This window comes from Halomonas sp. KHS3, assembly GCF_000830495.1.
Lineage (GTDB): Bacteria > Pseudomonadota > Gammaproteobacteria > Pseudomonadales > Halomonadaceae > Vreelandella > Vreelandella titanicae.
Genome location: NZ_JWHY01000005.1, coordinates 1,416 through 58,535, shown reverse-complemented (window position 1 = coordinate 58,535; position 57,120 = coordinate 1,416). Strand labels below are relative to the sequence as shown.

Here is a 57,120-nt window from a genome sequence, read left to right as displayed (position 1 = left end):
TTTTTCACTCTCACTGGGGGCCGGTGGACGGGGATGTAACGCGTAAAAGCGAATGCTATCGCCGTTAGCAAGCGTCACTCGGGTGTGAATAGACGGGATGTCGTCCTGAATTAGCCACTCCACCGAGGTGTTAGAGAGCTCCAGGTGCGAGTAAAGGTGCATGCCGTAAAGGTTGTCGAGCGGGATTTTAACGCTGTGCGGCCACTGCTCTGCGAGAGCCGGATCTAACTGATCTTGCCACCACTGGTCTGACTCCAGGGTCAGTACTATGTCGGGCTGATGCTGTTTAATCATATCGATCAGCGCTTGGGCCTGCCGGTTAGGGGTCAGTACGTTAGCGATCAGCAGCGTGATCGTTTTATCTGAATCGTTACTCTTCGCCGCCTTGACCTGCACCGGCCACAGCGGTGTCCAGGGCAGAATATAGTAGACTTGAAACAGTAAAGTGATGCCTGAGGCGAGCAGGGCTACCCATAGCCAAGGGCCAGGCTCAACGAAGATAGCGGCTAATAGCCAAGTGATTAAAGCTAGGCAAGCGATCTGCAGGCGTGGAAATTCAAAACTGCGGATCCACCACCAGTGTAAATGTATTCTTGCAATCAGCGTCGCCAATAACAGTACGATCGCTATGCTTCCTAGCAAAATACCCAGCATGGTTTATCTCCCTATAGAACACCCAGCACCTTGAAGCGCTAAGCCTAGCGCTAGAAGGTCACAGGTGTCGAATTGAGCCTCTATTCGTAATGGGTTTAAGGCTGGCGGGAGAGGGCGCGCAATGGAAAAGAACTTGCAATTCAGTGATAAGAGCGTAAGATATGCATCCGTTGCAAGGCGCGCGGCTATCCAATAGCCCATCTCAGAAAGTGCAATAGAACAGATAGCGCAATAGAACCATAGCTCAGTTGGTTAGAGCGCCACGTTGACATCGTGGAGGTCGGCGGTTCAAATCCGCCTGGTTCTACCAGCCTTATGCCACACCCCTTTTCAGGACCATAGCTCAGTTGGTTAGAGCGCCACGTTGACATCGTGGAGGTCGGCGGTTCAAATCCGCCTGGTCCTACCAGCTTTTATCAGAAACGCCCCAGGCAGTGATGCTTGGGGCGTTTTTGTGTGGGTGTTATATGGCGTTTTTTATTTTGTAGACTATAGCTTTTAACTAGCTCTTTTGAATTAGGTCGGGTAGGTCAGTTTGGCGCATAAACGTTGCTACCAGGGCCTCAATGCCTGCTTGGTCTTGTTGTGTGAAGCGCGCCTCCAGCGGGCTATCCAAATCCAGTACGCCCCATAGGTTGTCATCGACTACGATGGGAATCACCAGTTCAGAGCGAGAGTTGGCGTCGCAGGCAATATGGTCGGCAACCGCGTGTACGTCGTCCACTCGCTGGGTAGTTTGTTGGCGAGCAGCCGCGCCGCATACGCCTTTGCTAAAGGGAATCGGGTGGCAGGCGGGCTGCCCCTGAAAAGGGCCTAGACCTAACACATCAGGCTGGCGTTGAAGGTAAAAGCCTACCCAGTTTAAGTCGCTAAGCTGTTGGTGAATAAACGCACAGGTTTGCGCGCTGTTGGTGAGCCAATCACGTGTATCGAGCAGCGCTTCAAGCTGTCGATTGAGAAGAGGGTAGTCAACACTGTTTTGCATGAGGGATCCTTTGCTACAAACGCAACAGGCCGACACGTTTGCATTTGGGGTTACCTATGCGTGTCGGCCTGACGTCATCTATTGATGGCTTGCGGTATTACTCGATCCAGCCAGGAACTGCTGCGCCTTTGAATAGTTCTTCGGCTTTCTCGATCACTTCATCACGCTGATAGGCGTCGACCAGTTGACGAATCTCTTCACGCTCTTCGTCACCGCCGCGAACCGCGATCAGGTTGACGTAAGGAGACTCGGGGCCCTCTTTGATCAAGGCGTCATCCAGGCTTAGGCCAGCAGGCTGAGCGAAGGTGTTGTTGATGAACGCCATGTCGACATCGGGCAGCACGCGGGGGAGCTGGGCGGCTTCAATTTCGCGGAAACGGAAGTCGCGGGGGTTTTCAGCGATATCGATCGGTGTTGATTCGAGAAATTCTGGATCGTTAAGGGTGATCAGGCCTTCGTTGTGCATCAGGATCAGCGCGCGACCTTCATTTGAAGGGTCATTGGGCAGTGCGATTTGTGCGCCGTCAGGCAGGTCGTCGATACTGTCGTATTTTTCTGAGTAAGCACCAATCGGGTACACGAAGGTGTAACCAGCGATTGCCAGGTCATAGCCACGATCGTCGACCATCGACTGCAAATAGGGCTCATGCTGGTAGGCATTGGCATCTAGGCTGCCGTCTGCAAGGGCTGCGTTCGGGGTAACGTAGTCAGTGAACTCGATGATTTCTACATCAAGGTCGTACTCTTCTTTGGCAATGCGCGCTGCAACTTCCATCACTTCTGTTTCAGGGCCCGCAACGGTGCCCATTTTGATGCTGCGCGTTTCAGCATTGGCGACGTTAACGGCAAGCGCCAGGGCGGTAAGGCTGCCAATAATCAGTTTTTGCATGAATCTCTCCAGTGGCATTTTGATAGATGGTGCAATGATGCGGCAATAAAAAACTGTTGTCTAATGCATTTTAGTTATAATGGATGACAAATAAACGAGTGGCTACTTGCGATCGCTTTTGCGTACCAAGTAGTCGCCCAAGCTCTGAAAACCCTGCACCATGACGACCAAAATCACCACGGTAATCAACATGATGGTTGGGTTGAAGCGGTTATAGCCGTAGCGGATACCTAAGTCGCCGAGACCGCCACCGCCCACTGCGCCGGCCATGGCGGAGTAACTTACCAGTGTGACAACGGTAATGGTTAAGCCCGTCATGATCCCGCCGCGAGCTTCCGGAATCAGTACCTTGCGAATAATTTGCCAAGGCGTTGCGCCCATGGCTTGGGCGGCTTCAATTAATCCTGGCGAGATTTCATTAAGTGCAGCCTCGATAAGCCGAGCGACAAACGGAATAGCGGCAATCGTGAGCGGTACCGACGCGGCATTAATGCCAATCGAGGTGCCCACCAACATGCGCGTAAAAGGAATGATCGCTACCATCAAAATAATAAACGGGATGGAGCGACCAACGTTGGTAATAATGCTCAGTACTTGATTAAGTACGGGCTTCGCCAATATTTGCCGTGGGCGTGTAACGTACAGCATTACCCCAAGGGGCAAGCCGACGAGGGTAGAAATAAGTCCTGAAACGGCCACCATATAAAGGGTATCCAGCGTGGCCTGTAAAATGAGATCAATCATTGCGCTGGACATGGCCGAGTACCTCCACTTGCAGTTGATGAGATTCGAGATAGTGCATGGCTTGCTGGGTTTGCGTCGGAGAGCCGAGTAGTTCCGCAATCATCAGGCCCAGGGTGCGCTCCTGAATCGACTCTACTTTTGCTTGTAAAATGCTGACATCGACCCCGCACTCTCGAGCAAGGCGGGAAATCAGCGGCGTCGAGACTGCATCGCCAGAGAAGGTTAGGCGTACCACAGGGTGGGTGTTTTCGCCTGGGGCATCAAGGAGTCTCTCAATCAGCTCTTTGGGCGGTGTTAGCTGGAGGAAGTCGTTAAGAAACTCACGACCAAGCTGGGTACGCGGAGCGGTAAAGAAGTCGCCGACTTCAGCGTCTTCCACCAGTTCGCCGTCCGAGATCAAACTCACCCGGTGGCAAATCGATTTGACCACTTCCATCTCGTGGGTGATCAGCAGGATGGTAATGCCCAGTTGGTGGTTAATATCGCGCAGCAGTTCCAGTATTGAACTGGTGGTTTGTGGGTCTAGCGCAGAGGTTGCCTCATCACAGAGCAACACCTGCGGCTTGCTGGCTAGCGCCCGGGCGATCGCCACACGCTGTTTTTGACCGCCGGAAAGCTGAGCAGGGTACTGGTTGGCCTTATCTGCCAGGCCTACCATCTCCAGGAGCGGAATAACGCGATCGCGGACGGTGTGGCGTTTTTGCCCCATTAGTTCTAGAGGCAGGGCAACGTTGTCGAACACCGTGCGTGTGGTCAATAGATTAAAGTGTTGAAAAATCATGCCAATACGGTGACGCGCACGATTAAGCGCGGCGTTACTCAGCTGGGTCATTTCCTGACCATCGACCGTGACGCTGCCGCTCGTGGGGCGCTCTAAGAGATTAACGCAGCGAATTAGCGTTGATTTACCTGCGCCGGAGAGGCCGATGACGCCGTGAATAGTGCCTTTGGGCACACTGAGAGTGGCATTTTTGAGTGCATGGACGGCATTTGCGCCGCTGCCCTTGTTGTTACTGAAATAGGTTTTACTGACGTTGCTAAGTTCAATCATAGCGTCTGCCTTAACGGTAGGCCGAAGACGGAGTGCGGGATGCGAGCTGGGGGAGGGCCAGTATCGAATAGAAAATAAAAAAGGCCACCCCAATGGGTGGCCATCAACGCTGGACACACCCGTTTAGCTGCACTTCACTCAATCAGTAGGCTAAATACTAAGCCATAGACTAGGTGGACGCCCGCAATCTGGGTACAAATCGGCGTCATTACATTTGCGGCAAAATTTTAGAGATAGGTCGCTGCCTTGTCAATTTTATCCATCTGATTTTATGTTGTAAGTCGCCGAGTCAGCATTATTTTCTGATTTTTATAAATATTTAAGTTTTTAGTTCTGTGCGTGCGTTTTTAAAGATGTGCAGCTGGATGAAGTTACCTTGAGTTGAAAGCAGCCATAGAAAAGTCAATGGCGTAGAATGGCGGGATCAAGAAACCCTCAAGGCAGAATGCACGGCGGTGAGGGAGCAGTAGGAAGCTTGCGCCATTCATTGAGCGCTTTTGCTACTTGCTCTTTACGACTTATTTGAATTACACGGCTTTTTTATTAGATGAGGAGAAAGCGCCTTATGTTTACTGGCATTGTGCAAGGGGTAGCCAGGGTTGTGGCGGTACGCGAGCTGGATGATTTTCGCGTGCATGTGTTGGAAATGCCCCCCGCGATGCGCGAAGGGCTTGAGGTCGGAGCGTCTGTTGCTCATAACGGCGTTTGCTTGACGGTAACGGCCATAGAGGGGGATAGCGTTAGTTTTGATTTGATGCGTGAAACGCTGCGATTGACTAATCTTGGTGCAATCACCCCTGGGCAATGCGTCAATATAGAGCGCGCGGCGCGCTTTGGTGATGAGATAGGCGGACACTCCATGTCAGGCCACATCATTTCCATGGCAGAAGTGGTGGCCATCGAAGAGGCCCCCAACAACCGTCGGCTATGGTTTTCGCTGCCGGAACGACTGGGCCGATTCGTGTTTGAAAAGGGCTATATCGGGGTGGACGGTATTAGTTTGACCATTGGGGATGTACGCCCCACTGAAAGTGGGGATGTGGAGTTCAGCGTCAATTTAATTCCTGAGACACTTTCGCGTACCACGCTTCAGGATCGAGCCCCCGGGGATCAGGTCAATATTGAAATTGACCCGCAAACCCAGGTGATCGTTGAAACCGTTGAGCGAGTGCTTTCTCAAAAAAGCGGCGTTTAGTAAGTGACGCGGCAATGGCAATAATCAGCTTTTTTGGTTAATGGGTTGACCGATCGGTTAGTTCATGGCCTAAAGATTGCTAGACATTAGGCGGCGGGCGATTTCCGCCAACATTGGTCGCTACGCTGAGGCGCTCGCATCACAGCGAGCGTTTCGGTAGTATGTGCGGCTTTTCTCAGCACCAGAACGCATACTCATGCGGCGTTAGCGCTAAGGATAAAAAGATTCATGAAACTTCTGGATAACTATTTCAAGCTCTCCGAGCACAAAACCAACGTGAAGACAGAAGTTATCGCCGGGATCACCACCTTCCTGACGATGGCCTATATCATCTTTGTCAACCCGAGCATTTTGTCTGAAGCGGGGATGGACTACGGCGCAGTGTTCGTCGCCACTTGCCTAGCGGCAGCGATTGGCTGTTTCGTCATGGGGATGTGGGCTAACTACCCGATAGCTCAGGCGCCAGGCATGGGTTTGAATGCCTTTTTCACCTACGGCGTGGTGCTGGGGATGGGCTATACCTGGGAAGCTGCGCTGGGGGCGGTGTTCTTCTCAGGTCTAACGTTCTTCTTGTTGAGTATTTTTAAAATTCGCGAGTGGATCATTAACTCCATTCCTATGACGTTACGGTTGGGGATCGCCGCTGGTATTGGCCTTTTCCTGGCAATGATAGCGCTTAAGAACGCCGGTATCGTGGTTGCCAACCCCGCGACCTTTGTTTCCTTAGGTGATCTTTCCCAACCCGCGGCTATTTATGCGCTGCTGGGCTTCTTTGTGATTACCGCGCTCTCTTACTTGCGAGTGACTGGTGCCGTCATGATCGGGATTTTGGGGATTACTATTGTTGCAATGGTGCTCGGCCATAATGAGTATGGGGGCCTGATGTCGATGCCACCCTCTATTGCACCTACCTTTATGGCGATGGATTTGATGGGCGCGCTGGATGTGGCGATGCTTAGCGTGATCTTTGCCTTCCTGTTTGTGGATCTATTTGATACCTCCGGCACCCTGGTAGGCGTTGCTCACCGCGGCAAGCTGTTGGACAAGGATGGCAAGTTACCGCGCATTGGTCGCGCCATGATGGCCGACAGCACCGCGTCAATGGCGGGTGCCGCCTTGGGTACTTCCACCACCACAAGCTACATTGAATCGACGGCGGGTATCGCTTCGGGTGGCCGTACTGGGTTAACGGCGGTAGTGGTTGGTGTTCTGTTCCTGATCAGCCTGTTCTTCGCTCCGCTGGCGGGTTCTATTCCGGCCTACGCTACCGCAGGTGCGCTGCTGTATGTGGCGGTATTGATGGCAGGAAGTTTGGCTCACGCGAACTGGGAAGACCCCACCGACGCCGCGCCGGTACTGATTGCCGCCCTGGCGATGCCGCTGACGTTCTCGATTGCCGAAGGTATTGCGCTTGGCTTTATTAGCTATGTAGCGATCAAGGCGTTGTCGGGCCGTTTTGCCGACCTGAATCCGGCGGTGATTATTTTGGCGTTGCTGTTTGCGACAAGATACCTTTTCTTGGTTTGATTGATCATTACCACTTTTTATTACTCAATGAGAGACGCGATGAGCATCTACGGCGACTACATTAAGTCCGTCATTCGCACGGTTCCCGATTGGCCTGAACAGGGCGTGAACTTTCGCGACATCACCCCGTTGCTGCAAAATAGCGCGGCCTTTCGCAAGCTGATCGATAGCTTCGTTCACCGCTATCAGGAAATGAACCTGGATGCCATCGCGGCCATTGATGCGCGTGGCTTTATTATTGGTGCGCCGCTCGCTTATGAGTTGGGTTGCAGCTTTGTACCGGTGCGTAAGAAGGGCAAGCTGCCTTTCAAGACCATCAGCGAGACTTATAAGCTGGAGTACGGACATTCAGAAGTGGAGCTGCACTCCGATGCGTTCCAGAAAGATGACCGTATCCTGCTGATGGATGACCTCATCGCCACCGGCGGCACCATGCTGGCCGCGGCCAACCTCATTCAGCGCAGCGGTGGTCAGGTGGTTGAGACCGCCACCATTATTGATCTGCCTGAGCTGGGCGGATCGCAGAAAATTCGCGATGCTGGTTTCAGTGTATTCGCAGTTTGTTCTTTCAACGAAGACGAGTAATGCCCCATGAGCAGCGATCGCTACCACCAACACTTCACTGTCTCCTGGGATCAGTTGCACCGTGATGTGCGCACCCTATGCCATCAAATGATCGAGCGTGATTTTAAAGGCATCGTAGCGATTACCCGCGGCGGTTTAATTCCCGCCGCGCTGATTGCTCGGGAGCTTAATATCCGGCTGATCGATACCGTGTGTATTAAAAGCTACGACCATATGGATCAGGGCGGTCTGGATATCATGAAGGGCGTCGATCATGACGGTGAAGGTTGGTTGCTGGTCGATGACTTGGTGGATACTGGCAAAACAGCGCGGGCAGTACGTAAAATGCTGCCTAAAGCTCACTTTGTGACTATCTATGCCAAGCCGGATGGTCGTCCCTTGGTGGATCAATACCTGACCGAAGTTGCCCAGCAGTGCTGGATTCAGTTCCCCTGGGATATGGGTGTTGCATACGTTGAGCCGCTTGTTGATCAAATGAAGAGGTAATAATGGCCAATCCACTTCCCGACGATTGGAGTCAGTGGCTGGGTAATGAGTTTCAGGCTGACTATATGCTGGCGCTAAAAGATTTTTTGGCGCAGCAAAAAGCTGCGAAGAAGATCATATATCCCCACTCAACGCAGTGGTTTCGTGCCTTTGAACTGACCCCATTGAACGAAGTGAAGGTGGTTATTTTAGGCCAGGATCCCTATCACGGGCCCAATCAGGCTCACGGTTTATGCTTTTCCGTGCAGCCCGGCGTACCCGTGCCACCGTCGCTGGTCAATATCTACAAGGAGTTGGCCACTGATGTTGGTTTTACCCCCGTGCGCCACGGCCATCTGGAAGCATGGGCCAAGCAGGGCGTGTTGTTGTTAAACACTTCGCTGACTGTGGAGCAGGGCAATGCGGCATCTCATCGCGGTAAGGGATGGGAGCCCTTCACTGACCGCGCGATTGAAACCGTCAGCCAGCACGCGCCGCCGTGTGTGTTTCTGCTGTGGGGCAGTCATGCGCGCCAGAAGAAGGCGTTAATCGACCAAAGGCGCCATTTAATACTGGAAGCCCCGCACCCATCACCGCTCTCTGCGCATCGGGGCTTTTTTGGTACCCGGCATTTTTCCCAAGCCAATCAATTTCTTCAGGCGCAAGGGCGAGCACCTATCGAATGGCAATTGCCTGAAACCCCTTAACCTCGTAAGTGGTTGCGGGTAGAATACGCGCAATTTTGTGCCTAGCTGATGCAACCTTGGTTGCCATTCTGAATCCCCTGCAGTGAGGAAGTCCCATGAGTGTTTACGCCATTAACCATCCGCTTGTACAACATAAGCTGGGTCTGATGCGCGAAGTTGACCTGAGCACTAAGAGCTTTCGTGAACTGGCAGGTGAAGTCGCCAAGCTGCTGACCTATGAAGCAACCAAAGGTCTTGAACTGGAAGATCATGAAATCCAGGGATGGAACGGTGAGCCAATTGCAACGCGCCGATTAAAAGGTAAAAAAGTCACCGTCGTACCGATTCTGCGTGCCGGGCTCGGCATGCTGGAAGGCGTAACGGATCTAATCCCGAGTGCACGGGTGAGCGTCGTAGGTCTGTATCGTGATGAAGAGACGCTGCAACCGGTGCCTTACTTTGCCAAGTTTGCCAACGATATCGAAGAGCGCATGGCGATCGTGATAGATCCCATGCTGGCCACCGGTGGTTCGATGGTCGCAACACTGGATATGCTCCGTGAGCGTGGCTGTGAGCATATGAAGGTGATCGTTCTCGTCGCCGCCCCTGAGGGTATCAAACGGGTGCAGGACGCTTACCCCGATATCGAAATTTACACCGCCTCGATCGATGACCGCCTCGACGAAAATGGCTACATCGTCCCCGGACTAGGTGACGCTGGCGATAAGATTTTCGGAACGCGCTAAGCATCGTTATTGACATTGCCCCTTACGCCCAGCGTCAGGGGCATTTTTTTGTATACCTGCTATCAAATCAATAATCACTAGGAATTCACTTATGCGTGAAGCTGCCAGTCAGGCTGAGTCGTGGCCAAAAGTCATTTTAACCGGCGCACAAATGCTATTTGTGGCGTTTGGCGCCTTGGTGTTAGTGCCGCTTTTGACAGGACTCGACCCAAGCGTTGCGCTGTTCACGGCTGGGGTGGGAACCTTGGTATTTCATGGGGTCACCAAGCAGAGCGTGCCGGTGTTTTTAGCCTCATCGTTTGCCTTTATAGCGCCTATTCAAGGCTCTGTGGCGAGCTTTGGCGTTTCGGCAACCATGGGCGGGCTAATGGCAGCGGGGCTGGTCTATGTGGCGATCTCTCAGGTTGTGCGCTTAAAAGGCACCGCTTGGCTGCATCGCTTGCTGCCCGCTGTGGTGGTGGGGCCGGTGATTATGGTGATTGGCCTGGCGCTGGCGCCGGTGGCCGTAAGTATGGCGACCGGTGAAACCAGCGACAATATCGGCTATGGCGCGGCGATTTTCTTATCAATGACCAGCTTGCTAGTCACGCTTGTGCTGGCCGTTTTTGGTCGCGGGCTACTTCGCCTAGTGCCGATTATGGGGGGCATTATCACCGGCTATTTTTTAGCGTTGCTGATGGGGGTAGTCGACTTTACGCCAGTGCATGAGGCGGCGTGGTTATCGATACCCAGCTTTACCGCACCCAGTTTTCACTGGGCTGCCATTCTGTTTATGATTCCGGTCGCGATTGCCCCAGCGGTAGAACACATTGGTGATATGGTGGCCATTGGTTCGGTGACCCGCAAAAACTACCTGGAAAAGCCTGGCCTGCATCGAACTCTGTTAGGCGATGGGCTGGCGACCAGCGTAGCAGCGCTGGTCGGCGGGCCGCCGAATACTACTTACTCGGAAGTCACCGGGGCGGTAACGCTTACTCGGGCATTTAATCCCAAGTACATGATTGTTGCCGCGATTATTGCCATTGTGCTGGCGTTTGTGTCCAAGCTTGGCGCGTTGCTGCAGACCATTCCTGGCCCGGTAATGGGCGGTATAATGACGCTGTTGTTTGGCTCCATTGCGGTGGTCGGTATGAACACACTGGTACGTGCAGGACAGTCGCTGACGGCGCCGCGCAACTTGGTCGTGGTTTCGCTGATACTGGTGTTCGGGATTGGCGGCATGCAGTTTGGTGGAGGCCAGTTTACGCTGCAGGGCGTTAGCCTGGCCGCTTTGGTGGGTATTGCGTTGAACTGGCTATTACCCCGTGAGCAAGAGGGCGAGTAGAGTCATCCTCTATAACGCTGTGTGAATCGTTAGAATGGTAGCGTGAGTGATCATCAGGAGTTTCGGCAGCATGGAAAACGAACTAACCGCACCTTTTCCCATACTGGGGATTGCTGCCTGGAGCGGTACCGGAAAAACGACGCTGCTAGAGAAGCTGTTGCCACGATTAGGGGAGTATGGCTTGAGCGTCGCTGTCATCAAGCATGCGCACCACTCGTTTGATGTCGACCAGCCCGGCAAGGATAGCTATAAGCTGCGTAGCGCAGGTGCCGCACCGATACTGGTGGCTTCCCGTCAGCGCTTTGCGCTGATGCAGGAAACCCCTGACCAGGAAGAGCCTGATTTAGCCCAGCTAATTGCCATGATGGCGCCGCACGATCCCGATTTGGTGATTGTCGAAGGCTTCAAGGCTTGGCCGATTCCCAAGCTGGTGCTATACCGCGATGGGATTGGCGATGCGGCTATTTTAACCGGCCGATGGGTTGAGGCAGTCGCGCTCAGTGCGCCACCGCCTATCGACCTGGCGGCTTCGGTGGCTCAGTTAGATCTAGACGATAGCGAAGCGGTTGCACAATGGGTAGTGACCTGGTTAAGCGCTAAAAACGATACGATGTCTTCAAAAAATATGTCTTCAAAACAGCAATGGTGACAACATGCATCTGACCCACCTTAACACCCGTGGCGAAGCCAATATGGTGGACGTCGGCGATAAGCTGGAAACCCGCCGCGAAGCAGTCGCCTCCGGGCGCATTATAATGCAGCCTGAAACGCTGAAATTGCTTAGCGATGGTGAACTGCCCAAGGGTGATGTGCTGGCCACCGCGCGTATCGCTGGTATTCAGGCGGCCAAACGTACTCATGAGCTGATTCCTCTCTGTCACTCACTGGCGCTCTCCAAGGTTTCTGTTGAGTTCGATATTGATGTGGCCGAATCCTGCGTTCATGTGACCTCGCTGTGTCGCTTGAATGGACGCACTGGGGTCGAAATGGAAGCTCTTACCGCTGTTTCGGTAGCCTGTTTGACGCTTTACGATATGTGCAAAGCGGTCGATAAAGGTATGCGTATCGAGGCTATACAACTCGACAGCAAGCAAGGTGGTCAGCGTGGCGACTACCAGCGTATGAGCACCCAGGCGCCGATTGTTACCGGTGACGGCGTAGCCGGAGAAGTCAGCTTGGGCGAGCGCTGCCCTTCACCCTGCGTGCGGGTTAAGTTTTTAGCCGAACTGCGCGAGCGGGTAGGCGAAAGTGAGACCGTCGTGAGTCTCGATCAACTGGCTAGCCGCGACATTAGTGGATTAAAAGCCGCGCTGGCCGAGCAGGATAGTCGCTTTAAACAACTCACCGACCAGCGTACGCTGTGTGCGATTAATCAGGTCATGGCCAATGACGAGGCGTTAGTGACCGATGATGACGAAGTGGCGTTTTTCCCGCCAGTAACAGGGGGGTGAGGGTGGATAATAAGCTGGATATTAAAGTAACGATTCAAGCAGCCCCGTTTCCAATGGACTACGGCTATGACGATGCCTTGGCGGGGCGTAGTGATATTGGCGCGGTGGTGTGTTTTACCGGCTTAGTGCGTGATTTTAATGAAACGCCGGACGTCACAGGGTTAACGCTGGAACACTATCCGGGAATGACCGAGCGTACGCTGACGGAGATTGGTGAACAGGCTTGGCAGCGCTGGTCGCTCCAAGCGGTGCGGATTATTCATCGTGTCGGTTACCTGGGGCCAGGCGATCCGATTGTGCGCGTACTCGTGGCCAGCGCACACCGGCGTGAGGCGTTCGAAGCCTGCGATTTTATTATGGATTATCTGAAAACCCAGGCGCCTTTCTGGAAGAAAGAGCACTCTGCCCAGGGCGAGTATTGGGTCAAAGAGCGTCACTCTGATCAACAAGATGCAGCGCGCTGGGAGTGAGACGGCCGCGTTGCTGCGCTTTTTTTCACAATAATGCGCAGCTCTAACGATTGGCGGCGTTGTCCAGGGGGATAGTCTCTGGCATTTCGGCGGCCATAATCTGTAGATGTACATCGGGCAGGTGCTGCATATGCTCCGCCAGCCACTGCACCATGCGAGGCTGTAATGCTTGGCGCAAGTCGGCAAGCGTCTCTGCTGCAATCTCCTCAAGCTGATCATCCAGCCAATCATTAAAGCTATCTTCATCCAGCGGGCTGGCCCCCGAGGCATCCAGCATCAAACGGCCAATACGCGCCCATCCAGTGTCAGTAGCCGTCACCGGCAGCGCTAAGTATAAGCTGCCGCGACGGGCCTTGTTGGCGTCGTGCACCTCAAGGCCAGGGTGGGGCACCACGCTGTTTTGACTGACTATGCAGGGCGGCTGCGGATAGCGCGACTCACAGCGCAGCCCGTGACTGTCAAAGCAAATTAGATCGCCGTTCACCGGCGTCAATGGAGCGCTAATGCCTAGCTGTTTGGCAATAGTCTGATGAGCCTGTTGGTGGCGGGCTTCGCCATGCACCGGTATGAGATGTTTTGGCCTGACCCACTGATACAGCTTGATCAGTTCATCCTGAGCGGGGTGCCCGGTAGCGTGCAGTTCAGGGTGGTTGAACTCGTCGTAGAGGTTGACACCTAAGTGCGCCAAACGCTTTTTAAGCTGTTCAATGGGGCGTTCATTGCCAGGAATGGCTTTAGCCGAAAAAATAACGTTATCGCCCGGCTGAAGATCCACAAAAGGGTGGCGACCCTGGGCGAGGCGCTGTAGCGCAGCTCGGGGCTCACCCTGGCTACCGGTGGCGATAATCACCACTTCATCCGGGGGAAGATAGCCTAAGTCATGATTGGGCACCAAAGGCGGTAAATCATCCATATAGCCGAGCCCCCGGGCAACGCTGACCATGCGCTCCATTGAACGGCCCATCAAGCTAATGCGTCGGCCACACTTCTGAGCGGCGCGCCCTATCGCTAACACCCGGGCAAGGTTACTGGCAAAGCAGGAGACCACCACCCGGCCCTGGCAGTTGCTGAGGGTTTTTGTCAGGGCGCGGGCGACGTCCCCCTCGCTGCCGGAGTGCCCGGGCATGGGGGCGTTAGTGGAATCGCCCACTACCAAGTCAACCGGGGCAAGCGCCTTGAAGAGGGCTGCACTGATCGGCGTGCCGATAATCGGTTCAGGGTCGAGTTTCCAGTCGCCGGTATGTAAAACGCGATAGCCACCGGCCATCATTATTAGCGCACAGCTTTCGGGAATGGAGTGGGTTAAAAGTAAATAGCGCAGCGTGAATGGCCCGCTCTCTAGGGCCTCGCCAGGTTCAATGACATGGATAGCCGCACCGCTAAGCTGATGCTCGGCAAATTTTAGCCGCAACAGGCCTGCCGCCAGCGGGGTGGCGTAAATGGGGCAGTTCCACATCGGCCATAGCCAGGCTGCGGCACCAATGTGGTCTTCGTGACCATGGGTGATAAATAGCGCTTTGGGCACGATCCCTAGTGCTTTCGGCGTATCAAGATTGGGTACCTGCAGCGGCGAGTTGGGAAGATCCTGGCGGATCATCATGCCGCAGTCCACGGCTATCCAGTGATCGTCATAGCCGTATAGCGTTAGATTCATTCCAATCTCACCGCATCCCCCCAGCGGCAAAATGCGCAGCGGTGGACGACGACGGGGACGAATTTGAACGCGTGGTGAATGCATCTGTTATGAAAAACCTAAAAAGTAGTGTCTTAACTATACGGGAAGGCAGGGGCAGCTAACAATCATCCACGGCCTTCCGATACACTATGCGACCTAAGCCGCTGGTTTGTCATAATTAACTTAGCAATAGGTCAAGAGTAGCTCACATGTCTCATTATTATCGTTTAGTAGTTTCCTGTCCTGACCGGGTGGGTATTGTTGCACGGGTATCGAGCTTTATTGCCCAGCAGGGCGGCTCCATTACCGAAGCTAGCCAGCACTCCGATTTAGAAACCGGCTGCTTTTTTATGCGCTACGAAATTCTGGCGGATTCGGTAGGTATGTCGGCGGAAGCGCTGAGCGCGGCATTTGAACCGATAGCCAGCGAATTCAATATGCAGTGGTCGCTGGTGGATACCCAGCAGCGTAGGCGCGTCGTGCTGATGGTGTCGCGGGAGTCACATTGCTTGGTAGATCTACTTTACCGCTGGCAGGCGGGGGAACTGGATTGCGACATTGTCGGGGTTATCTCCAACCATGATGATATGCGTTCGCTGACGGAGTGGTACGGTATTCCTTATCACCATGTACCGGTCGACCCCGACGATAAGCAAGCATCGTTTGCCAAGGTTCAGGCCGAAATCGACAGTGCCCGCGCCGACTGCGTGGTGCTGGCGCGCTATATGCAAATACTGCCCCCTGAGCTGTGCGCGCGCTATGCGGGGCGAGTGATCAATATTCACCACAGCTTTTTGCCCTCTTTTGCCGGGGCTAAGCCCTACCACCAGGCCTACCAGCGGGGGGTTAAGCTGATTGGCGCTACCTGCCACTATGTGACCGAGGAACTCGACGCAGGCCCCATCATCGAACAGGATATCCATCGCGTTAGCCACTGTCATACGCCTACTGATCTAGTCCGCTTTGGTCGTGATGTGGAGAAAGCCGTGCTCGCTCGCGGTTTGCGTTGGCACTTAGAGGATCGTGTGTTGGTGCATGGCAACAAGACAGTGGTATTTAGCTAAGTACTCTATAATGCCCGCCCATCAACCTGAGAGGCCGCCATGTCATTTGCGCAAAGTGTATTAGCGCCCTGGGCGCTGCTGCTCACCTGGCTACTCTCGTTAGCAGTGATCGCATGGGCGCTTTGGGGGCGGCCCTGGCAGGTGTTGATAGCGGATTCAGCGCTTCAGCACCGCTGGCTGGGTGCTACGCTGGCGGTGATGCTGATGTGGCAGCTTCGTGCCCAGGCTGTTGATTGGCTAACGCTACACCTTGTTTTTACAGTATTGATGACACTCGTTTTTAAAGCGCCATTAGCGCTGATTAGCAACGTGCTGATCAACATTGCCATGGTGGTGATTGGCCGCAATGAGTGGATGTTGCTGGGGGCAAATGTGCTGGTTACCGGGATCGTCCCGGCGGCCGTTATTGGCACGGTATGGCGGCTGGTAGATCGCCGCCTGCCGGATAACTTGATGGTATTTCTGTTTGCCTGCGGCTTTTTTGGCGCGGCGCTGGCAACGCTGGGAGGAGGCTTGGCGGCGGTAGTGCTGATTATCGTCGCGGGTACAGACCCTGAGGCGATCTATCTCGCCCAGGAGTATGCGCGTTTTTTACCACTGCTAATGCCTTCAGAGGCATTTATTACTGGCATGCTGCTGAGCATCCTGCTGGTCTATCACCCAAACTGGGTGGCCACCTTCAATGACCACCGCTATATCGACCTGCAGTAGCGGATTTATTAGCCGAGTGCCTGGCCGTTGCCACCACGAATTACGCCGACTCCAACGCCTTCAATATCGAGCGCTTGAGAGCGCAGGTCGATTTCAATGGGCGCAAAATCAGGGTTCTCTGCAAACAGCGTCACTTGATGCCCCTGGCGTTTGAAGCGTTTAACCGTTACTTCATCGTCCAGGCGGGCAACCACGATCTGGCCATCGCGAACCCGGTCAGTGCGATGAACCGCCAGTAAATCACCTTCCAAAATGCCAATATCCTTCATGGAAAGGCCGCGTACGCGCAGCAGATAGTCAGCTTTGGGAGTGAAGTACTCGGCCGGTAGCGGGCAGTAGCGATCAATATGTTCGGCGGCCAAAATGGGGCTGCCGGCAGCTACTTCCCCGATCACAGGCAGGCCAGTGGGTGGGGCTTCCACGTTGGTTGTGGGTAAGGCGGGGACTGCGCTATCCAGGACTTCTTGAGGTTCCTGGTTGGGCAGGCGGATGCCGCGAGAGGTGTTGCGGATAATGCGAATAACGCCTTTGCGTTCCAGCGCGCGCAGGTGCTCTTCAGCCGCATTGGGTGAGCGGAAGCCAAGTGCTTTGGCAATCTCGGCGCGGGTAGGAGGGTAGCCAAATTCGCCCATGGTCTTAACGATAAAATCAAACACGTGCTGTTGGCGAGCGGTTAGCGGACGCGACATACCAGACTCCATAAATAGTGAATAGACAGTAACAAGTTAAATGTCGACTTAATCAATAAGTGTTTAAGTATACAGTATGTTCCTCTGTCCAGTATATGGCTTGTCAGTGCCTATTGCCGATGTCTATGCAATTTTTCTAATCGTTTGAAACTAAGTTTCTGCTTATTTAATACGTCACATTTTGTCAATAAATCAAGCGTTGAGCCCGCCTACGTTATGGCATAGTATTTTGCTATGTTTTAAACACCTGTTTCCCTGGAGAGCGACATGGCTCAATCTGATACGGTGACCCGTATACTCGACACCGCCGAGGTGCTGTTTGCAGAGCGGGGTTTTGCTGAAACTTCGCTGCGCAACATCACTAGCAAAGCGCGGGTTAACTTAGCCGCTGTTAATTACCATTTTGGTTCCAAAAAAGCCTTGATTCAGGCCGTTTTTGCCCGCTACCTGGATCCGTTTAGTCAGCGCTTTCATACTGCGCTAGATGAGCTCGAGGGCCAACACGCCGGGCGCGTTATCCCGCTGGAAACACTGCTCGAGACCATGGCAACTACCGTTCTCGCGGTGCCCGCCGAGCGCAATAGTTTGAAAGTGTTTATGCGCCTGCTGGGTCTTGCCTACAGTCAAGCACAGGGACATCTAAGACGTTATATCCAGGAAGAGTATGGCGATGTGTTTACACGCTTCACCGAGCTTGTGCGCAAAGCAACGCCGGATCTGCCTGACGCCGAGCGTTTTTGGCGGCTACACTTTGTGCTCGGCACGGTAATCTTTACCCTGTCTGGCCTTGATGCGCTACGCGATATCGCGGAGAAGGATTACCACGAGCAGGTCTCTGTGCGTGATTTGGTCAGGCGATTGCTCCCGGTAGTGGTGGCTGCTATGAATGCGCCGTTACCCATAGCCCTTGACGGTGCCAAGCCAGAAGAAGGAAAACATGCGAACTCCTACGCTAGCTGAGCTACCTCCAACGGAACATATCTGGCTGGAGATTGATACTACCGAACAGTTGCTGCGCTGTTGGCGAGGGCCAAAAGTGCTCCATGAGTGTTCTATTTCATCCGGTGCTGCCGGAAGCGGGGAGCGCAATGGCAGTGGTAAAACCCCCCGCGGGTGGCACTATGTGCGCGCGGCCATTGGCGGAGATATGCCCGAAAATGCGGTGTTTCGAGGTCGCCGCTGGACGGGCGAGACATTTTCGCCCGAACTCGCCGAAGAGCATCCAGAGCGTGACTGGATTCTGACCCGCATACTGTGGCTGTGTGGCTTGGAAAAGGGCGTGAACCGCGGTGGTCAGGTGGACTCGCAACGGCGCTATATTTACCTGCACGGGACGCCGCCTGACGAGCCCATGGGCGTTGCTGCGTCCCACGGCTGTATTCGTTTACGCAATCCTGATCTGCTCTATATCTTTTCGTTAGCGTTGCCGGGTACCCCTGTTTGGTTGCACGGTGGCCGCCAGTCCTTTGATTGATCAGATTTTGACACCGCTAGACGATCGTCTAGAATCATCGCCCCTTTTCATGGACCTATCACGATGACTCAACCGTTAGGCCCGGTCATGCTTGACCTTGAAGGCCCAAAATTGACGGCTGCAGAAAAACGCTTGCTTCTAGAACCGACGGTAGGGGGCGTAATTTTGTTTGCCCGCAACGTTGAAAATGGCTATCAGGTTCGCAAGCTCTGCAGCGATATTCGCCGTGTGCGTGCTGATTTACTGCTTGCCGTGGATCAAGAAGGCGGTCGCGTTCAGCGCATAAAAGAGGGGTTAACACGCCTGCCTGCCATGGCGCGTATCGGCGAGTGTTACCGCGCTGCCCAGGGAGAGGGGCTGGCGTTAGCTAAAGATGCCGGCTGGTTGTTAGGGATGGAGATGGCTGCCTGCGGTCTGGATCTGAGCTTCGCCCCGGTACTTGATGTGGAGAGCGGTCTATCCAGCGTTATTGGTGATCGTAGTTTCAGCAGTGACCCACAGCACGTAGCCCAGCTGGGCAATGCATTTATTCAGGGGCTTCACGATGCCGGTATGGCCGCTGTGGGTAAGCACTTTCCCGGCCACGGTGGTGTCGCGGCGGACTCACACGTTGCATTGCCGATAGACGATCGCCCGCTAGAAGTGATGAAACAGCACGATCTTGTGCCCTTTACCCAGTTAGCTTCACAGTTAGATGGGATTATGCCTGCACACGTTATTTATAGTGCTTTTGATACGCGCCCAGCAGGCTTTTCACCCAACTGGTTGGGCATGCTGCGGGAATCGCTAGGCTTCAAAGGCTGCATTTTTTCAGATGACCTGAGTATGGCCGGCGCCCACGAGGCGGGAGACCCCAAAGCGCGTGCCCAGGCAGCGCTGGCAGCAGGCTGCGATATGCTGTTGGTATGTAATGACCGAGCCTCCGCGCTTGAAGTGATGGAGGCATGCCACGGAATCAATTCTAAGCGCCCCGCTAAGTTGCGCTATAGCCGTGCGCGCCCAGACCTAGATGCGCTGAGTGCATTGGGCCGTTGGCGTCGTACCCACGCTAAGCTGGAAGCGCTAGCGGATAAGCCCCAGTCCAGCGCGGAAGCCGAGTAAGCCCAGTGCTGAATAAATCTCTTACTTAAATAAATGAAGTTTTAACCCGCCGTGGAGTTGGTAGATGTCAAAGTTGGATAAAGAAGCATTAGAGTCGCTGGACTCGATGCGTGAGCTGATGGATAACGCCGACTGCCTAATTTCTCAGCAAGAGGTAGAGCGGGCGCTGGATCGTATGGCGGAAGAGATTACTCGGGATTTAGGCGATAAACTGCCGGTTTTTTACTGCGTAATGAATGGTGGCTTGATTACCACCGGTCATCTGCTTACCCGCTTGGGCTTTCCGTTGGAAGTAGATTATTTGCATGCCACTCGCTACCGCAACGAGCTGCGCGGCGGCGAGCTTTTTTGGCGCGTTTCCCCTGAAGTGCCCATGGCGGGCCGTCACGTAGTGATTGTTGACGATATCCTGGATGAGGGGGCGACCCTGGCGGCCATTTTGGCTTACTGCGAAGAGGCCCAGGCCGCCAGCGTTACCACAGCGGTGTTGGTCGATAAACAGCACAACCGCAAAGCAGTGCCTGGGTTGAAAGCCGACTACTGCAGCCTGGAAGTTGCCGACCGTTATGTGTTTGGCTTTGGTATGGATTACAAAGGCTACTGGCGCAACGCGCCGGGAATTTTTGCCCCCAAAGGCATGTAATCCACTGAGGGCTTGCGTAGTTTTTACATTAGCGGGGCGAGAAACGCCTCGCTAAGCCGGTTTCAGCAATCATCCGCGTTGAAATCTCCTCCACCGAGAAGCGTGTCGCATCGATGAAGGGAATGTGCATGGTGCGGTAGAGCGACTCGGCCTGTTCCACTTCTTGTAGGCACTGATCCATCGAGCTATAGCGGCTATTGGGGCGTCTCTCGTTGCGAATTGCCGACAAGCGTCGCGCATCGATGGTTAACCCAAACAGCTTTTGCCGATGGGGCACGAGCGCCTTGGGTAGCTTCAGCATGCCATCTTCGTCTAAATCGTCTTCCGTCAGCGGGTAGTTAGCCGCCCGAATGCCAAACTGCAGCGCCAGATAAAGCGAGGTAGGTGTTTTGCCGCAGCGCGAGACGCCAACCAGGATGATATCCGCTTTATCGTATTGGTGGGTGCGTGCACCGTCATCATTATCCAGCGCGAAGTGGACGGAGTGGATACGATCCATGTAGACATCATCGCTGCCTATCGAGTGAGTGCGCCCAACGCTGTAGGAGGAGTGGGTCTCTAGTTCTTGCTCTAAGGGCTCCAGAAAGGTGGAAAAAATATCGACCTTAAAGCCGGACGCCTTACGAATAACGTCGCGTATTTGTTGATCCACAATGGTGTCAATGATAATGGGGCGATGACCATCCCGGTTGGCTGTCGACTCAATAATCGCTGCTAACGCGTGCGCTTTTTCCAACGTATCGATATAGGGCTTGGTCTGCATATCGATCTCAACATCGCTGAACTGGGCCAGCAAGCTACGTCCTAAACTTTCCGCCGTGATGCCGGTACCATCTGAAATAAAAAAAGCCGTACGTTTCATAACTAAGTCCACGGGTGAGTGATACGGCTATTGTGAGCCGAGCTGTTTGTCAGCACAACGTGTCATCATTGGGCGTTTTGGCGGGCTCAAATGTATCTGACTACATAAATAGCCCAAAAAGCCCTGCTGTTGTAAAAATCCTCCACTCTCTTCGCTATTAGACCAATGGCGAATATATTGGCGTGGTGCTAGGGTGTCTCAATCAATTATCCATGATCGTCAAGGTCATGCAGATATCTATGAGCGAGGGGGTTACGTGGAAGAGTACATTCTGTGGTTCGATCAGCTGGGCATGGCGGACGTCGAACGCGTAGGTGGTAAAAACGCCTCGCTGGGTGAAATGATTTCTAACCTGTCCGGTGCTGGCGTGACGGTTCCTGGCGGTTTTGCCACCACCGCCCACGCTTATCGTGAATTTCTCTCCCACGAAGGATTAAACGAGCGCATTAATGCCACCCTGGCCCGTCTGGACGTCGATGACGTTAAAGCGCTGGCTGAGGCGGGCCGCAATATACGCCAATGGATCATCGATACGCCGCTACCTCCTACCTTTGAATCGGCCCTGCGCGATGCCTACGGCCAGCTGCAGCAACAGCACCCGCAACTGAAAGTAGCCGTGCGCAGCTCAGCCACCGCGGAAGATCTACCCGACGCTTCCTTTGCAGGCCAACAGGAAACCTTCCTGAATATCGAAGGCTTCGACAATATCAAGCGTGCAGTGCACGAGGTTTTTGCCTCGCTGTTTAACGATCGTGCGATCTCCTACCGAGTGCACCGTGGCTACGCCCACGAAAATGTCGCCTTGTCGGCGGGCGTTCAGAAAATGGTGCGTTCAGAGACCGGTGCGGCAGGCGTTATGTTTACCCTGGACACCGAATCCGGCTTTAAAGACGCCGTTTTTGTCACTGGCTCCTGGGGCTTGGGCGAAACCGTGGTGCAGGGTGCAGTCAATCCCGACGAGTTCTACGTGCACAAGCCGACCCTGGCGGCGGGCCGCCCGGCGGTGCTGCGCCGTAATTTAGGTTCCAAGCTGATCAAGATGGTTTATGGGCAGGATGCCAGCGCCGGTAAATCGGTTGAGACCGTCGATGTGCCCCATGCCGACCGCGGCCGCTTCTGTATCAACGATCAGCAAGTGATGGATCTGGCCCGTCAGGCGATGACTATCGAGCAGCACTACCAGCGGCCCATGGATATTGAGTGGGCGTTAGATGGCGATGATGGTCGGCTTTACATCGTCCAGGCGCGTCCTGAAACGGTGGTCTCTCAGCAGGAGGGCGGTAAACTCGAGCGCTTCCAGCTGCGTGAAAAGGGTCGTACGTTAATAACCGGCCGAGCGATTGGTCAACGCATTGGCCGGGGTACCGTCAAAGTCGTGCTAAGCCCTGATGACATGGACAAGATCCATGATGGCGATATCCTGGTCACCGATATGACCGACCCGGATTGGGAGCCGATCATGAAACGTGCTTCCGCGATCGTCACCAATCGCGGTGGGCGTACCTGTCATGCGGCGATTATCGCCCGTGAGTTGGGTATTCCCGCTGTCGTTGGTTGTGGTGATGCGACTACCCAGTTAAAAGAGGGTATCGACGTCACGGTTTCTTGTGCGGAAGGCGACACCGGCAATGTGTATGAAGGGCTGTTGGAGTTTGACTGCAAAGTCTCCAGCGTCGATGCGATGCCGGAAATCCCCTTTAAAATTATGATGAATGTGGGCAACCCTGACCGCGCCTTTGGGTTTGCCAGTCTGCCTCACGCAGGCGTGGGTTTAGCGCGTTTGGAATTTATCATTAACCGCATGATCGGCGTCCACCCTAAAGCGCTGTTGGAGTACGACACGCTGCCGGTTGATTTACAGCAGGTGATCGATTTACGTACTGCGGGTTACACCGACCCGGTCAGCTTCTATGTCGATAAACTGGTTGAAGGTATCTCCACGCTAGCGGCAGCGTTTCATCCCCAGCGCGTCATCGTGCGGCTGTCCGACTTTAAATCCAACGAATACGAAAACCTGATTGGCGGCAAACTCTATGAGCCGGGGGAAGAGAACCCCATGCTCGGTTTCCGGGGTGCATCGCGCTACATTTCAGAGGCGTTCAGGCCCTGCTTTGAACTCGAGTGCCGAGCGCTCAAGCGGGTGCGTGAAGAGATGGGCTTCGAGAATATCGAAATCATGGTGCCCTTTGTGCGTACCACCGACGAAGCACGTGAGGTGGTAGAGCTGTTGGCGGCTAATGGCCTCGAACGTGGCGGCCCCACAGGGCTTAAAGTGATTATGATGTGCGAGCTGCCCGCCAACGCACTGCTGGCCGATGAGTTCCTTGAGTATTTTGATGGTTTCTCCATTGGCTCAAACGACCTGACCCAGCTAACGTTAGGTTTGGATCGTGATTCCGGCATCGTGGCGCATCTGTTTGACGAGCGTAATGGGGCGGTTAAAAAGCTCCTGGCCATGGCCATTCAAGCCTGTAAGGCGAAGGGCAAATATGTTGGTATCTGCGGACAGGGGCCGTCAGACCATCCTGACTTGGCTAAATGGTTGATGGAGCAGGGTATCGATTCTGTATCACTCAACCCCGATGCGGTGCTGGAAACCTGGTTTATGCTGGCAGGGCAAAAAATCGACTAATCGAGCCTACCCTAGTTTTTACTTTACGCCCGGCCATTGTGCCGGGCGTTGATGTTTTAATAGGCTACTCTTTTGGAGTGGTTTTTTAACTTGTCATGGAGAGCGCTGAGATGTCACCAAAATCGGTTAAGTTTGCGCTACCTGTTCTGCTGGTAGCGCCATTGTATAGTTGGGGGTTTAGCTATGAGACACCCGCCATTTCCCCTGAAAGCGAATCGGGCTATGAAGAGAAGCCCGGCTGGGAAGCCGAGTCATTTGCGGTGGCAGCAGCTAACCCGCTCGCCACCGATGCCGGTTACCAAGTACTTAAAGCCGGTGGTAACGCCATTGATGCGGCCATTGCGGTGCAGATGGTGTTGAACCTGGTTGAGCCTCAGTCCAGTGGTATTGGTGGTGGTGCTTTTTTGATGTACTTCGATGGCGATGAAGTGCGTGCCTACGATGGTCGTGAAACCGCGCCCCAAGGCGTTAACGGTGAGCTGTTTATGCAGGATGGCGAGCCGCTGGCATTTAATGAAGCAGTGGTTAGCGGCCTCTCAGTGGGAGTGCCAGGCACGCTGCGTATGCTTGAGAAAGCCCACGCTGAGCACGGTGAGCTGGCCTGGGAAGAGCTGTTTATCCCGGCAATCACCCTGGCCGAGGAGGGCTTTGAGGTTAGCAATCGGTTGCATACCAGCTTGGCTGGTGATGAGTTTCTGCGCCAAGACCCAGTAGCGAGCCAGTTTTATTATGATTCAGACGGTGAGCCTATCGCCGTTGGTGAAACGCTCAAAAACCCAGCGTTGGCAGCCGTTCTTCGCCGCGTCGCTGAGCAAGGCAGCGTCGCCTTGTACGAAGGAGCCGTGGCACAAGACATCGTTGAGCGCGTTCAGAACCACCCTGAGCGTCCAGGCAGTTTGACGCTTGAGGATATGAGTGGCTACCAGGCGCTTAACCGAGAACCGCTGTGTACGCCTTGGCAACAGTGGGAAGTATGTGGTTTCCCGCCACCCTCATCGGGTCATCTGACCGTGATGCAGATTTTAGGCATGCTTGATCAGCAGCCACTGCTTGAAGCCCCGTTAGACAGTGGTGCTGCAAGCAGTGGGTGGCTGCATCAATTCTTGGAAGCCTCACGCCTGGCCTTTGCGGATCGTGGCCGTTACATCGCCGATCCTGACTTTGTCGAGGCGCCGGGAGGCGATTGGTCATTGATGCTAGCCCCGGAATACTTGGAGCAGCGCAGTGCACTTATCGAAGAGATGAGCATGGGCGACAGCGCTGAACCGGGTAACCCTGGGGAGCTTGACGTGAGCTGGGCTAGCCAGCCCGAACAGCCCGAGTACGGTACTAGCCATATCAGTATTGTCGATGAGGAGGGCACCGCGGTGGCTATGACCACCACCATCGAGCAGGCGTTTGGCTCGCGAATTATGTCCGACGGTGGCACGGGGCTAGCGGGTGGTTTCCTGCTCAATAACGAGCTCACCGATTTTTCATTTACCCCTGAAGTGGATGGCGAGCCCGTAGCGAACCGGGTAGAGCCCGGCAAGCGTCCCCGCTCCAGCATGAGCCCGACCCTGGTATTTGATCAAGAAACCGGCGAGCTGGTAGCCAGCTTGGGCTCCCCAGGTGGCGCCGCCATTATTCATTACACCGCCCGTACATTAGTCGCACTGCGCGACTGGGGGTTAAGCGCTCAAGAGGCGCTCAACCTTCCCCATGCTATTACTTTGGGTGGGGATGTCTATGTGGAAGAGGGGCGTTTTCCTGAGGCAACCATAGAATCACTGCGTGAGCGTGGTCATACGGTCAGCGAGCGGGAGCTAACCAGCGGCCTTCAGGCCATTATGCGCCTTGAAGATGGCACTCTGTTTGGTGGTGCTGACCCTCGGCGCGAAGGGGTGGTAATGGGCGATTAGTCCAACCTCTATTGGCGAAGCCAGTTGCGCAGCTTCACTAGCATTAGTGCACCGTCGCTTAATTCGCGGCGGACTTGAATAAGTTCGTTTAAACGATCTGGGTAGTCGGTGATAATCGCATCGACCCCCAGATCAATCAGCGTTGACATACGAGCTCGGTCATTGACGGTCCAGGCGTGTATTTCGTAACCATATAGTCGCGCTAAGCGAACTTCCCCTTCCGTGATGCGGTTATGGCGTAGCCCAAGGGCATCAAAGTCACGCCGGTTTAGCGTGCCGGGCAGTATAAGCTGGGCCAGTAAGGTAACGCGCAATTCAGGTGCTTGGGCTTTGATATGTTTAAGTAATGATGGGGACATGGTAGCCATGCGCATATCCATTAGCGCATTGGGAAAACCGCACGCTGTATAGCCGTCAAAAGCGCTTTGTTGGGTTGCCCAGCAGCGATAGCGCACGTCACTCTCTGCATTCAAAGTCTCGATAACGGCATCGGCTAGCGCCTGTTCTTGCCCCGGCAGAGGCTTGATGTCGATCATTAGTCCGGCTTTTCCGCGCACTCTTTGCAGCGCTTCATCCAAGCCTGGAATGTTCTCACCTTGATAAGCATCACCAAACCAGCTTCCTACATCGAATTGGCTGAGTTCTTCTCTGGTTAGCTCGCCAAACTCACGAGGATCGCCGGTTAGCCGCGCCATGCTGCGATCGTGGTAAAGCATAACCTGTTGGTCACGGCTCAAGCGTACGTCTATTTCGATATAGTCGGCGCCATCAAGTAGTGACTGCTCCAGCGCGGCAAGGGTATTTTCGGGGGCCTCCATGGAGCTTCCACGGTGGGCAATCACCGCGACGTTGTCATGTATCTCAAAGCTATTGAGTATCCACCATGCTTGAAGGCCGGCAAAAATGAGTACGCTAAGCTCTACCGCCCAGGCCAGTTTGCCTGCATTAAAATCCTCCGGTGGCGGTGCGGGTCGAGCTTCTCTGTGGGCCAGCTGCATATAGAGGCAGGCGGAAAGCAGCGCATTGGTGGCAATACCGATGAAGGTAATGGCCAGGGTGATCAGCACATAGCCGAGTAAGTAGGCCAGCATGGCTGGGATGAGCACGGCATTATGCTCAGGCAGCCACCACAGAAGTGGCGTGAATAGGCGGTCAAAGAGCAGTGTCACCAGTAGCGGCAGGCTAACGATCACGACCAATAGCAGAAGTACCGCAGCGCCAATGGAGCGGCGCCAGCCGCGGGTTAAGCTAACGCTTCGTTTAAGTGCCTGCCAGGGGTTACAGCTTTCCAACGCAACGAGGGGGAGCGCCAATAGCCAGCGCAGGTAGAGCCATGACGCTACCCATACCCAGGCAATAATCAGTGGCAGCGCGCACGCCATGAAATACCACAGTGCAGGGGGACGCACGCGCTGAAGATAGTAGGGGTCTATACCACTCAGCCAGAAATCGTAAAGCCACGCGAGCCCAGCCATAAAGGGCACGAGCAGTAGTAAGTGGGTGCCTACCTGGAGTATGACAAGACCCGCGAGGGCAGGTAGCCGACGGGTGCTTAGCCAGAGTGCTTCAAGGGCCAGCCGATAGTGATTGTCACGGGGCCTGACGGCGACCTGCAGCATGCCTGCCTGCTGCCAGTAAATAATCAAAAAAGCGAACCCAAGCCCTACCAGCATGCCTACCAAACCCAGCGGGCTAAACAGTAGTGCGATCAATTCATCGTTGGTGACCACTGTACGGTTGAGTTGGGCAAGCAGCCAGCGTGTCATCCAGGTGATCGCTGGCAGCAGCAAGGCTGAGGCAAGCAGGGTAAAAAACAGGTGGTAGGCGATCAGTGGGCGAAGATGATCGCGCAGCGTGCGTAGTAAGGCAGAGCCAAGGTAGGTCAAAGGCTGCATCGTCATTAAACGGTAAGAATGAGCCACCAGGGTGGCAGTAACCGCCACACCTGGCAAGAGGCTCTTTTAAGACAAATTTAATGACTACGGAGGTCTTTGTTAGGAAAGTGGCAGCTCTTGCTCGGCAACAATAATGCCGTTGTTATCTGCATACAGCCACTGTCCAGGCTGAAGAGTAACACCAGCAAAGGTGACGTCAATATCGCGTTGTCCTTCGCCGCGTTTTTCGCTTTTGCGCGGATGGCTGCCTAGCGCCTGAACGCCAATCGGCAGGGCGGCGAGTATATCCACATCGCGCACGCAGCCGTACATAACGATCCCTGCCCAGCCGTTGGCGACGGCCTGCTCGGCGAGCATATCCCCCAGCATGGCGCAGCGGTGCGAACCACCCGCATCCACCACCAGCACCGCGCCGTTACCCGGCTCGGCAACGGCCTGTTTCACCATGGAGTTATCTTCAAAGCATTTGATTGTACGAATAGGGCCATAGAAAGCTTCAAGCCCGCCAAAATTGGCAAATAACGGGTCAAGCACCGCAACCTCTGGATGCGCATCGCAGAGATCGGGCGTCACTATATCAATCGACTTCGTCATCACAAGCTCCTAAGGGTAAACACTGTTGGATTACCGGACAGTTTAGAAAGGTAGAGCATAAAAAAACGCCCCGCCCTGTAAAACAGTGGCGGGGCGTTCGGTCATCGACTCAGAAAATGCAACGTGTCACATCTTCTGCGATGGTGCGAGCATCGGCGATGGGGCGGTCTATCTCAAGTGCTTAACAAGCGTTAGGCTTCTTGAGCGACCGGAATCACGTTTGAGGCTATCTTTTGATACTCCTCAATCTCGTGAAAGTTCATATAACGATAAATCTCGCCCGCCATAGCGTCAAACTCACCCATATAGCGTTGATACTCTTCAACGCTGGGTAGGCGTCCTTCTACTGCGGCAACGGCCGCCAGTTCCGCAGAGGCGAGGTACACATTGGCACCGTCACCCAAACGGTTCGGGAAGTTACGTGTAGACGTAGACACCACGGTGCTCTTAGCGGCAACGCGGGCCTGGTTACCCATACACAATGAACAACCCGGCATCTCCATACGGGCACCGGCACGGCCATAAATACCGTAGTAGCCCTCTTCGGTCAGCTGATGCTGATCCATTTTCGTCGGTGGTGCCAGCCACAGCCGGGTTTTTAAGCTACCGGCAGGCTGCTTCTCAAGCAGTTTGCCAGCAGCCCGGAAGTGGCCGATGTTGGTCATGCATGAACCGATAAAGACTTCGTCGATTTTCTGGCCAGCGACTTCAGACAGCAGGCGCGCATCGTCCGGGTCATTCGGTGCACAAAGAACCGGCTCTTTAATTTCAGCCAGATCAATTTCGATAACTTCGGTGTACTCGGCATCCTGGTCGGCACGCATCAAGCTGGGGTTGGCCAGCCACGCTTCCATGCCTTCAATACGACGGCTAATGGTGCGTTCATCGCCATAACCGTTGCCCATCATCCACTTCAACAGGGTGATGTTGGACTTCAAGTACTCGGCAACGCTCTCTTCAGACAGCGTAATGGTACAGCCAGCGGCGGAGCGCTCGGCGGATGCATCAGAAAGCTCGAAGGCTTGCTCAACGGTTAAATCTTCAAGTCCTTCGATTTCCAACACACGCCCGGAGAAGGCATTTTTCTTGTTGGATTTATCAACGGTCAGCAAGCCTTGCTTGATGGCGTAGAGCGGAATAGCGTGAACCAAATCGCGTAGCGTAACACCAGGCTGGCGCTTGCCCTTGAAGCGAACCAGTACCGACTCCGGCATATCCAGCGGCATAACGCCGGTGGCCGCGGCAAACGCTACCAGGCCTGAACCCGCCGGGAATGAGATGCCGAGCGGGAAACGGGTGTGCGAGTCACCGCCGGTGCCCACCGTATCAGGCAGCAGCATGCGGTTGAGCCAGCTGTGGATGATACCGTCACCGGGGCGCAGCGAAACGCCGCCACGGTTCATGATGAAGTCGGGCAGGGTGTGGTGAGTATCCACATCTACGGGCTTCGGATAAGCCGCGGTGTGGCAGAACGACTGCATGACTAGGTCGGCTTGGAAGCCCAGGCAGGCAAGGTCTTTCAGCTCATCACGGGTCATCGGGCCGGTGGTGTCTTGCGAGCCAACGGTAGTCATCTTGGGCTCGCAGTACATGCCGGGACGAACGCCCTCTAAACCGCACGCTTTACCGACCATTTTCTGCGCTAAGGTGAAGCCTTTGCTGGTATCTTTAGGCTGGTCAGGTAGGCGGAAAACGTCAGAGGTGGGCAGGCCCAGTGACTCACGCGCCTTGCCAGTCAAACCACGGCCAATGATCAGGGGAATACGGCCGCCAGCGCGTACTTCATCCAGAATCAGCTGCGTTTTAAGCTCGAAGGTGGTGATTACCTCGTCGCTATCGTGCTTGCACACTTTACCTGCGTAGGGGTAAACATCGATGACATCGCCCATATTCAGGTTGGTGACGTCCATCTCAATCGGCAAGGCGCCCGAATCTTCCATGGTGTTAAAGAAAATAGGCGCAATTTTACTACCAAAGCAGAAACCGCCAGCGCGCTTGTTAGGAGCGTAGGGGATATCGTCGCCGAAGAACCACAGTACCGAGTTAGTGGCTGACTTACGCGATGAGCCGGTGCCGACCACGTCGCCTACATAAACGACGGGAAAGCCTTTGGCTTTAACGTCTTCGATCTGCTTGAGCGGGCCAGTGGTACCTGGAACCACTGGCTCAATGCCGTCGCGCTCGTTTTTGAGCATGGCGTTGGCATGGAGCGGAATATCCGGACGTGACCAGGCATCCGGCGCGGGAGACAGGTCATCGGTATTGGTTTCGCCCGGGACTTTAAACACGCTCAAGGTGATTTTTTCAGCCAGTGCCGGCTTAGACAGGAACCACTCGGCGTCTGCCCAGGACTGAATAACCTCTTTAGCGACGCTGTTGCCGTTCTTGGCGCGGCTTTCCACATCATGGAAGGCGTCGAACATCAGCAGTGTGTGCTTGAGCTGCTCGCCTGCTTCTCGGGCAAGCTCCTCGTTATCGAGTAGCTCTACCATTGAAACGATGTTGTAGCCACCCTGCATGGTACCCAGTAGCTTGACGGCGTGAATCTTGTCGATCAGCGGAGAGCTCGCTTCACCTTTCGCAATGGCGGTAAGAAAGCCTGCTTTTACATAAGCTGCCTCGTCAACGCCCGGCGGAACGCGGTTGGTGATTAAGTCGAGGATAAACTCCTCTTCACCGGCCGGTGGCGTCTTCAGCAGCTCAACCAGTAAGGCTACTTGTTCGGCGTTTAGGGGTTTGGGCGGGACGCCCTCAGCTGCACGTTCCTCGACATGTTGGCGGTAAGCTTCAAGCACGTTGGGGCCCTCTCATTCACGTTTCATTTACTTTATGGTGATGGCCTGCACGGTGCACGGTGGTGGCCGCGCAGTGGGTGTAGAGTGGAGCCGATCACATATGACATACGCTTGACAAACAGCGTGTGGTTGGATGGCTGCGATTCTACGGCAAACTGTCGACAATGTTAAGCTGGCAAGCAAAGACGACTCTTGTACTTTATGTTGATACCTTGATTTAAACGGATCAAAAAAACGCTTTTTATTAGCCTATTGGCGTAAAAACAGGAAAGTTTTTTCCCCATTTACGGGCTAACCACAGGTTGTGCAGGTGTGATTGTCGTTACAGCGCGTTACCATAGTCCTCACTTTATGACCTTAGCGCTATCTAACTGCTGTGGTACTTACGTAAGCGAGCTGATTAAAAGTGTGTGGAGCATTTTTAAGCGCGCAACTACATTAGTAATAAGCGATTCAGGGTATGAAGAACGCAATTCAACAGGGAACTGTAAGCGCCTTGCGCGCTTATATGTTGTACAATAGTGAGATATAAGCTCGGTAATGGTGTTATGTTGATACAACCCGGTACACTTCCGCCCTCTAAACAAAAGAATGCCTTACAAACGGCTGATCATGCGGTGAAAGCGGATGATCTGCTGCCGGAAAGTTTGCACCAGTTTTTGGCCTGTGCAACACCTGAGGCGTGGCTGCAATGGGCGTTAGAGAATCCTGAAACGCTGCTGGTCGACCACGCTCAGTGTGAAAAAAAAGCCGCTTCCACCGCCATGAGTTTGCTCTATCGCTACGTTGATCAGCCACTTCTGCTAAGCAAAATGTCGCAATTGGCGCGCGAAGAGTTGCTCCATTTCGAGCAAGTGGTTGCGCTCATGGAGACGCGTGGGGTGACCTACCAACACTTGACCGCTTCACGCTACGCGGAAGGCCTTAGGCGACACCTGCGCAGCAATGATCCCGAACGGTTAATCGATGTGCTCATCATTGGCGCCCTTATCGAAGCGCGTAGCTGCGAACGATTCGCTTGCTTGATTCCGTATTTAGATGAAGAGCTCGCCAAGTTTTATCGCACCCTGGTGAAGTCAGAAGGCCGTCACTTTGAGGACTACCTATTACTGGCTCGCCAGCAGACATCGGGCTCTATTGATGAGCGGATCGCTTTTTTTGTAGCGCGTGAAGCGGAGCTGATTACTACGCCCGATACGGCTTTTCGTTTCCATAGCGGTGTGCCAGCTTAACCCGCTTAGCCCGGCAGGATGTTTATCATGCGCGATGCTCGTGAGACAGACCAGTTAACTCTCTTTGGTCACTTTTCGCTTACCCAGGGCGAAGACGTATTAACCCACTTTAGCTACGACAAAGTGAAGGCGCTGCTCGTTTATCTGCTGCTGCATCGTCAGCCGGTTAATCGCGCCGCGCTGGCGGAACTGCTGTGGCCTGACCAAGGGTTATCCTCAGGCAGAACTAACCTGCGTCACGCGCTGCACTGTTTACGCCAGTCGTTGGGGGAGAGCGCCGACCAAGTATTAAGCGTCTCCCGGCAAACGATTGCCTTCCAGCTTCCGGCCAATTGGAAAGTCGACCTGCATACACTGCAACAGCTGCTTGAAGGGCCGCGCGACTTGGATACCCTGGAAGCACTGATGACCTGTTACCAAGGTGACCTGATCGAAGAACTTCAATTGGCCACCTGTAGTGAGTTTCAGCGCTGGTTAGTCCAGGTGCGCAATGAGTGGCGCCAGCGCGTCATTCGTTTTGCTGAACAAGTACTCGAAGCACATACCGATGTGCCTGATCTGATCCTGGAAACACTGGTGAGTCGCTTTTCCGGCTATGGCCCGTTTCATGAGCGCTTGGTTCGCCAACTGGCTGAACAGAATCAAATGGCCGCCGCGCACGAGCAGTATAATAGCTACTTGCAGCTATTGGCGTTGTCAGGCCAGCAGCCTGAACCTAGCTTCTTACAGTTGGCAAGCTACTGGTCTGACGGCCACCATGACCCGCGCATGATGAGTCCCCAGGGCGCGTTTTCCCGCGCGCTGGCGGCAGACAGTAAACCGCTGCGTGAAGATGAGATTGAGCTGCGCCAACTTTCCGTGATGGCTATCCGGCTGCGCCTGAAAGGGGAGTGGCAAGACCGAGCCGCGACCCGACATTGCCTCACTCTGCAGTTAGAGCTGTTGCGATGGCTAGAGCAGCAGTGCCATCACTTGGGCGGCTTCTGGCTGCCTGGCGCCACTGGCGGCTTGGGGCTGGCGTGTTTCGGTACCCATGGGCCTGCTCACCAACTGGCTGAGTTAGTGGCGCTCTATGAGCACTGCCGTCAGGCGCTTCCCCAGGAGAGTGCTCGCCATTGGTCTGGCGAAGGCGAAGTGCCGCAATTTGAGTTAGCTGCTGGTTTGCACAGTGGGCAAGTCGTCTACTTGCCCGAGCGGCAATTGGCGGATCCGCTGGGGCAAGTCACCCAAACCTCGCTGGAGCTAATGAGCGCAGCTGAAGGCAGTGAGCTGGTTATCTCACAAGAAGCCAGTCAGCACATGCCGCCCGCGCTTGATCTACAGCCACGCTTGGTATCGCGTTTGGTGGCTAGCGACGGTCGCGTTCGACTGCGCGCTTTAGTGCTGGGCCTAAACGAAGGCGGTCGCGATGCACTGCCGCCTAGCCTGGTCGGGCGTGAAACCTCGCTGCGTACGCTGCGCGACGCGTTGGCGCGGGCAGGTATAGGTTTGCGTCAAAGCGTGTTAGTTCGCGGGGCATCTGGCATGGGAAAATCGGCGCTGATGGTCGGTTTCCGCCAGTTAGAACTTAGTCGCGATGCGGCAATTTGCTGGCAGCCCACCACGAGACTGTCGGTGCTAGATCCCTACGGCGTTGCCCGGACTCTGGTGGGCTGGTATCTCAAGCAACCGCTGACTATCGAGGCGATTCACGAGCTACAGGCAACGCTTGAGTTTGACCAGCTTACGCCCGAGCGTCAGCACCTGTTGGAAGAGGCGCTTGGGGTGCACGAAGTTCAGGAGATCACCCAGCTTGCCCAAAGCGGTGAAGCCGTTGAATTGGTGGTGATGTTGCTGCACCGCTTAATCGAGCGCCAGGCGACCACTCATACCCTGGTGCTGATGGTCGATGATTTACAGTGGCTTGATGAGCCGTCGTTTAAAGTGCTCGCGGGGCTGCAGGCACGTTTACCTATCAATACCGCCTTTATGTTGGTGGCTAGCCACCACGGCCGAGAACTGCTGCCGGTGAAGCTGCATTGGGATCAGCAGATTAGTTTGGGGAATCTGGATCCGCAGCAGTCTTCACGGCTATTGTCACAGCTGTCACGGCGCTACCGCATTCATTTGAGCCCACGGTTACGTAACCAGATTATTGAGCGCTGCGATGGCGTGCCGCTCTATATGCAGGAAATTTGTCGGCGTCTGGATATGGATCGTCGCGAAGGGCGTAGTGTCCAGTTCGATGAACTGCCCAAAGGATTGTTAGGGTTGCTGGCAAGCCGTATTGATCAGCTTGAGGGTGACCGCGAAATTGCCCACGTAGCGGCAGTGCTGGGTAAGCGTTTCCGGTTGGATTTCCTACTGGAGTGTAGCGGCTGGGAAAAAGGGCGACTTAACCAGGCGCTCGAACATATGCGGGCGCTGGAGATTGTCGAGCCGGTCGATAAAGAGAGCGGCGAGCACGAATATCAGTTTAGCCACCAGTTGCTGCAAGAAGCTGCCTACCTTTCTTGCCCGCGGGATGTGCGGGTCAAGCTGCACCAACAGGTAGTGACCCTAATAGAGGAGCGCTTCCCTGTCTGGATTAGTCGCCACCCCGGCGATTTTGCCACTCACCTGCGCCGGAGCGGTCATTATGCCCGTGGTGCACGCTATTTCGAATTGGCCGCCCGTGAAGCGCTCAAGGTAAGCGCCAACCGAACCGCGCTACGCATGGCCGATTTCGGTTTGGCGAGCTTGCGCCACGTTGAGCATGAGATTGAGCGTGAAGTAAGTCTGCTCACCGTGCGTGGTCAGGCGGCGTTCTCACTTGAGGGCCACGGCTCGCCTACCGCTCACGAAAGCTTTGTGCGTGCGAGGGAACTGCTGCGCGAATCGGGTACCGATAGATTGGAGGATCCAGAAGATCTTGAGCAGATATTCCTAGTCAAATGGGGGCTTTGGGTGGGGCGTAGCCAGCGCTATGCTCATGCCGATGCCTTTGCACTGGCGTCGACGCTCGCTGATCTTGCTTCACGCCTTGAAGACCCTCGCTATCGTCGGTTGGCCGATTATGCCCGGGCCAACTGTGAGTACTGGGCGGGTCGCATTCAGCAGGCTCACGACCATTTAGATGAAATCGATCCGCTCAATGCGCAAATGATGATCGAGTGGCTACCGTTCTCTGATCATCCACAAGTTTCAGCCGCCTGCTTTCAGGGCTGGGCGCTCTGCCTGCGTGGTGATTATCAGCGTGCCGAGCGGCAAGTTTCGGCGGCGATTCGGCTGGCGGAGAAGATTGCTCACCCCGGTACCTTGGCGCTGGCGCTGCTATTTGCCGCTGCGCTCTATCGTCAGCTAGGCCACGTCCATTTGGCCGCGCGGCATGCGGAGCGGGCGGCGGCAATGACCGGAACGCCCGATTTACAGCTGTGGCAAATATCCAGCCAGTGTATTCTTGGTTGGCAACGAGCTTTGGCTGGTGATACTACCGGGTTGACTCAGTTACGCGAGAGCCTGGATCAGATGGCGGAGCTGAACGGCCGTGACCGCTACCAGCGGCCGGTGCTGTGGTACTCGGATGCCTGCATTGAACTAGGCGAGTTAAATGCCGCAGAGGAGTACCTCGATCAGTGCTTGGTGATTGCCCGTGAGCGTACCACGCTATTTTTGCCCGAATTAGCCACCCAACTGGCTAAAGTGCGTGATCTGCTTGGACACCCCGCCAATGAAGTCAAGGCATTGGCTGAGATGGCGATAAACCAGTCCCGCGAGCACGGCAATCGCCACCAGGAGCTAGCGGCCCTTGAACTATGGCTGACGCGTATTGAGCCCAACGACCAGCAGGCGAAAGAGAGTTTTAGGCAGTTATTGAGCGAAGTCAGCCACAGCGATGCGCCGGTGCTAACCCGTTGGATCAGCTTGTTGGATCGCCGTTTGCCTCGGCCGGTAGGCGCTGAAGGTTGATAAGCTAAAGCAGGGTGCTCTTTAACGGGTGTCCTGCTCCAGCCACGTCAAGGTGGCGAGCGCCTCTTCCCGGTTCTCGCCGCACACACTAGCGTCAAAGTTAAACCGCTCGCAGACCCTGGGGCGGCTCGGATCCCCGAACAAACGGCACAGGTTATCCTCGTCTAACTGCACGCAGCGAACGCCCGCCGGCTTGCCCTCAGGCATGCCGGGGATAGCTGAGCTAATTGAAGGCGCGATGCAGCAGGCGCCACACCCCGCACGACACCCTTCACTCATAGCCTAGCACTTGGACTAGGTGAACATACGGCAATCGCGCCCTTGTTGATGCCCTCAAAGGCCTGGATACGCGTGGTTACGCCGCTTTGCGTGGCAACCTCTTTTGCCAGCCAGGCGGCGATATTTTCTACCGTGGTGGGGCCGGGGAGGACTGCGCATAGCGACTGTGGCAGCGTAATGGAGAAATCACCTTGGGCGGCGCGATAGCCGCAGGTAAGGAAATCGTTATCCCGTGAGGTGATATCCGCCTCTTCAAGCAGGTAGCGATTTTCCAGCCATGCGGCCCACTGTTGTTCGAGCGTAGGTTGACGCAGCTCTTGCTGAAAGATGTGTAGCCGTGAACGGTGGCCGTGAGCGATACGCTGGCAGTTGCCTAAATGGCGCTTCAGGCCGTGCGAGTAGCCATAGGCAGCGCCATCGACGGCCTCGTCGCTAAGCGTAAGGGTAACCTGATGGACATTCTCAGGCCGTTCTTCAGTCAGCTGCTGACTTAAGTGCTCCGCGACCGTGTCAAGCTCAATGGTTTGCCACGGCAGCAGGCTAAACGCCTCCTTGGGGCCGCGCACTTCCATCGGATAGGGCGTGGTGGTTCGCACGCACACACCTTCGGGGCACTCCGTCACCGTGACCCCAGGCGCCTGAGTAGGTACCAGCAGAGTATGATCGAGGCCGCTGTCTAGCGTGCGCTTGATCCACGGCTTGACTTCACCAAAATCGAACAGCATACCATCTTCGCCCAGCTCGCCATCCAGCACTGCGTCCACCTGCCAGCTGCAGCCTACTAGGCCGCGCTCGGAACACCAAAGGGAAACGTCAATATGGGTCAGTTGGTTCACGAATAGGGACATTAATCAAAACCTGCTAATTTGTGCATTTGTAGCGATAGGCGCCACTGGGGGTTAGCCATGCAGTAGGCGGTCGCTTCAGCAACGGTGGTCTTATCCTGATTGAGAGGGGCAAGATCCATCGGCTGTAGAAAGAAGTGGCGAAACCCTAGGCCTGAAAACTGCTCCGGGGGAGCGTCCACCTGAGGGTAGACAAGCTTTAACTCGTCGCCTTGGGTAATGGCTAGCGGATTGCTACCCTTAGGGCTGACACATAGCCAGTCAATACCTGGTGGCGGAGCCAGCGTACCGTTGGTCTCGACGGCCACCTCAAACCCATGGCTATGCAGTGTGGCAATCAGCGCTGCGTCAAGCTGCAGCAGCGGCTCGCCGCCGGTAAACACCACATAGGGCGTCGCGTGCGACTTGGCGTCACCGAGTTGGCTGGGCCAGAGCCCGGCAATGTGTTCAGCAAGGGCGGTAGCAGTAGCAAACTTGCCGCCATTGATGCCGTTAGTGCCAATAAAGTCAGTATCGCAAAAGGTGCATTTAGCCGTCGCCCGATCAATTTCACGGCCCGACCACAGATTGCAGCCGCTGAAACGACAGAAAACGCTCGCTCTGCCCGCTTGAGCACCTTCCCCCTGGAGGGTGTAAAAGGCTTCTTTGACCTGATACATCAGCGCTGACCTACTGCGCTGTCTACGCTGTAAGCCAATGGATCGGTAACACCGTTGGCGGCAAAGGCGTCCAGCCGCTCGCGGCAGCTGCCGCATACGCCGCAGGCAAGTTCACGGCCTTCGTAGCAGGTCCAGGTATGGCGGTAATCCAATCCCATTGCCAAGCCTTCACGCAGTATGTCGGCCTTGCTTACTTTGAGATAAGGGGCGTGTAGCTTCACTGGCTCGAAGTTGGCGATGCCCGCGACATGGTTCATTGCCTCGACGAATTCGGGGCGGCAGTCGGGGTAGAGAATGTGGTCGCCGCCATGGGCACCGTAGTCGACTCGTTCTGCGCCAATGTTCACAGCCTTGGCAATCGCCAGGGAGAGCAAGATCATATTGCGATTGGGTACGACGGTAGCGCGCAGGTTGTCCGCATCATAGTCGCCCTGGGGCATTGCTTGGTCTGGATTGGTGAGCGCCGAATGATCAATCAGGCCGTGTATGGCGCGAATATCGACTACTTGATGGGGTAGCCCCAGCGAGGCGCACACTTGGCGTGCAGTGTCGAGTTCGCGAGCATGCCGCTGACCATAGTCAAACGAAAGCGCGTGTACGCTAAGCCCTTCTCGCAGCGCGCGATGAAGCACGGTAAAAGAGTCCATTCCACCGGAATAGATAACGACGGTTGTGGTGGCTGTATCAGCCGCCACTGGGGGTATTGATGACATGAGAAAACACTCTTTGTCGGAGAATTTATTAATCGCGAGCAGCGTTTAGCTGACGCGGCGTTCCGGGGTCCGGTCCGGAAGGGCGGCAGTTTACGCAATAGCCGTTAGTCTGACCAGTTCTAGCGCTGACCATGTACCTGGTTGAAGTAAAAAAGTGCGTAGGCGGGCAGCATGAATATCAACATGCTACGCTATCCATCCATGTCGTTAGAGGCGAACCAATGGCAACTATTGAACATAGTGAAATCATTAACGCTCCGCCCGAACGAGTGTTTGAACTATTGCGTCGTGTCGAGGATTTTGCCGATTACTCGGATCTGATTCGCTCAATAGAAACGCTGGGCGAAAACCGTTACCGCTGGCACGTACGTGCCGTGGGCATGGACTGGGCGTTTGATGTCATGGTTACCGAGGTTCAGCCGCCTTATGTGCTTGCCTGGGAGTCCTTGGATGGTGTGAAGAACCAGGGACGTTATCGCCTTCGCGAGGTGCCAGAAGGTACCGAAGTGGCATTAACGTTGAGCTATGAAATTCGCAACCGGTTAATGGAGAAAGCCGTCAACAAAGCGGCCAAGCCACTAGTCGGCAAAGTCAGCCGACAAATTCTTGAGCGCGTTGAGGCACGTTTAAATCAGTAGCGCCGCTTAGCAGAGCATTGGTGATCAGGCCACCGACTTATTGTGGTTTATGCATTGAGGCGTCAAGGTGGTCAACGACCTCTGCCCAGTCGGCATCGTCATCTACGGCTTCTTTCAGAAATTCTGCCTGGCCCTCGTTCCAGCAGGGAGCTTCAGACAATGGCATCGTTTCCGGAAGTGGGGCGTTGCGCTGGATAAAGCGCTCGATTGAAGCTGCATCAGACGCCAATCCCAACTGCTCGAATAGTTCGCTGAAATGGTGTACCGGCTTTTCCATAATCTGTTGCTCCTTCAAACGGTTAGAATGCTCCCTATAACATAGCTTGATTCTCAGTCTGCGCCAGCACACAAAAGCCTTTGTTTGATCAACGTTCGCCAACCAGTGGTGTTAAAAAGCGCTGTCGTTGATCTTCTAACGCGAGTGGCTGGGCCAGTAAATGGGCTAGCTTGGTGAACGCCGCCTCCGGCGTCATATCATCGCCTGCCACAACGCCTGCATCGCTCAGGCCGTGACCTGCCGCATAAGCACCCAGGTGGACACTGCCCTGCGGGCACTGGCTAATGGCGGCAAGCAGTTTGCCTTCGCCGGTGGCTCTGGCAAGTACGTTAAGCAAGTGGGGATCGTCGGGGAGGTTACCCGCGCCCCAGAGCTGAAGTAACGCCCCTTTTACCCGTGAATCACTCAACCAAGCATCCAGCTGCCAGGCTGCTACGCCCGGCCAAAGAGCGATGCGCACGATCTCTCCCTGATTGACCAGGCGGTAGTCGGGGAGCTCGAAACGTGGCGCGCCACGCTGCTGCAGGCCAAGCCCGCGGCTGGGGTAATAAACGAAATCATCGCCTACCCGCTCACCGAGCAGTGGGTAGTTGGGGCTTGCGAAGGCGTTGGCTGCTTCGCTGTGCTGCTTAATGGCGCGGGCACCCCGCAGCAATTGCCCTGCAAAGTAAATCGCCACTTCTTGGAGCTCAGGCTTGTCAGCGAACTGCAGCGCGCCGTGCAAATTGTGCAAGGCATCGCTGTCGGGCGATTCTAGTGGCAACATCGAGCCCGTGACGACCACTGGCCGATCTAGCCCCTGGAGTTGATAGGCGAGGCTGGAAGCGGTCCAACTGAGTGTGTCAGTGCCGTGAATAATCACGAAACCGGCGAAGGCCGTTAGCCGGTCGTCGATATCCTGGGCGAGCTGTTGCCAAGTGAGCGGGGTGGCCGCACTTGAGTCAATCAACGTGGTGTAGCTGACGACCTTATAAGGTGGAAGGGATTGCTGTTGGGCAAGCGGTAGCTGGCTCAGGGCCTTTGCCATGCGAGTGGCAAAGTCACCGCTAGGCGCAAGCCCTTCAGCATGCTGTTGCATACCGATGGTGCCGCCGGTGTAAATGACTAATATTCGCTCTTGGGCGGGAACGCTGCTGGCAAGAGGGGAGTGAGGGATCATCGCCATCTCCTGGGGCTTTGTGCGAAACCTGCTAAGTGGGTCTTACGCGCTGTATCAAAAGTTCGCCGCTCTGGTCATCTAGACGCTGATTACGGCCCGCCAGTAGCGCAAAGCCACAACAAACCGTGATCAGAATAATCAATAACCAAGCGATTTGTGATGTGTTGGCGCCTGTTTGCAGCATAACTCCCACACCAAAAGGCCCAAGTGCTGCCAGTGTATAACCACCGCCCTGAACCAGCCCAGAAAGCTGACCGGCAAGGCGGGAGTTGGCCGTGCGTAAGACGAGTAGGCTCAGCGCCAGGCTAAAGCTGCCGCCTTGACCGATACCCAGTAAAGCGGCGCCTGGCCATTGCCACACTAATGGCGCAATAAGTAGCATCCATAGGCCAATGGCGGTGCTAAGCAGCACAGCCAATAGCGCGGGACGCTGGTCACGCCCCATTCGTGCAAGCCAGGGCGCGCCTAGCGCGGAGGCTAGCTGGCACATAATCGACACCGCCATTGTCCAGCCCGCATCGGCCTCGTTATAACCGCGATCAACCAGCAGAGTAGGCAGCCAGCCAAATACGATGTACGCCATGGACGATTGAATGCCCATGAACAGCATGACGTGCCAGGTAAGCGGTTGCTTAAGAAGCCGTAAAATACCGCTTTTGGGCGCTGTCGGCGTGTTGGTCATTGTGGTTCGGGGCATTTGGAAGTGCCAAAGCACCAGTGCGAACAGCGCCAGCAGTGACCAGCTCATCAAACTCGCCTGCCAACTGCCGAGCAGTTGCGTTAATGGGACGCTAAACCCAGCCCCTAAGGCGCCACCTAAGCAGAGCGCCATGGTGTATAAACCGGTAAGCAGGTCGGCACTATCGGGAAGTTCACGCTTAACCAGGGCCGGTAGCAGGGTGCCGCCAATGCCGATCGCACAGCCTGCCATCGCCGAGCCAATAAAGAGCCCACCGGGGAAAGGTAAACCACGTAAAACCAACCCCGCAGCCAGTAGTGCCAATGCCGAACTTAGCGCCCGTTCACTGCCTATACGTCTAGCCAGGGCAGGGGCAAGCGGGGCGGAGAGGCCTAAAAACAGCACGGGTAGCGTGGTGAGTAACCCCGCAGCGGTAGCGGAAAGCCCCGCGCTTTCTTGCAGGCGAGTAAGCAGTGGGGCAACCGAAGACATGGCGGGGCGTAAATTAAGCCCCACCACGACCATCAGCAAAATAAACGTAATCGAGCGACGCGTTGCCATACGAGTACTTACTTAAGGTGGGGACGCAAGTCTCCGCGAACGGCATCGAGTAGCGTAATAAAGTGGTAATCCTGGGGAGTGTCCAGACAGTCGACCCTGACGTTTGTGCGCATGCCTTTATCCATATTCAACTGGTCAAATATTTCTAAAGTAAGCTTGCGAGCAGGTTTATCGCCTGGCGCCATGATGCCATCTTCAAGGGTAAAAGTTTCAAGCAGGGTGACACGTACGCGGGTGCTATTGCCTTCGCTCAGTACTCGGCGTACAAAAAGCCAGCCTTCGCAGGGGAGGGCGTGGTTGTCATCCCGTTGGCGCAAGAAAATCGTGCGGTAGCAGGCCCCTTCGATCGAGGCCTTTTCAGCCATACTGCGGTAGGCTTGAAGCACCTGATTAGCTGACGCACGGGCGTCCTCTAAACGCTGCACGATCCCTTGATGTTCGCGGCTGAGCTGCTCTTGACGTTGGAACGTCAGCCATTGGCGATACTCGGCCATCAGTTGAGAAGACGCCATAATCACTCCGTGAAAAGTATTGGCTAAAATAGCTGCTGGAAACAGCGGCTTGGAATATGCAAAGGCGACACCTTCGCATATTCCTGCGCTCTGAGCTAGCGCCGCGCGCGGCGTTTACGCTCGCCGCCGGTATTGGCACTCTGGCCTTCGGGCTTGCGTTTGGCGCGAGGCTGACGTTGGTTGCGTCGACCATTCTCGATGGGCTCAGGTTTGATACTGGGGTCGGGCTCAAAGCCAGGTTCAATGTGCTTTGTTAGCTTCTGCTTGATTAGCCGCTCAATATTGCCCAGCAGGGCATCTTCATCGACACACACCAACGAAACGGCTTCGCCATTGCTGCCCGCACGGCCGGTGCGGCCAATGCGGTGGACATAATCTTCCGCTACGTTGGGCAGGTCAAAATTGACGACGTGGGGCAACTCATTGATATCCAGGCCGCGAGCAGCGATATCGGTGGCCACGAGTACCTGCAGGTCGCCGCTCTTGAATGCCGTTAGCGCGCGAGTGCGAGCTCCCTGGCTTTTATTTCCATGGATCGCCATGGAAGGAATGTCCTGCTTGGAGAGCTGCTCTGCAAGGCGGTTAGCGCCATGTTTGGTGCGCGTAAATACCAGAACCTGGAACCAGCCGTTCTGTTGAATTAAGTGAGCCAGCAGTTCGCGCTTCTTCTCGCGGTCGACACGGTAAATGGCCTGCTCAATTTTGTCGGCTGTGGCATTCCGTGGCGCTACCTCAATCATCGCCGGGTTATCCAGCAACTGTTGTGCCAGGGTTTGGATCTCGTTAGAGAATGTCGCCGAGAACAGCAGGTTTTGGCGCTTTTTAGGCACCAGGCGCAGCAGGCGCTTAATGTCGTGAATGAAGCCCATATCCAGCATACGGTCAGCTTCATCAAGCACTAAAATCTCAACGCAGGAGAGATCCACATGCCCCTGCTGGTGAAGATCCAGCAGGCGGCCAGGGGTAGCTACAAGTACATCCAAACCGGCTTTTAGGGCATCGATTTGAGGCTGCTGGCCAACGCCACCAAAAATAATGTGGGAGCGCAGTGCCAGATGTTGACCGTAGGTCGACACGCTTTCGCCTACTTGAGCGGCAAGCTCACGGGTAGGGGTTAGCACCAGTGCACGTACCTGACGCTTTGTAGGTCGTTTGCCGGTATTTAGACGTTGCAGCATTGGCAGCGTAAAACCAGCGGTTTTACCCGTGCCGGTTTGGGCGCTGGCCAGCATGTCACGACCTTCTAGTACGACGGGGATAGCCTGTCGTTGTATCGGGGTAGGCTCGGTGTAACCTTGCGCTGTAACAGCGCGTAATAAATCGGCGTGCAGGCCAAGTTCAGAAAAGCTCATGCGTTCTCCGCAGTCACCTAGTGAGTTAATACCGGTAAGTGGCTGTTATCACTAGATGTAATGTTCAAAAAGCGAGGTTGATTCACCTTCGCGGCAGCGAAGTGTGCCAGATAATTCAGTGTGCCGCGATGGTCGTTGGGTAGCCGTGGATGACCGTGACAGGAGACGTGAAGGTTATAGCGCCAAGCAGCACTATCATTCTGGTGTGCACGGACACACCAGAAAACTACGTGTCAGTAATAAGCCGAGTAGTGTAACACGGTTATAGGGCCTCAGCTTGTTTCGCTGAATCGTTCCAGCGATGGGGCCTGGGCATGCAGTGGGATTAACCGCGCTAAAGTAGCCGCAGGCAAATCAAGCTGGGCCACTTCCTTGGGGGCTAATGTAAAAAAGTGCTCAGGGGTGAAAACACCAAGTTGAAACAGTTGGCGGGCCGTGGCTGGTCCTATGCCGTCGAGCCCCAGTAGTTGTCGCGCAAAGAGGGTGAGAAAACGACTGTTTTGCTGTTCATCAAAATCGACGCTAGCCATTTGATAATAGTGCCCAGCTTGAATAGTAATAAACTGCTCAATGCGCTGAAGCGCGGCTAGCGTTGTGGCATCGTGAGCCTGGGCTGCTAACTGATCGCGCAGAGCATCGTGGCTATTTAAAGCCGTTTCGAGGACTCCTTGAGTCGGTTCGCCCTCAAGCAGTGCCGTTACGGTATGCATTAGGGCGTTAATGGCATCGCGTAGTTGTTCAGCGGGCAGACCCGTGGTCTGGCTTGGTTCAGCTGGCATATTGACATCCCTGAGAGGGTTAGCATTAAGCGTAGTGCAGCAAACTCAGTTTAGAAAAGCACTGATTAATCAAAATAATCGCCCTGACGTATTTTAGTGGCGATAAGTTCGGCAGCTTGATCCCAGCTATCACTTAATGCACGCACCAGGGCGGGATAGCCATCTTCTGCAAGAGGCGTTTCGGCATAGAAAGTTTCCATCTCTAACAGCTCGCCGGCATCGTTTAGCAATTGCCATTGGCCGCTAGCCACGGCGATACCATCAAAGCGGCCCTGGAATTGATCTACGTTCAGGCGCAGGGTGAGGGCGTTGGATTGATCACCTTCACCACGCATAACCCTAAGTGTTGGCAACGCTTTGGATAGATTGGCGCGCACTCTCCGCTCTAATTGCCTGCCTAAGCCTTCTGCCCACTGGTGTTCCCGAGCGGCATTCAGTGTAATGTCGTCTAGCTGCATCACAATGCCGTCGACATCCAGGTAGTGGGCTAGCCGTGGTGCGCTCACTATAAGCGTACCCTCGGGCTGGCGGGGTGTGCTAGCCAATGGGTCGCTTGGCAGCATATAGCGAGCGGGGGGCGTGACACTGCTGGCGCAGGCGGATAGCAACAAGCAGATCAGCAGCAGTGAATATCTCATCCATGTAAACATCGTTCGCTCCTTAATCACGTGGCGCACGCGGTATGGGGTCTTGAGCATCCAGATTATCAAACAACAGTGCTCTGGGATTGTCGTTGAGCGTGCGAGTCAAAGGCTGCAGGTCACGCATCAAGCGATCCAGTCGCTCAATGGCGGTTGTCAGCTCTTGATAGGCCGGCGATGACGGCGATAGCCCCTGTAGCGTGCTGCGCAATTCCTCCAGGGTTGCGTTGAGGTTGCCGCCCACAGCCTGGGTTTCAGGATCATTGAGCAATTGATTAAGAGAGGCGCTCACGTCGCGAACCTCATTCAGCATGCTCTCAGAAGCTTGAAGGTTACTATCCAAACCGGTTAACAGCGGTTCAACCTCAAGGGCGTTTAGTTTCTCAAGTAGATCGGTTACCTGGGCCTGTATCTGAGCAAAGCCGCCTGCTACGGTGGGGAAGACATCTCGATCTGAGAAGCGCTCGGCGACATACTCATCGGCAAGGTCGCGGTGGAAGTTCAAGTCTACAAACAGAGCGCCCGTTAACAGGCTGCCACTTTTTAGCGAGGCGCGTAGTCCGAGGCCGAACATGCGTTGGAATCTCGCCTTCCACTCTTCCAGGTTAATATCGCTATTTTCGATCCCTAGGCGCTGAGGTTCGACTCTGATCAGTACGGGGATGGCAAAGCGTGCCCGTGAGTCGGGCTGCGGAGCGGTAAAGTTCCAGGGTACGGCGGCAACGGTGCCCATGCGTACCCCGCGAAACTCTACCGGTGCGCCTTTGGAGAGTCCGCGTACCGTTTCATCGACCAGCAGTACATACTCCAAATAACGATTAAAGGTTCCTTCCCGAGCGGCATCCTCATCAGCGTAGAGAGTGAACCGTGTGTTGGCTTCAACCGGCTGACCCATGGGCAGATCTTCGGGCACGCCGAAAGTAACGCCGCCACCCAGCAGCGCTTCCAATGACTCAACGTTAACCCGAACGCCGTCGGCGTCTAAGCGGAAATCGACACCACTAGAGGTCCAGAAGCGAGTGCTGTCGGTGACTAAGTCTGTATATGGCTCCTCAATAAATAGCTGATGTTGCATGGTGCGTGACTCAGGCTCGAAACTATTTTCTTCGATGCGTCCCACGGTGTAGCCCTGATAGGAGACCGGGTCACCGACGCGTAGTGAGTTACCTAACTGGCTCGTCAAGCTAAGACGCAGTCCCGCTTGGCCAGCGGGTGCAACAGGGGGGATATCGCTAACGGGGAATTCTCGCCGTGGTGCTTCCTCTGTGCCTGGCTCAAGCTGTATATAAGCGCCAGAGAGCACGGTACCCAACCCACTAATACCTTCACGGCCAATGCGCGGTTTAACCACCCAAAAGCGGGTATCTTCGCGCAGAAGATCCTCCACTTCCGGCTGAATACGAGCGGTCAGCACTGCATGGGAAAGGTCGTCAGACAGGCGCACGCTTTGTACGCGGCCTACTTCAACATTACGGCTGCGAATCAGCGTATTGCCCGCCTCAATGCCTTCAGCACTCTCCATGGTCAGCGTCACCTGAGTTCCACGACTAGCGTAATTGTCGTAAACCAGCCATAACCCAATAGCAATCGCGACGATCGGTACCACCCAAATGGGCGATAACCTGGTCTGGCGCGATGTTTTAGCCTTATTTAGCTCCTGATCGTTAATCGGGTCAGTGTTTGACGATTCTGTTTCGTTAGCCATCAACAGGTTCCTTGGTGGCCGCTTTACGGCGAAGAAGAGGGTGACGATGTGGAAGAGGGGTATCCCAAATTAAGCGCGGGTCAAAGGTCATTGCTGCAAGCATGGTTAACACAACCACGGCGCCGAAGGCGAGCGACGCAGGGCCTGGCGTAATCGACATCAGGGAGCCTGCGCGAATCAGTGCCACTAAGATAGCCACCACGAAGACATCGACCATTGACCAGCGACCAATAAACTCTGTTAGACGATACAGCCGCGTGCGACTTTGAGCATTGAGCGCACTGCTACGTTTAACCACCAAACAAAGCCAAGTTAGCGCAACGAGTTTACCTACAGGTACGATAACACTGGCGATAAAGATAACCGCTGCGATCGGCCAGGAGCCCATCTGGATCAGTTGAACAACGCCACCAATAATCGTAGAAGGCGAGGAGTTGCCTAGGCTAGTAGTGGTCATAATGGGGTAGATATTGGCTGGAATATACATAATGGCAGAGGCGCCCAGCAGTGCCCAAGTACGTTGCAAGCTGTTAGGAAGACGCTGATGAAGCTTTTCATGGCAGCGAATGCAATGCCCACGGCCCTGGGGCGATAGGCGGTTAATCAGTCCGCAGGTTGGGCAGCCGGTCAGCCCTTGTTCACCAGCGGGTAGGCCTGTCCGGGTACCTTCGGGAGCCAGTGGTTCTCCCTCAAGCGAGAACCACATCCAATCGGCATCCAGGGACTGGCTTGTCATCAGCAACAGCAGCGCAAATGCACAAAACGCCCAGAAGGAGATACCTATTTCCACATCGGCCAGGCCCGCTATTTTTATCAGGCTCACCAAGGCGCCAATAATAAAGACATCGGCCATCATCCACGGCGTTAAATGCGCCAGTGAGCGTGCAATATCGCGACTAAAGGGCAGGGGGCGATCGCGAAGTAGTCCAAATTGAAGCCAAAGAACGCCAAGCAAATACACGGCTGGCAGCACCACTATGGTCATAATAACGGCGATAGCCACCACGGGTTGGTGAAAGCCAATCAGTGTGGTGGCGGTCTGGGTCAGCTCGATGCGGTTGCTTACTCCGCTGACCGTAAAGCTAATAAACGGAAACGACACTGCCAGCATTAGTGCGACAAGCGAGGCGATGGCCAGGGCCATACTGCGCTGAGCGGGGTAGCGATGGCGCTTAACCAACACGTGTGAGCAGCGTGGGCAGCTTGCTTTCTCGCCAGAATTTAACGGCGGTAGCGCGGATACCCAGTCGCATTCGTGGCAGGCACGCAAACGCCGTCGCTGAGTTCTAACCTCAGGCGGCAAGCTGTCAACAAGGGGGGCGTTGACGGGCAGTGGACGGCGCTTAATCAATTTTTGTGGGCGCAAAAACCAAAACTCTCAGTGCGAACCCCTAGCAAAACTACTAGGATGTGGCGGATTAAGCATGTCAAACACGCATTTTAGCAAGTCTATGTCACTGAAATAATGTTTAAAAACATAGTCTGGCCGCTTGACCAATGGGTTAGTTTAGACAACGATGCTGCGGCGCAATGGCGAACAGTTAGATTCGACCTGATTGGCCGCGTACTTCCGCGTCAGGTTTACGTGCTAGTGTCGCCATATAGTGGCAGGCATTGCTAGTAATAGCATCTTACTGCCGTTGCAATGAAGTGTTGCTCAGAAGCACAACCTATAAAACAGTACCGATCATTATGTCATGAAGGAAATGAAATGTTGCTTCCCACATTAGCAGTTGTAGTTGGATTGATCTTACTGGTTTGGAGCGCTGAGAAATTTATCGACGGCGCGGCGGCAACCTCTCGTTGGCTTGGTTTGTCACCCCTATTGATCGGTATGCTGGTGATTGGGTTTGGTACTTCGGCGCCGGAAATGATGGTATCCGTGCTGGCGGCGCTGGATGGAAACCCAGGTTTGGCGGTGGGGAATGCTTATGGCTCAAATATTGCCAATATCGGTTTAATTCTCGGCTTGGTAGCCCTTGTTGCACCACTGTCGGTGCACTCTAGCGTTATCCGTAAAGAGATGCCGATATTGATGCTGGTCATGTTAGCAACGGGCCTAATGCTGCTGGATGGATTCGTCGCGCGTTGGGAGGCCGTTGGCCTGTTGCTGGCATTGGTTGTCTTTATCGTTGTGAGCATTCTGCGTTCTCGCAATCAGTCCGACGATGCGCTGGTGTCTGAGGTCGCTGAAACCCTGGATAGCAAGCCGATGTCTCGCGGTAAAGCCATCATGTGGACGCTGGTGGGGTTGGTGCTGCTTATCGCTAGTTCGCGGCTTCTGGTGTGGGGAGCCGTTGAAATTGCACTGCGCTTTGGTGTGAGCGATTTGATTATTGGTTTGACCGTAGTCGCCATCGGGACGTCGCTCCCTGAGCTTGCTTCCTCGATTACTGCCCTGCGTCGAAAAGAGCACGATATGGTGCTAGGCAACGTGGTTGGGTCTAACCTGTTTAATAGCTTGGCGGTGGTCGGCCTCGCCGGTGTCATTGCGCCGATTGAGGCGGGGCGAGAGGTGCTCGTGCGCGACTGGAGCGTGATGACCGGTATGACGCTGCTGATGATCCTGTTTGCGTTTTCTTGGCGTGGTCGTCCGCGGCGCATTAATCGCTTGGAGGGGGGGATTCTGCTGGCGCTGTTTGTCGCGTACACCAGCTATATGGTCAGCGTCGTTATTATGTCGCGATAGTGCCTACTTTGCCATACCGCACCGCAAGGGTAATTGGTGCGTCAATGCGACCCATCTTGGACATCCGGCTACTGTAATACAATGGCTGTCCAAGAGGGGCGCTAGTGACGGAAGCTAAGTTGCGTGAAGCAAAGTAACGCAGGAATAGTAGTGTAAAAAACTAGCGTAAAGAAATAAGCTTAGTGCTTATAACTAAAAGTGCACTGCCATAAAGGCTCAACTAAGCTTGTGTTAGCCCATTGATGGGATATCGATTAGGTCTTAGGAGAGTGAAATGGAACTTGATCCGCTGGTTTTATCGCGATTGCAATTTGCATTCGTTGTGTCGTTTCACGCTATCTTCCCCGTATTTACGATTGGTCTAGCGTCTTATATTGCGCTGCTCCATGGTCTGTTCTTCACAACGAAGAACCCTGCATGGGATCGCCTCTCGCTATTCTGGACAAAGGTGTTTGCCGTTGTCTTTGGGATGGGGGTGGTGTCAGGCATCGTTATGTCGTTCCAGTTTGGCACTAACTGGAGCAACTTTTCCCAGGCCTCTTCGAATTTCCTCGGCCCCATGCTCAGCTATGAAGTTGTCACCGCGTTCTTCTTAGAGGCAGCCTTCCTGGGCGTCCTGCTATTCGGCCGCGGTAAGGTGCCTCAAGGGGTTCATTTATTTGCTGCCATTATGGTGGCGGTGGGCACCTTTATTTCTTCTTTCTGGATTCTATCCGCTAACAGCTGGTTGCATACCCCTGCGGGCGTAGAGTTAGTTGACTTCCGCTTCCACGTGACCTCCTGGAGCGAGGCGATCTTTAATCCGTCGTTTCCTTACCGCTTTATGCATATGGCCGTTGCCTCATTCTTGACCGGTGGCTTCGTTGTCGCTGGGGTGAGTGCTTGGTTTCTGTTGCGCGATCGAGACCCGGAAGCGAATCGCCGAGCTCTCTCTATGTGCCTCTGGCTGCTGCTTTTTTTGGCACCGACTCAGGCCGTCATCGGCGATTTTCATGGCATAAACACCCTGGAGCACCAGCCGACTAAAGTGGCTGCCATGGAAGGGCACTGGGAAACCTCTGGCAATGTGCCGCTGCTGCTGTTTGCCATTCCTGATCAGGAAGCACAAACCAACCACTTTGAGCTGGCTATTCCGAACTTGGCCAGCATTATCTTGACTCACTCTGTTGATGGGGAGGTGCCGGGGATTAATGAAGCGGCGCCTGAAGAGCAGCCGCCAGTGCTGATCGTCTTCTGGGGCTTCCGAGTTATGGTAGGGATTGGTCTGCTAATGATTGCGGTGGCGCTGACGGGGCTGGTGTTGCGCCGCAAAGGGCGTATCTATGACAAACGTCTATTCTTAAAAGGCCTGACGGCAATGATTCCCATGCCGTTTGTGGCTGTTTTGGCGGGCTGGATCGTCACAGAGTCAGGCCGTTCTCCTTGGTTGGTGTACGGCATGATGACCCATGCCGAGGGCTTAACCCCGTCGCTCACCGGCCCTATGGCGCTGTTTACGCTGATTGGCTATGCCTTGGTCTACGGCGTGGTGTTTTACGCGGGCATTTATTACCTCACCCGTGTGGTGCGTAACGGCATGCTGCCGGAAGAGGAACGCGAAACCACCGACGAGAACTTCAAGCGCCCCATGCGGCCTATGTCGGCGGCGCATACACCTTTTGATGATGACGTTGACCCGGTGAGGAGCTAGACATGGAAATGTTTGATCTAACGTTAGTTTGGGCCTTCATCATCGGTTTCGGCATCATGATGTATGTGCTTATGGATGGGTTTGATTTGGGGTTGGGTATTCTCTACCCCTTTGCTCCCGATGAAGATGCTCGGGATGTGATGATGAATTCGGTGGCGCCAATTTGGGACGGCAATGAAACATGGCTAGTGCTCGGCGGGGCTGGGCTATTAGGCGCTTTCCCACTGGTCTACTCGGTGTTCTTGCCTGCGCTTTACATCGGCGTTTTCTTAATGTTAGCAGGCTTGATCTTCCGTGGCGTAGCCTTTGAGTTTCGCTTTAAATCTCGCCGTAACCGCCGCTGGTGGAACCGCGCTTTTTGCTGGGGGTCGGCGGTTGCCGCCTTTGCGCAAGGTGCCGTGGTAGGAGCCTATATCCAGGGCTTTCCGGTTGAAGATTTTGCCTATGTGGGCGGTGCCTTTGACTGGCTAACGCCTTTCTCGGTACTAACGGGGCTTGGCTTGATGGCAGGCTACGCGCTGTTAGGAGCAACTTGGCTAATACTGAAATCAGAGGGGCATGTGCAGGATTGGGCCTATAAAATCACTCCACTGCTGCTGGCACTGGTGCTGTTTGTTTTTGCGGTGATTAGCCTCTGGACGCCGTTTGTGAATCCTTTGGTCTGGGAGCGCTGGTTCGGCAATATTCAACTGATTTGGGTTTTCCCATTTGCTGCCTTGGCTTGCGCTTTTGTGGTTTTCCGTTCGGTGCAAAAACGGCGTGAAGGGGTGCCTTTCCTGGCCACTATCGGCATTTATGTCTTCACCTATTTAGGCCTGATCGTCAGTAAATGGCCGGTGATCGTGCCGCCGGATTATACGCTGTGGGATGCGGCTTCTTCGCCGGAGTCACAGCTGTTCCTGCTGGTAGGTATGGTATTCGTTATCCCGATTATATTGACCTATACCGCCTGGACCTATTGGGTGTTCCGCGGCAAGGTACGTGTAGGCGAGGGATACCACTGATTCATGGTAACTGAAGACACGCTTTCTCTTACGCCGCGCAGTTGGCTGCAAGCGTTGGCTAAGGGAGAGCGTAAACGCCTGCTTGGTTCAGCGCTTTGTGGCGTGTTGGCAGGTAGTCAAACGATAGTCGTGGTGGTTGGGCTTGCGTGGCTTATTGATCAGCTAGTGGTGCATCATCGATCACCCATTTCTCTATTACCGATATTTTCCCTTCTGGTGGGCAGTGTGCTGTTACGCGCTGCCTTTCAGTGGGGGCATGAAACATTAAGCCTGGAGGCGAGCCTGCGAATTCGACAGCGTGCCAGAGCTCAGCTGTTGGATAAACTGTCTGCCTTGGGCCCGGTGTGGCTTACCAATCAGCATAGCGGCTCGCTGGCAAATCAGGCGGTTGAGCATATAGATGCGCTGGAAGGTTATTTCGCGCGTTTTTACCCTCAACTGCGCATTACGTTCTGTTTGCCGCTATTGATTCTGGCGGTGGCGGGTTGGCTGGATTATCTGGTGGCGCTGTTCCTGCTGCTTTCTGCACCGCTTATTCCACTTTTTATGGCATTGGTTGGCATGGGAGCTGAGCGCCTTAATCGCGACCAGTTCGTTGCGGTATCGCGATTGTCAGCGCATTTTATTGACCGTGTGCGCGGTATGACCACACTGCAGCTTTTTGGCCGTACGTCAGCCGCACAGCAGGATGTTTGGTATGCCACGGATGGTTATCGACGTCTTAGCATGCGTACCCTTCGGTTGGCTTTTCTCTCATCGGCAGTGCTGGAGTTTTTTTCCTCGGTCGCGATTGCGGTTGTGGCTATGTATGTCGGTTTCGGCCTGCTGGGCTACATCGAGTACGGGCCGGCAGCATCGTTGACGCTTTTTTCGGGCTTAGCGGTGTTACTGCTCGCGCCTGAATTTTTCCAACCGCTGCGCACGCTTTCTCAGCATTACCATGATCGCGCGGCGGCACTCGGTGCCGCCGAGAGCGTGGTGAATATCCTCAATCAGCCAAGTTTGGTGAGTGGGCATCACTATATGGCTCCGCGGTCAGATAGGTCGGCCATTGAGTTAAAGGCTGCTTGCGTTGCTTATCCTAGCCGTGGGCAAGTGATAGGCCCTATCGATCTCACCATTCAGCAGGGTGAGGTAGTGGTGCTTAGCGGTGTCTCCGGTAGCGGCAAGTCAACGCTGTTAGCGCTGCTCGCGGGCTTTATCGCCCCAAGCGCTGGCAAGTACCTTCGACAAGAAAGTAGCCGCTATGCCTGGCTGGATCAGCAGCCCTGTCTCTTGCACGGCAGTTTGATCGATAACCTACGGTTGGCGGCGCCCGAAGCTTCCCGTGGAGAAATGCTTGCCGCACTCCATCGCGCTGGTTTTGGGCCTCTGTTAACTCAGCTACCCGAGGGTCTGGATACGTTAATCGGCGAGCGTGGGGTAGGGTTATCGGGTGGCCAAGCTCAACGCCTTGCCCTCGCGCGAGTGTATCTTAGCAATGCGCCGTTGGTGCTGTTAGATGAGCCGACGGCGAGTTTAGATCAAGAGACAGAGCAGTTCGTGATGGCTGCTTTGCTTGAGCTTGCCCAAGAGGGGCGCACCCTGGTCATAGCGACCCACCATCCGGCCGTGATCGCCGCCGCTCAACGCCATCTGGCTTTTGAACAGGGTGAACTGGTAGAGGTGGCCTCATGATGGCTATTTACCGTGACTTCCGCCCTTGGCTGCTGCTCTTAGTGCGCCGCCGCAGGCGCTTTTTGGTGGGCGCCTTGCTGGTTTGGGTCACCCTGATGGCCGGGCTTGCGCTGCTGGGGTTGTCGGGTTGGTTTATTACCGCTAGTGCTTTGACCGGTATCGCTTTAGCGCTGGGTATTCCTGCGCGGCTCGATGTTTATGTTCCCGGTGGTGGCATTCGTTTCTTCGCCTTGGCGCGCACTATCGCGCGCTATGTTGAGCGTCTGTATAACCATAATACGGTGTTAACGCTGCTTGCCGACTTGCGTTATCGGGTATTCGGCCATTTAACACGCTTCGACGACGCTCGCTTGCAGGGTGAGCGTGCCAGCGACTGGCTGAGCCGTTTAACGGCTGATATCGACACCCTGGATAATTTTTATCTGCGACTCTTGGTGCCACCATTGGTGGCGCTGCTTGGTGTATTGGCTGTGTCGCTTTTTGTGGCTATTTGGTTACCCAGCATTGCCGTGCTGATGGCGGTGACGCTGGGCTTGCTCTGGCTGGTAGCGACCTTGTTAGCGGCTGCCTGGGGATTTTCGCAAAGCTATCAGCAGGTGGTTGACCAGCAGTCGTTGCGCCGCCTAGTGGTCGACCAAGTACAGGCCTCGGCTGAGTTGATGAGCTATCAAACGACCCAGTGGCACCGGACGATGATCGCGACTCAAGAGCAGCAAGCGTTCGGCAATCAGCGCCGCTTGGGGCGTAAAGCGGCGCTAATAAACTGCCTGGTGAGTGTCATAAGCGGATTAATGGTAGTGGCAGTTATGTGGTTCGCTAGCCTGGTATTTAGCCAGCAGCTGGTCACGGGCCCTGTTTTGGTGATGGTTGCATTGATAGTGCTGGGGGTGAATGAGGCGTTTATCGCACTACCTGCTAGCTTTATCAAGCTGGGCGCTAGCTATGCAGCGGTGCGTCGGTTAAATGCGCTAACCAGCGATTCATCGTCGGCTGCCCCTGTTGTTACGCTACCTGAAGATGTTGATCTCAGCGTTCAGGTTAATCAGCTCTCTCTGCGCTATGCGCAAACATTAGAGCCCGCGCTAAGGTGTATTAATTTTCAACTACCCGCTGGAAAGCGAGCGGTGATTACCGGCAATTCTGGTGCCGGAAAATCGTCTTTAGCCAGTGTGTTGATGGGACGCTTACAAGCAACTCAGGGTGAGGCGATGGTGGGTGGCGTGCCAGTGTGGCAGCTCTCGGTCGAAAGCCGTGCTAATCACTTTGCTATGCTCACTCAGCAGGTGGATCTGTTTGATGCCTCTATTGCTGAGAACCTGCGTATTGCCAACCCCACCGCAAGCGATGAAAACCTCTGGGAGGTATTGAAGGCCGTTGCCTTGGATGGTTGGGTTGAGCAACTGCCGAAAGGCTTAGCCACGTCGGTGGGCGAAAAAGGCCAGCAGCTATCGGGTGGTCAAGGTCGGCGTTTGGCATTAGCACGGCTAATGCTTTGCAGTCCTCAAGTGGTGATTCTTGACGAGCCATTTGCAGGCGTTGATGCGGTGACGGCAAACCACCTTGCGGCTTCCCTGGATCAATGGCTGCTTAATCGAACGGTTATATTCTTTGTCCATCAAGTTGGTTCACTGAACCCATTGCCTGGGGTCGAGTACCACTGGCATTTAGATGCCGGTAGACTTAGCCAGTTCGCACTTAAAGAATCGGTAATGAGCGATATTGATTAATTGATAAGAGATAGCCAGGAGCCCTCCATGCACGAATTTTTACGCAATCTTCCTAAAGTAGAGCTCCATTTGCATATCGAAGGCTCGCTGGAACCAGAGCTAATGTTTGCACTAGCACAGCGTAATGGGATTGAGCTGCCCTATACGACAGTTCAAGAAGCCAAAGATGCTTACCACTTCAATGATCTGCAGGGGTTCCTGAATCTCTATTTTCAGGGCATGAGCGTGCTGCGTAACGAGGAAGATTTTTACGACCTGGCGATGGATTATTTCAAGCGCGCGCGGGAGGAGGGTGTTGTGCATATCGACATGCACTTTGACCCCCAGGCGCACCTACAGCGTGGTGTGCCGCTTGAAGTGGTAATGGCTGGGCTATTAAAAGCTAAGCAGGAGGCAGAGGATAACCTCGACCTCTCTATCGGCATGATTATGGCTTTTCTCCGCGACCGTCCCGCAGAGGAGGCGTTGCATGTACTTGAGCAAGCCGCTCCCTATTGGAAAATGCTAGATGCCATCGGTCTGGATAGCGCTGAACAAAACAACCCACCGGTAAAATTTGTTGAGGTGTTTAAGCGCGCTAAGCAGCTTGGGCTTGTGCGCGTGGCCCATGCCGGGGAGGAAGGCCCCGCAGACTATATTAAAGAAGCCCTGGATATCCTTGATGTTCAGCGCATTGATCACGGGGTGCGCTGTTTAGAAAGTGATGTGCTAGTTGAGCGTTTGCGCAGTGAACAGATTGTTCTAACGGTTTGCCCTCTTTCAAACGTCAGCTTAAAGGTAGTAGAGGATTTGCGTGATCATCCGCTGCCCAAGCTTTTGGCTGAAGGGCTCAAAGTAACCATTAGTTCGGATGACCCCGCCTATTTTGGTGGCGGTATGTTGACCAATCACATTGCTTGCGCCGATGCGTTTGACTGGGATGAGGCGGTTTTTCGTCAGATAACCCGCAACGCCATTGAGGAAGCCTTTACTAGCCCAGGCCGACGCGAAGAACTTCTCGCTCGTTTAGCTGGGGTATAGCATTACAGCGCCTAGTCACACAGACTAGGCGCTGTTTTAATCAGATGCAGTGCTAGGTTTTTACTCATAAATATTCAAATCGCTGTTGACCCTGGCGGTGAATCGGGTAGTATACGCACACGTCAACGGGGCACGGCCTCATCGACTAGCTCTTTAACAATTTGATCAGGTAATTCATGTGGGCGCTTGCTGATGTTGGTGRCAAATCACCAAATATCAAGGCAAGCGACTCAAGCAATAAGGTTTTAAAGGATTCGTCCTTTGATATCTGTTTTGAATGAATTCGTTTGAACCTTGAGCCACAAATCACCAAATATCAAGGCAAGCGACTCAAGCAATAAGGTTTTAAAGGATTCGTCCTTTGRKATCTGTTTTGAATGAATTCGTTTGAACCTTGAGCCAAGTTTGATCCGCTTTTGTTGCCCTCGGGTGACATGTAAGGATCACATAGATCTTAAACTGAAGAGTTTGATCATGGCTCAGATTGAACGCTGGCGGCAGGCCTAACACATGCAAGTCGAGCGGTAACAGGGGTAGCTTGCTACCC

At 54.6% G+C, this 57,120-nt stretch carries 51 protein-coding genes, 2 tRNA genes and 1 rRNA gene (2 of these 54 running past the window's edge); 30 read left to right on the top strand and 24 right to left on the bottom strand.

Annotated elements, in window-relative coordinates; translation table 11 throughout:
- Positions 1-654, bottom strand: partial view of an endonuclease/exonuclease/phosphatase family protein gene (locus tag RO22_RS13400; RefSeq protein WP_009286938.1) — the 5' portion only. 417 nt of this gene lie to the left of the window's left edge; 654 of the gene's 1,071 nt are visible here — the first part of the coding sequence; its start codon is at positions 652-654; its stop codon lies beyond the left edge, outside the window.
- Positions 655-887: 233 nt separating this feature from the next.
- Here RO22_RS13400 and RO22_RS13395 point away from each other — a divergent pair.
- Positions 888-964, top strand: a tRNA-Val gene (locus tag RO22_RS13395).
- Between the two features lie 22 nt (positions 965-986).
- Positions 987-1,063: transfer RNA gene (locus tag RO22_RS13390), tRNA-Val, on the top strand.
- A 93-nt stretch (positions 1,064-1,156) separates the two neighbouring features.
- Here the strand turns inward: RO22_RS13390 and RO22_RS13385 are convergent.
- From RO22_RS13385 to RO22_RS13370, 4 genes are all read right to left on the bottom strand, one after another.
- Entirely contained in the window at positions 1,157-1,639 is a 483-nt protein-coding gene (locus RO22_RS13385; protein WP_022523239.1) for a GAF domain-containing protein, read from the bottom strand.
- Between the two features lie 97 nt (positions 1,640-1,736).
- Positions 1,737-2,528, bottom strand: coding sequence for a MetQ/NlpA family ABC transporter substrate-binding protein (locus RO22_RS13380; protein ID WP_007114419.1), 792 nt, complete (start codon positions 2,526-2,528; stop codon positions 1,737-1,739).
- A gap of 102 nt (positions 2,529-2,630) precedes the next feature.
- Positions 2,631-3,284, bottom strand: a complete 654-nt coding sequence (locus RO22_RS13375) for a methionine ABC transporter permease (protein ID WP_041158653.1) — start codon at positions 3,282-3,284, stop codon at positions 2,631-2,633.
- On the bottom strand, positions 3,265-4,323 hold the full coding sequence (locus tag RO22_RS13370; protein ID WP_022523241.1) for a methionine ABC transporter ATP-binding protein: 1,059 nt from the start codon (positions 4,321-4,323) through the stop codon (positions 3,265-3,267). Before RO22_RS13370 ends, RO22_RS13375 begins: the two co-directional genes overlap by 20 nt.
- A 565-nt stretch (positions 4,324-4,888) precedes the next feature.
- Here RO22_RS13370 and RO22_RS13365 point away from each other — a divergent pair.
- The 10 genes from RO22_RS13365 (at position 4,889) to moaE (ending at position 12,772) form a co-directional block, all read left to right on the top strand.
- A complete protein-coding gene (locus RO22_RS13365; RefSeq protein ID WP_022523243.1) occupies positions 4,889-5,518 on the top strand; it encodes a riboflavin synthase in 630 nt (209 codons plus the stop codon).
- A 228-nt stretch (positions 5,519-5,746) separates the two neighbouring features.
- Positions 5,747-7,045, top strand: coding sequence for an NCS2 family permease (locus tag RO22_RS13360; RefSeq protein WP_009286934.1), 1,299 nt, complete (start codon positions 5,747-5,749; stop codon positions 7,043-7,045).
- A gap of 39 nt (positions 7,046-7,084) precedes the next feature.
- Entirely contained in the window at positions 7,085-7,630 is a 546-nt protein-coding gene (locus RO22_RS13355) for an adenine phosphoribosyltransferase (RefSeq protein ID WP_022523244.1), read from the top strand.
- Between the two features lie 6 nt (positions 7,631-7,636).
- Positions 7,637-8,116: a xanthine phosphoribosyltransferase gene (gene gpt / locus RO22_RS13350; RefSeq protein WP_009286932.1), complete on the top strand. Its 480-nt coding sequence runs from the start codon at positions 7,637-7,639 to the stop codon at positions 8,114-8,116.
- 2 nt (positions 8,117-8,118) lie between these two features.
- Complete coding sequence (gene ung, locus RO22_RS13345) at positions 8,119-8,802, top strand: uracil-DNA glycosylase (protein WP_009286931.1); 684 nt, start codon at positions 8,119-8,121, stop codon at positions 8,800-8,802.
- A 95-nt stretch (positions 8,803-8,897) separates the two neighbouring features.
- On the top strand, positions 8,898-9,527 hold the full coding sequence (gene upp / locus RO22_RS13340; RefSeq protein ID WP_009286930.1) for a uracil phosphoribosyltransferase: 630 nt from the start codon (positions 8,898-8,900) through the stop codon (positions 9,525-9,527).
- Positions 9,528-9,618: 91 nt separating this feature from the next.
- Positions 9,619-10,851, top strand: coding sequence for a uracil-xanthine permease family protein (locus RO22_RS13335; RefSeq protein ID WP_027957463.1), 1,233 nt, complete (start codon positions 9,619-9,621; stop codon positions 10,849-10,851).
- Between the two features lie 70 nt (positions 10,852-10,921).
- Positions 10,922-11,500 carry a molybdopterin-guanine dinucleotide biosynthesis protein B gene (gene mobB, locus RO22_RS13330; protein ID WP_035537673.1) on the top strand — a complete coding sequence of 193 codons (579 nt, stop codon included), beginning with the start codon at positions 10,922-10,924 and terminating at the stop codon, positions 11,498-11,500.
- Positions 11,501-11,504: 4 nt separating this feature from the next.
- Positions 11,505-12,302 carry a cyclic pyranopterin monophosphate synthase MoaC gene (gene moaC / locus RO22_RS13325; RefSeq protein WP_009286927.1) on the top strand — a complete coding sequence of 266 codons (798 nt, stop codon included), beginning with the start codon at positions 11,505-11,507 and terminating at the stop codon, positions 12,300-12,302.
- Positions 12,303-12,304: 2 nt separating this feature from the next.
- Complete coding sequence (gene moaE, locus RO22_RS13320; protein ID WP_223827940.1) at positions 12,305-12,772, top strand: molybdopterin synthase catalytic subunit MoaE; 468 nt, start codon at positions 12,305-12,307, stop codon at positions 12,770-12,772.
- 43 nt (positions 12,773-12,815) lie between these two features.
- Here the strand turns inward: moaE and RO22_RS13315 are convergent, their stop codons facing one another.
- Positions 12,816-14,426: a ribonuclease J gene (locus RO22_RS13315; protein ID WP_027957460.1), complete on the bottom strand. Its 1,611-nt coding sequence runs from the start codon at positions 14,424-14,426 to the stop codon at positions 12,816-12,818.
- A gap of 230 nt (positions 14,427-14,656) precedes the next feature.
- On the opposite strand from RO22_RS13315, the gene purU reads away from it, so the two are divergent.
- Both purU and RO22_RS13305 read left to right on the top strand, forming a co-directional pair.
- Entirely contained in the window at positions 14,657-15,511 is an 855-nt protein-coding gene (gene purU / locus RO22_RS13310) for a formyltetrahydrofolate deformylase (RefSeq protein WP_027957459.1), read from the top strand.
- A gap of 39 nt (positions 15,512-15,550) precedes the next feature.
- Positions 15,551-16,222: an energy-coupling factor ABC transporter permease gene (locus RO22_RS13305; RefSeq protein ID WP_009286924.1), complete on the top strand. Its 672-nt coding sequence runs from the start codon at positions 15,551-15,553 to the stop codon at positions 16,220-16,222.
- Positions 16,223-16,230: 8 nt separating this feature from the next.
- Here RO22_RS13305 and lexA read toward each other — a convergent pair whose 3' ends face one another.
- Complete coding sequence (lexA, locus tag RO22_RS13300; RefSeq protein WP_027957458.1) at positions 16,231-16,911, bottom strand: transcriptional repressor LexA; 681 nt, start codon at positions 16,909-16,911, stop codon at positions 16,231-16,233.
- Positions 16,912-17,178: 267 nt separating this feature from the next.
- On the opposite strand from lexA, the gene RO22_RS13295 reads away from it, so the two are divergent.
- From RO22_RS13295 to RO22_RS13280, 4 genes are all read left to right on the top strand, one after another.
- A complete protein-coding gene (locus tag RO22_RS13295; RefSeq protein WP_022523252.1) occupies positions 17,179-17,871 on the top strand; it encodes a TetR/AcrR family transcriptional regulator in 693 nt (230 codons plus the stop codon).
- On the top strand, positions 17,849-18,385 hold the full coding sequence (locus RO22_RS13290) for a L,D-transpeptidase (RefSeq protein WP_027957457.1): 537 nt from the start codon (positions 17,849-17,851) through the stop codon (positions 18,383-18,385). The genes RO22_RS13295 and RO22_RS13290 overlap by 23 nt, the downstream gene beginning before the upstream one ends.
- 63 nt (positions 18,386-18,448) lie before the next feature.
- Positions 18,449-19,486 carry a beta-N-acetylhexosaminidase gene (nagZ, locus tag RO22_RS13285; RefSeq protein WP_041158503.1) on the top strand — a complete coding sequence of 346 codons (1,038 nt, stop codon included), beginning with the start codon at positions 18,449-18,451 and terminating at the stop codon, positions 19,484-19,486.
- A gap of 64 nt (positions 19,487-19,550) precedes the next feature.
- The gene (locus RO22_RS13280; RefSeq protein WP_009286922.1) at positions 19,551-20,129 is read left to right on the top strand and encodes a hypoxanthine-guanine phosphoribosyltransferase; all 579 of its coding nucleotides are present in this window, start codon (positions 19,551-19,553) and stop codon (positions 20,127-20,129) included.
- Positions 20,130-20,157: 28 nt separating this feature from the next.
- Here the strand turns inward: RO22_RS13280 and RO22_RS13275 are convergent, their stop codons facing one another.
- A complete protein-coding gene (locus tag RO22_RS13275) occupies positions 20,158-20,991 on the bottom strand; it encodes a pyruvate, water dikinase regulatory protein (protein ID WP_041158502.1) in 834 nt (277 codons plus the stop codon).
- Positions 20,992-21,247: 256 nt separating this feature from the next.
- Here RO22_RS13275 and ppsA point away from each other — a divergent pair, with 256 nt between their 5' ends.
- Both ppsA and ggt read left to right on the top strand, forming a co-directional pair.
- On the top strand, positions 21,248-23,623 hold the full coding sequence (ppsA, locus tag RO22_RS13270) for a phosphoenolpyruvate synthase (protein WP_027957454.1): 2,376 nt from the start codon (positions 21,248-21,250) through the stop codon (positions 23,621-23,623).
- A 110-nt stretch (positions 23,624-23,733) separates the two neighbouring features.
- Positions 23,734-25,524 carry a gamma-glutamyltransferase gene (gene ggt / locus RO22_RS13265; protein WP_041158501.1) on the top strand — a complete coding sequence of 597 codons (1,791 nt, stop codon included), beginning with the start codon at positions 23,734-23,736 and terminating at the stop codon, positions 25,522-25,524.
- Positions 25,525-25,532: 8 nt separating this feature from the next.
- Here ggt and RO22_RS13260 read toward each other — a convergent pair whose 3' ends face one another.
- The 3 genes from RO22_RS13260 to acnB form a co-directional block, all read right to left on the bottom strand.
- Positions 25,533-27,476, bottom strand: coding sequence for a glycerophosphodiester phosphodiesterase family protein (locus RO22_RS13260; protein WP_041158500.1), 1,944 nt, complete (start codon positions 27,474-27,476; stop codon positions 25,533-25,535).
- A 42-nt stretch (positions 27,477-27,518) separates the two neighbouring features.
- Positions 27,519-28,013 (bottom strand): ribonuclease E activity regulator RraA, encoded by a 495-nt coding sequence (gene rraA / locus RO22_RS13255; RefSeq protein ID WP_022523259.1) that lies wholly within the window; start codon positions 28,011-28,013, stop codon positions 27,519-27,521.
- A gap of 191 nt (positions 28,014-28,204) precedes the next feature.
- Complete coding sequence (gene acnB / locus RO22_RS13250) at positions 28,205-30,808, bottom strand: bifunctional aconitate hydratase 2/2-methylisocitrate dehydratase (RefSeq protein WP_009286917.1); 2,604 nt, start codon at positions 30,806-30,808, stop codon at positions 28,205-28,207.
- 548 nt (positions 30,809-31,356) lie between these two features.
- On the opposite strand from acnB, the gene RO22_RS13245 reads away from it, so the two are divergent.
- Both RO22_RS13245 and RO22_RS13240 read left to right on the top strand, forming a co-directional pair.
- Positions 31,357-32,040, top strand: coding sequence for a tRNA-(ms[2]io[6]A)-hydroxylase (locus RO22_RS13245; protein ID WP_041158499.1), 684 nt, complete (start codon positions 31,357-31,359; stop codon positions 32,038-32,040).
- 27 nt (positions 32,041-32,067) lie between these two features.
- A complete protein-coding gene (locus RO22_RS13240; RefSeq protein ID WP_027957451.1) occupies positions 32,068-35,967 on the top strand; it encodes an AAA family ATPase in 3,900 nt (1,299 codons plus the stop codon).
- 21 nt (positions 35,968-35,988) lie between these two features.
- Here the strand turns inward: RO22_RS13240 and RO22_RS13235 are convergent, their stop codons facing one another.
- The 4 genes from RO22_RS13235 to queC are packed head-to-tail and all read right to left on the bottom strand — an operon-like array spanning position 35,989 to position 38,463.
- Positions 35,989-36,246, bottom strand: coding sequence for a YkgJ family cysteine cluster protein (locus RO22_RS13235; protein ID WP_022523263.1), 258 nt, complete (start codon positions 36,244-36,246; stop codon positions 35,989-35,991).
- On the bottom strand, positions 36,243-37,094 hold the full coding sequence (locus tag RO22_RS13230; protein WP_022523264.1) for a 6-carboxytetrahydropterin synthase: 852 nt from the start codon (positions 37,092-37,094) through the stop codon (positions 36,243-36,245). Before RO22_RS13230 ends, RO22_RS13235 begins: the two co-directional genes overlap by 4 nt.
- Entirely contained in the window at positions 37,094-37,750 is a 657-nt protein-coding gene (gene queE / locus RO22_RS13225; protein ID WP_022523265.1) for a 7-carboxy-7-deazaguanine synthase, read from the bottom strand. Before queE ends, RO22_RS13230 begins: the two co-directional genes overlap by 1 nt.
- A complete protein-coding gene (gene queC / locus RO22_RS13220; protein WP_022523266.1) occupies positions 37,750-38,463 on the bottom strand; it encodes a 7-cyano-7-deazaguanine synthase QueC in 714 nt (237 codons plus the stop codon). The genes queE and queC overlap by 1 nt, the downstream gene beginning before the upstream one ends.
- Positions 38,464-38,684: 221 nt before the next feature.
- On the opposite strand from queC, the gene RO22_RS13215 reads away from it, so the two are divergent.
- A complete protein-coding gene (locus tag RO22_RS13215; RefSeq protein ID WP_022523267.1) occupies positions 38,685-39,101 on the top strand; it encodes an SRPBCC family protein in 417 nt (138 codons plus the stop codon).
- A 37-nt stretch (positions 39,102-39,138) separates the two neighbouring features.
- Here RO22_RS13215 and RO22_RS13210 read toward each other — a convergent pair whose 3' ends face one another.
- The 9 genes from RO22_RS13210 to RO22_RS13170 form a co-directional block, all read right to left on the bottom strand.
- Complete coding sequence (locus tag RO22_RS13210; RefSeq protein WP_027957446.1) at positions 39,139-39,378, bottom strand: DUF2789 domain-containing protein; 240 nt, start codon at positions 39,376-39,378, stop codon at positions 39,139-39,141.
- An 88-nt stretch (positions 39,379-39,466) separates the two neighbouring features.
- Entirely contained in the window at positions 39,467-40,543 is a 1,077-nt protein-coding gene (locus RO22_RS13205) for an asparaginase (protein ID WP_009286913.1), read from the bottom strand.
- Between the two features lie 25 nt (positions 40,544-40,568).
- On the bottom strand, positions 40,569-41,777 hold the full coding sequence (locus RO22_RS13200) for a CynX/NimT family MFS transporter (RefSeq protein ID WP_027957444.1): 1,209 nt from the start codon (positions 41,775-41,777) through the stop codon (positions 40,569-40,571).
- A gap of 8 nt (positions 41,778-41,785) precedes the next feature.
- Complete coding sequence (locus tag RO22_RS13195; protein ID WP_027957443.1) at positions 41,786-42,289, bottom strand: hypothetical protein; 504 nt, start codon at positions 42,287-42,289, stop codon at positions 41,786-41,788.
- A 95-nt stretch (positions 42,290-42,384) separates the two neighbouring features.
- Positions 42,385-43,641, bottom strand: coding sequence for a DEAD/DEAH box helicase (locus RO22_RS13190; RefSeq protein WP_009286911.1), 1,257 nt, complete (start codon positions 43,639-43,641; stop codon positions 42,385-42,387).
- Between the two features lie 272 nt (positions 43,642-43,913).
- A complete protein-coding gene (locus RO22_RS13185; protein WP_022523272.1) occupies positions 43,914-44,420 on the bottom strand; it encodes a helix-hairpin-helix domain-containing protein in 507 nt (168 codons plus the stop codon).
- Positions 44,421-44,485: 65 nt separating this feature from the next.
- Complete coding sequence (locus tag RO22_RS13180; protein WP_022523273.1) at positions 44,486-45,070, bottom strand: membrane integrity-associated transporter subunit PqiC; 585 nt, start codon at positions 45,068-45,070, stop codon at positions 44,486-44,488.
- 10 nt (positions 45,071-45,080) lie between these two features.
- Complete coding sequence (pqiB, locus tag RO22_RS13175) at positions 45,081-46,766, bottom strand: intermembrane transport protein PqiB (RefSeq protein ID WP_027957442.1); 1,686 nt, start codon at positions 46,764-46,766, stop codon at positions 45,081-45,083.
- Positions 46,759-48,132: a paraquat-inducible protein A gene (locus tag RO22_RS13170; RefSeq protein ID WP_027957441.1), complete on the bottom strand. Its 1,374-nt coding sequence runs from the start codon at positions 48,130-48,132 to the stop codon at positions 46,759-46,761. Before RO22_RS13170 ends, pqiB begins: the two co-directional genes overlap by 8 nt.
- Positions 48,133-48,477: 345 nt before the next feature.
- Here RO22_RS13170 and RO22_RS13165 point away from each other — a divergent pair, with 345 nt between their 5' ends.
- The 7 genes from RO22_RS13165 to RO22_RS13135 form a co-directional block, all read left to right on the top strand.
- Positions 48,478-49,455, top strand: a complete 978-nt coding sequence (locus tag RO22_RS13165; protein WP_027957440.1) for a calcium/sodium antiporter — start codon at positions 48,478-48,480, stop codon at positions 49,453-49,455.
- A gap of 274 nt (positions 49,456-49,729) precedes the next feature.
- A complete protein-coding gene (locus tag RO22_RS13160; protein ID WP_009286908.1) occupies positions 49,730-51,145 on the top strand; it encodes a cytochrome ubiquinol oxidase subunit I in 1,416 nt (471 codons plus the stop codon).
- Between the two features lie 2 nt (positions 51,146-51,147).
- Positions 51,148-52,149 carry a cytochrome d ubiquinol oxidase subunit II gene (gene cydB, locus RO22_RS13155; protein WP_009286907.1) on the top strand — a complete coding sequence of 334 codons (1,002 nt, stop codon included), beginning with the start codon at positions 51,148-51,150 and terminating at the stop codon, positions 52,147-52,149.
- Positions 52,150-52,152: 3 nt separating this feature from the next.
- Entirely contained in the window at positions 52,153-53,826 is a 1,674-nt protein-coding gene (cydD, locus tag RO22_RS13150) for a thiol reductant ABC exporter subunit CydD (RefSeq protein ID WP_041158498.1), read from the top strand.
- Positions 53,823-55,553, top strand: a complete 1,731-nt coding sequence (cydC, locus tag RO22_RS13145) for a thiol reductant ABC exporter subunit CydC (RefSeq protein WP_009286905.1) — start codon at positions 53,823-53,825, stop codon at positions 55,551-55,553. The genes cydD and cydC overlap by 4 nt, the downstream gene beginning before the upstream one ends.
- A 27-nt stretch (positions 55,554-55,580) precedes the next feature.
- Complete coding sequence (locus tag RO22_RS13140; protein WP_027957439.1) at positions 55,581-56,573, top strand: adenosine deaminase; 993 nt, start codon at positions 55,581-55,583, stop codon at positions 56,571-56,573.
- A gap of 456 nt (positions 56,574-57,029) precedes the next feature.
- Positions 57,030-57,120 (top strand): 16S ribosomal RNA (locus RO22_RS13135); it runs 1,368 nt beyond the window's last position.

What these genes read in the sequence shown, in the direction of transcription:
- RO22_RS13385 (WP_022523239.1), bottom strand. Translation starts at nt 1,639, where the DNA reads ATGCAAAACAGTGTTGACTACCCTCTTCTCAATCGACAGCTTGAAGCG.
- RO22_RS13380 (WP_007114419.1), bottom strand. Translation starts at nt 2,528, where the DNA reads ATGCAAAAACTGATTATTGGCAGCCTTACCGCCCTGGCGCTTGCCGTT.
- RO22_RS13375 (WP_041158653.1), bottom strand. Translation starts at nt 3,284, where the DNA reads ATGTCCAGCGCAATGATTGATCTCATTTTACAGGCCACGCTGGATACC.
- RO22_RS13370 (WP_022523241.1), bottom strand. Translation starts at nt 4,323, where the DNA reads ATGATTGAACTTAGCAACGTCAGTAAAACCTATTTCAGTAACAACAAG.
- RO22_RS13365 (WP_022523243.1), top strand. Translation starts at nt 4,889, where the DNA reads ATGTTTACTGGCATTGTGCAAGGGGTAGCCAGGGTTGTGGCGGTACGC.
- RO22_RS13360 (WP_009286934.1), top strand. Translation starts at nt 5,747, where the DNA reads ATGAAACTTCTGGATAACTATTTCAAGCTCTCCGAGCACAAAACCAAC.
- RO22_RS13355 (WP_022523244.1), top strand. Translation starts at nt 7,085, where the DNA reads ATGAGCATCTACGGCGACTACATTAAGTCCGTCATTCGCACGGTTCCC.
- gpt (WP_009286932.1), top strand. Translation starts at nt 7,637, where the DNA reads ATGAGCAGCGATCGCTACCACCAACACTTCACTGTCTCCTGGGATCAG.
- ung (WP_009286931.1), top strand. Translation starts at nt 8,119, where the DNA reads ATGGCCAATCCACTTCCCGACGATTGGAGTCAGTGGCTGGGTAATGAG.
- upp (WP_009286930.1), top strand. Translation starts at nt 8,898, where the DNA reads ATGAGTGTTTACGCCATTAACCATCCGCTTGTACAACATAAGCTGGGT.
- RO22_RS13335 (WP_027957463.1), top strand. Translation starts at nt 9,619, where the DNA reads ATGCGTGAAGCTGCCAGTCAGGCTGAGTCGTGGCCAAAAGTCATTTTA.
- mobB (WP_035537673.1), top strand. Translation starts at nt 10,922, where the DNA reads ATGGAAAACGAACTAACCGCACCTTTTCCCATACTGGGGATTGCTGCC.
- moaC (WP_009286927.1), top strand. Translation starts at nt 11,505, where the DNA reads ATGCATCTGACCCACCTTAACACCCGTGGCGAAGCCAATATGGTGGAC.
- RO22_RS13315 (WP_027957460.1), bottom strand. Translation starts at nt 14,426, where the DNA reads ATGAATCTAACGCTATACGGCTATGACGATCACTGGATAGCCGTGGAC.
- purU (WP_027957459.1), top strand. Translation starts at nt 14,657, where the DNA reads ATGTCTCATTATTATCGTTTAGTAGTTTCCTGTCCTGACCGGGTGGGT.
- RO22_RS13305 (WP_009286924.1), top strand. Translation starts at nt 15,551, where the DNA reads ATGTCATTTGCGCAAAGTGTATTAGCGCCCTGGGCGCTGCTGCTCACC.
- lexA (WP_027957458.1), bottom strand. Translation starts at nt 16,911, where the DNA reads ATGTCGCGTCCGCTAACCGCTCGCCAACAGCACGTGTTTGATTTTATC.
- RO22_RS13295 (WP_022523252.1), top strand. Translation starts at nt 17,179, where the DNA reads ATGGCTCAATCTGATACGGTGACCCGTATACTCGACACCGCCGAGGTG.
- RO22_RS13290 (WP_027957457.1), top strand. Translation starts at nt 17,849, where the DNA reads ATGCGAACTCCTACGCTAGCTGAGCTACCTCCAACGGAACATATCTGG.
- nagZ (WP_041158503.1), top strand. Translation starts at nt 18,449, where the DNA reads ATGACTCAACCGTTAGGCCCGGTCATGCTTGACCTTGAAGGCCCAAAA.
- RO22_RS13280 (WP_009286922.1), top strand. Translation starts at nt 19,551, where the DNA reads ATGTCAAAGTTGGATAAAGAAGCATTAGAGTCGCTGGACTCGATGCGT.
- RO22_RS13275 (WP_041158502.1), bottom strand. Translation starts at nt 20,991, where the DNA reads ATGAAACGTACGGCTTTTTTTATTTCAGATGGTACCGGCATCACGGCG.
- ggt (WP_041158501.1), top strand. Translation starts at nt 23,734, where the DNA reads ATGTCACCAAAATCGGTTAAGTTTGCGCTACCTGTTCTGCTGGTAGCG.
- rraA (WP_022523259.1), bottom strand. Translation starts at nt 28,013, where the DNA reads ATGACGAAGTCGATTGATATAGTGACGCCCGATCTCTGCGATGCGCAT.
- RO22_RS13245 (WP_041158499.1), top strand. Translation starts at nt 31,357, where the DNA reads ATGTTGATACAACCCGGTACACTTCCGCCCTCTAAACAAAAGAATGCC.
- RO22_RS13240 (WP_027957451.1), top strand. Translation starts at nt 32,068, where the DNA reads ATGCGCGATGCTCGTGAGACAGACCAGTTAACTCTCTTTGGTCACTTT.
- RO22_RS13235 (WP_022523263.1), bottom strand. Translation starts at nt 36,246, where the DNA reads ATGAGTGAAGGGTGTCGTGCGGGGTGTGGCGCCTGCTGCATCGCGCCT.
- RO22_RS13230 (WP_022523264.1), bottom strand. Translation starts at nt 37,094, where the DNA reads ATGTCCCTATTCGTGAACCAACTGACCCATATTGACGTTTCCCTTTGG.
- queE (WP_022523265.1), bottom strand. Translation starts at nt 37,750, where the DNA reads ATGTATCAGGTCAAAGAAGCCTTTTACACCCTCCAGGGGGAAGGTGCT.
- queC (WP_022523266.1), bottom strand. Translation starts at nt 38,463, where the DNA reads ATGTCATCAATACCCCCAGTGGCGGCTGATACAGCCACCACAACCGTC.
- RO22_RS13215 (WP_022523267.1), top strand. Translation starts at nt 38,685, where the DNA reads ATGGCAACTATTGAACATAGTGAAATCATTAACGCTCCGCCCGAACGA.
- RO22_RS13210 (WP_027957446.1), bottom strand. Translation starts at nt 39,378, where the DNA reads ATGGAAAAGCCGGTACACCATTTCAGCGAACTATTCGAGCAGTTGGGA.
- RO22_RS13205 (WP_009286913.1), bottom strand. Translation starts at nt 40,543, where the DNA reads ATGGCGATGATCCCTCACTCCCCTCTTGCCAGCAGCGTTCCCGCCCAA.
- RO22_RS13200 (WP_027957444.1), bottom strand. Translation starts at nt 41,777, where the DNA reads ATGGCAACGCGTCGCTCGATTACGTTTATTTTGCTGATGGTCGTGGTG.
- RO22_RS13195 (WP_027957443.1), bottom strand. Translation starts at nt 42,289, where the DNA reads ATGGCGTCTTCTCAACTGATGGCCGAGTATCGCCAATGGCTGACGTTC.
- RO22_RS13190 (WP_009286911.1), bottom strand. Translation starts at nt 43,641, where the DNA reads ATGAGCTTTTCTGAACTTGGCCTGCACGCCGATTTATTACGCGCTGTT.
- RO22_RS13185 (WP_022523272.1), bottom strand. Translation starts at nt 44,420, where the DNA reads ATGCCAGCTGAACCAAGCCAGACCACGGGTCTGCCCGCTGAACAACTA.
- RO22_RS13180 (WP_022523273.1), bottom strand. Translation starts at nt 45,070, where the DNA reads ATGTTTACATGGATGAGATATTCACTGCTGCTGATCTGCTTGTTGCTA.
- pqiB (WP_027957442.1), bottom strand. Translation starts at nt 46,766, where the DNA reads ATGGCTAACGAAACAGAATCGTCAAACACTGACCCGATTAACGATCAG.
- RO22_RS13165 (WP_027957440.1), top strand. Translation starts at nt 48,478, where the DNA reads ATGTTGCTTCCCACATTAGCAGTTGTAGTTGGATTGATCTTACTGGTT.
- RO22_RS13160 (WP_009286908.1), top strand. Translation starts at nt 49,730, where the DNA reads ATGGAACTTGATCCGCTGGTTTTATCGCGATTGCAATTTGCATTCGTT.
- cydB (WP_009286907.1), top strand. Translation starts at nt 51,148, where the DNA reads ATGGAAATGTTTGATCTAACGTTAGTTTGGGCCTTCATCATCGGTTTC.
- cydD (WP_041158498.1), top strand. Translation starts at nt 52,153, where the DNA reads ATGGTAACTGAAGACACGCTTTCTCTTACGCCGCGCAGTTGGCTGCAA.
- cydC (WP_009286905.1), top strand. Translation starts at nt 53,823, where the DNA reads ATGATGGCTATTTACCGTGACTTCCGCCCTTGGCTGCTGCTCTTAGTG.
- RO22_RS13140 (WP_027957439.1), top strand. Translation starts at nt 55,581, where the DNA reads ATGCACGAATTTTTACGCAATCTTCCTAAAGTAGAGCTCCATTTGCAT.